Source organism: Stenotrophomonas sp. Bg11-02, assembly GCF_002836635.1.
Taxonomy (GTDB): domain Bacteria; phylum Pseudomonadota; class Gammaproteobacteria; order Xanthomonadales; family Xanthomonadaceae; genus Stenotrophomonas; species Stenotrophomonas lacuserhaii.
Genome location: NZ_PJAY01000070.1, coordinates 171,002 through 215,347 on the forward strand (window position 1 = coordinate 171,002; position 44,346 = coordinate 215,347).

Annotated in this window: 35 protein-coding genes (1 of these 35 running past the window's edge); 16 read left to right on the plus strand and 19 right to left on the minus strand. The window is 66.8% G+C overall.

Going from position 1 to position 44,346, the window contains the following annotated elements; translation table 11 throughout:
• The 4 genes from CXG43_RS17940 to CXG43_RS17955 all read right to left on the minus strand — a co-directional run.
• A protein-coding gene (locus CXG43_RS17940) for a carbohydrate porin (protein ID WP_157825087.1) crosses the window boundary here: on the minus strand, positions 1-850 show its 5' portion. The gene continues 410 nt to the left of window position 1, outside the view; the window shows 850 of its 1,260 coding nt (coding positions 1-850); its start codon is at positions 848-850; the stop codon falls past the left edge of the window.
• A gap of 151 nt (positions 851-1,001) precedes the next feature.
• Positions 1,002-1,580 (minus strand): GIY-YIG nuclease family protein, encoded by a 579-nt coding sequence (locus CXG43_RS17945; RefSeq protein WP_101101414.1) that lies wholly within the window; start codon positions 1,578-1,580, stop codon positions 1,002-1,004.
• Positions 1,577-2,305 carry a DNA-formamidopyrimidine glycosylase family protein gene (locus tag CXG43_RS17950; protein WP_101101416.1) on the minus strand — a complete coding sequence of 243 codons (729 nt, stop codon included), beginning with the start codon at positions 2,303-2,305 and terminating at the stop codon, positions 1,577-1,579. The genes CXG43_RS17945 and CXG43_RS17950 overlap by 4 nt, the downstream gene beginning before the upstream one ends.
• Entirely contained in the window at positions 2,298-3,038 is a 741-nt protein-coding gene (locus CXG43_RS17955; RefSeq protein WP_232767869.1) for a DUF72 domain-containing protein, read from the minus strand. The genes CXG43_RS17950 and CXG43_RS17955 overlap by 8 nt, the downstream gene beginning before the upstream one ends.
• Positions 3,039-3,167: 129 nt before the next feature.
• Here CXG43_RS17955 and CXG43_RS17960 point away from each other — a divergent pair, with 129 nt between their 5' ends.
• On the plus strand, positions 3,168-3,779 hold the full coding sequence (locus CXG43_RS17960) for a DNA-3-methyladenine glycosylase (RefSeq protein ID WP_101101418.1): 612 nt from the start codon (positions 3,168-3,170) through the stop codon (positions 3,777-3,779).
• Between the two features lie 33 nt (positions 3,780-3,812).
• Here CXG43_RS17960 and CXG43_RS17965 read toward each other — a convergent pair whose 3' ends face one another.
• The 4 genes from CXG43_RS17965 to CXG43_RS17980 form a co-directional block, all read right to left on the minus strand.
• On the minus strand, positions 3,813-8,564 hold the full coding sequence (locus CXG43_RS17965) for an ATP-dependent helicase (RefSeq protein WP_101101420.1): 4,752 nt from the start codon (positions 8,562-8,564) through the stop codon (positions 3,813-3,815).
• A gap of 115 nt (positions 8,565-8,679) precedes the next feature.
• Positions 8,680-9,363 (minus strand): type 1 glutamine amidotransferase domain-containing protein, encoded by a 684-nt coding sequence (locus CXG43_RS17970; protein WP_101101422.1) that lies wholly within the window; start codon positions 9,361-9,363, stop codon positions 8,680-8,682.
• Between the two features lie 94 nt (positions 9,364-9,457).
• Positions 9,458-10,072, minus strand: coding sequence for a TetR/AcrR family transcriptional regulator (locus CXG43_RS17975; RefSeq protein ID WP_101101424.1), 615 nt, complete (start codon positions 10,070-10,072; stop codon positions 9,458-9,460).
• A gap of 62 nt (positions 10,073-10,134) precedes the next feature.
• Positions 10,135-12,477, minus strand: a complete 2,343-nt coding sequence (locus CXG43_RS17980) for a transporter substrate-binding domain-containing protein (protein ID WP_198551382.1) — start codon at positions 12,475-12,477, stop codon at positions 10,135-10,137.
• Between the two features lie 292 nt (positions 12,478-12,769).
• Between CXG43_RS17980 and CXG43_RS17985 the strand changes: the two genes are divergently transcribed.
• The 4 genes from CXG43_RS17985 (at position 12,770) to accC (ending at position 17,916) form a co-directional block, all read left to right on the plus strand.
• Entirely contained in the window at positions 12,770-15,373 is a 2,604-nt protein-coding gene (locus CXG43_RS17985; RefSeq protein ID WP_101101428.1) for a TonB-dependent receptor, read from the plus strand.
• A 176-nt stretch (positions 15,374-15,549) separates the two neighbouring features.
• A complete protein-coding gene (gene aroQ, locus CXG43_RS17990; protein WP_042614744.1) occupies positions 15,550-15,993 on the plus strand; it encodes a type II 3-dehydroquinate dehydratase in 444 nt (147 codons plus the stop codon).
• Positions 15,994-16,055: 62 nt separating this feature from the next.
• The gene (gene accB, locus CXG43_RS17995; RefSeq protein WP_042614743.1) at positions 16,056-16,538 is read left to right on the plus strand and encodes an acetyl-CoA carboxylase biotin carboxyl carrier protein; all 483 of its coding nucleotides are present in this window, start codon (positions 16,056-16,058) and stop codon (positions 16,536-16,538) included.
• A 10-nt stretch (positions 16,539-16,548) separates the two neighbouring features.
• Positions 16,549-17,916 carry an acetyl-CoA carboxylase biotin carboxylase subunit gene (gene accC, locus CXG43_RS18000; protein ID WP_101101430.1) on the plus strand — a complete coding sequence of 456 codons (1,368 nt, stop codon included), beginning with the start codon at positions 16,549-16,551 and terminating at the stop codon, positions 17,914-17,916.
• A 38-nt stretch (positions 17,917-17,954) separates the two neighbouring features.
• Here accC and CXG43_RS18005 read toward each other — a convergent pair whose 3' ends face one another.
• The 5 genes from CXG43_RS18005 to CXG43_RS18025 form a co-directional block, all read right to left on the minus strand.
• On the minus strand, positions 17,955-19,019 hold the full coding sequence (locus tag CXG43_RS18005) for a fimbrial protein (protein WP_157824994.1): 1,065 nt from the start codon (positions 19,017-19,019) through the stop codon (positions 17,955-17,957).
• 127 nt (positions 19,020-19,146) lie between these two features.
• Positions 19,147-20,202, minus strand: coding sequence for a hypothetical protein (locus CXG43_RS18010; protein WP_101101434.1), 1,056 nt, complete (start codon positions 20,200-20,202; stop codon positions 19,147-19,149).
• A 310-nt stretch (positions 20,203-20,512) separates the two neighbouring features.
• Positions 20,513-21,250 carry a fimbria/pilus periplasmic chaperone gene (locus CXG43_RS18015; RefSeq protein WP_101101436.1) on the minus strand — a complete coding sequence of 246 codons (738 nt, stop codon included), beginning with the start codon at positions 21,248-21,250 and terminating at the stop codon, positions 20,513-20,515.
• A 141-nt stretch (positions 21,251-21,391) separates the two neighbouring features.
• Positions 21,392-21,766 (minus strand): hypothetical protein, encoded by a 375-nt coding sequence (locus tag CXG43_RS18020; RefSeq protein ID WP_101101439.1) that lies wholly within the window; start codon positions 21,764-21,766, stop codon positions 21,392-21,394.
• Positions 21,763-22,737: a hypothetical protein gene (locus tag CXG43_RS18025; protein ID WP_101101441.1), complete on the minus strand. Its 975-nt coding sequence runs from the start codon at positions 22,735-22,737 to the stop codon at positions 21,763-21,765. Before CXG43_RS18025 ends, CXG43_RS18020 begins: the two co-directional genes overlap by 4 nt.
• Before the next feature lie 159 nt (positions 22,738-22,896).
• Here CXG43_RS18025 and prmA point away from each other — a divergent pair, with 159 nt between their 5' ends.
• The 5 genes from prmA (at position 22,897) to purD (ending at position 28,055) form a co-directional block, all read left to right on the plus strand.
• Positions 22,897-23,817 carry a 50S ribosomal protein L11 methyltransferase gene (gene prmA / locus CXG43_RS18030; protein ID WP_101101443.1) on the plus strand — a complete coding sequence of 307 codons (921 nt, stop codon included), beginning with the start codon at positions 22,897-22,899 and terminating at the stop codon, positions 23,815-23,817.
• Positions 23,818-23,866: 49 nt separating this feature from the next.
• On the plus strand, positions 23,867-24,640 hold the full coding sequence (locus CXG43_RS18035; protein WP_101101445.1) for a DUF3426 domain-containing protein: 774 nt from the start codon (positions 23,867-23,869) through the stop codon (positions 24,638-24,640).
• 117 nt (positions 24,641-24,757) lie between these two features.
• The gene (fis, locus tag CXG43_RS18040) at positions 24,758-25,033 is read left to right on the plus strand and encodes a DNA-binding transcriptional regulator Fis (RefSeq protein ID WP_042612679.1); all 276 of its coding nucleotides are present in this window, start codon (positions 24,758-24,760) and stop codon (positions 25,031-25,033) included.
• Between the two features lie 76 nt (positions 25,034-25,109).
• Entirely contained in the window at positions 25,110-26,693 is a 1,584-nt protein-coding gene (gene purH / locus CXG43_RS18045; protein ID WP_101101447.1) for a bifunctional phosphoribosylaminoimidazolecarboxamide formyltransferase/IMP cyclohydrolase, read from the plus strand.
• A gap of 78 nt (positions 26,694-26,771) precedes the next feature.
• Positions 26,772-28,055 (plus strand): phosphoribosylamine--glycine ligase, encoded by a 1,284-nt coding sequence (purD, locus tag CXG43_RS18050; RefSeq protein ID WP_101101449.1) that lies wholly within the window; start codon positions 26,772-26,774, stop codon positions 28,053-28,055.
• Positions 28,056-29,319: 1,264 nt separating this feature from the next.
• Here the strand turns inward: purD and rpoH are convergent.
• From rpoH to rhlB, 6 genes are all read right to left on the minus strand, one after another.
• On the minus strand, positions 29,320-30,195 hold the full coding sequence (gene rpoH / locus CXG43_RS18055) for an RNA polymerase sigma factor RpoH (protein WP_042612682.1): 876 nt from the start codon (positions 30,193-30,195) through the stop codon (positions 29,320-29,322).
• A 401-nt stretch (positions 30,196-30,596) separates the two neighbouring features.
• Positions 30,597-31,301, minus strand: coding sequence for a uracil-DNA glycosylase (gene ung / locus CXG43_RS18060; RefSeq protein WP_232767871.1), 705 nt, complete (start codon positions 31,299-31,301; stop codon positions 30,597-30,599).
• The gene (locus CXG43_RS18065; RefSeq protein ID WP_042612686.1) at positions 31,298-32,137 is read right to left on the minus strand and encodes a response regulator; all 840 of its coding nucleotides are present in this window, start codon (positions 32,135-32,137) and stop codon (positions 31,298-31,300) included. Before CXG43_RS18065 ends, ung begins: the two co-directional genes overlap by 4 nt.
• Positions 32,138-32,147: 10 nt before the next feature.
• Positions 32,148-33,122 carry a permease-like cell division protein FtsX gene (gene ftsX / locus CXG43_RS18070; RefSeq protein WP_101101453.1) on the minus strand — a complete coding sequence of 325 codons (975 nt, stop codon included), beginning with the start codon at positions 33,120-33,122 and terminating at the stop codon, positions 32,148-32,150.
• Complete coding sequence (ftsE, locus tag CXG43_RS18075) at positions 33,119-33,805, minus strand: cell division ATP-binding protein FtsE (RefSeq protein ID WP_101101455.1); 687 nt, start codon at positions 33,803-33,805, stop codon at positions 33,119-33,121. The genes ftsX and ftsE overlap by 4 nt, the downstream gene beginning before the upstream one ends.
• Positions 33,806-33,926: 121 nt before the next feature.
• Positions 33,927-35,663, minus strand: a complete 1,737-nt coding sequence (gene rhlB / locus CXG43_RS18080) for an ATP-dependent RNA helicase RhlB (RefSeq protein ID WP_101101457.1) — start codon at positions 35,661-35,663, stop codon at positions 33,927-33,929.
• 524 nt (positions 35,664-36,187) lie between these two features.
• Between rhlB and trxA the strand changes: the two genes are divergently transcribed.
• From trxA to CXG43_RS18105, 6 genes are all read left to right on the plus strand, one after another.
• A complete protein-coding gene (trxA, locus tag CXG43_RS18085) occupies positions 36,188-36,517 on the plus strand; it encodes a thioredoxin (protein WP_042612690.1) in 330 nt (109 codons plus the stop codon).
• Between the two features lie 226 nt (positions 36,518-36,743).
• The gene (gene rho / locus CXG43_RS18090) at positions 36,744-38,528 is read left to right on the plus strand and encodes a transcription termination factor Rho (RefSeq protein WP_101101459.1); all 1,785 of its coding nucleotides are present in this window, start codon (positions 36,744-36,746) and stop codon (positions 38,526-38,528) included.
• Positions 38,529-38,656: 128 nt separating this feature from the next.
• The gene (locus CXG43_RS19245) at positions 38,657-38,812 is read left to right on the plus strand and encodes a hypothetical protein (RefSeq protein ID WP_157824949.1); all 156 of its coding nucleotides are present in this window, start codon (positions 38,657-38,659) and stop codon (positions 38,810-38,812) included.
• Positions 38,805-39,818, plus strand: coding sequence for a LacI family DNA-binding transcriptional regulator (locus CXG43_RS18095; RefSeq protein ID WP_101101461.1), 1,014 nt, complete (start codon positions 38,805-38,807; stop codon positions 39,816-39,818). Before CXG43_RS19245 ends, CXG43_RS18095 begins: the two co-directional genes overlap by 8 nt.
• A gap of 318 nt (positions 39,819-40,136) precedes the next feature.
• Complete coding sequence (locus CXG43_RS18100) at positions 40,137-43,127, plus strand: TonB-dependent receptor (RefSeq protein WP_101101463.1); 2,991 nt, start codon at positions 40,137-40,139, stop codon at positions 43,125-43,127.
• A gap of 12 nt (positions 43,128-43,139) precedes the next feature.
• Complete coding sequence (locus CXG43_RS18105; protein ID WP_198552636.1) at positions 43,140-44,165, plus strand: cupin-like domain-containing protein; 1,026 nt, start codon at positions 43,140-43,142, stop codon at positions 44,163-44,165.
• Positions 44,166-44,346: the final 181 nt, after the last annotated feature.

Here is a 44,346-nt window from a genome sequence, read left to right on the forward strand (position 1 = left end):
CGTAGGCACCGGTGCGCAGCAACGCCATGCCGCCGCCCGCAGGGATCGGTAGCGGCTGCACCGCGTCCGCACGCGGCGCACTGCTGTACCAGCCACCCACCGCATACCGACCCTTGCGCCCGTCGAATGACGGCTCCCAGCCCATTTCCAGCGGTGTGAGGGTGCCGATCGTGCCGGCCGGTGCCAGGCGCAGGCCACCCCCACGTTCATCGGCATAGCGGGGGTTGATCTGGTACGCAGCCGCACGCAGGTAGACCGCGGGCAGCGGCCGGTAGGTGACCACCGCGCCCCATTGGCTGAGCGGCGAATTGAACCAGTAGTCGCCCCCGAACAGCGCCACCTGGCCACCGCACAGCGCCAGGTTCATGGCAACGCAGTCGAGCATGTTGAAGTCCTCCCCCACCGCAAGCCGGCCCGCCTTTGCATCGAAGCGGCCATCGGCGGACTGCCGCCCCAGCCACAGGCTGCCCAGCCGGGGGATGTGGCCACGCCCATGGATTTCCTGGCTTGCCATCAGGCTGCCCAGGCCGGCCCGGGCGGTGACACTGTCTCCGTCGCGCAGGCTCAGGGAGAGCTGGGCACGGGTGCCGGACCAGCCCCACAACCGCTCCAGGTCAAAGCGTGCGCTTGCGGACAGCTGGCCCGCATGGGCACTGGTGCGGCGCTGGCCGCCGGCTGTGTTGCGCGCCGCTTCCACGGTGTAGCTGAGATCAAGCGTGATGCCGTTGTCCTGCCATGCCGGGCGGCGCCCGCCCCAGTCACCGGTGACACCCTGTGCGAGCGCACCCTGCGCTGCCGCGGCGAGACCCAGGCCGGCCAGAACACGCAGCCCGATGAAAGAATTGTCCACGTCGACTCCTTGCTGCAAGGAGCCTCAACGTGGCACGCCGTCCTTCGTTCACCCTGCGCCGCGATATGGGTCTGCGGAGAAGGTCACAGCCTGTGCTGCAGGAAGGGCGAAGAATGTCAGGGTATGTCCGCGTGACTGGCGCGCCGCCTAGTCAGAAGCGACGTGGCCCATCCCCGGCGTACCAGCTTGCCACGTGCTCCGGCAACCAGGGGCGCGGGTCAATGTCCAATGCGGCATAAGCATCGAGCGCGTCGCGCAGCGCCACCTCCACCTCGATGCGTTCATGGCGGAGATCGTCCTCTTCAGGCAGCTGCGCGGCAGACCATGCGTACAGCCGGTCAATACGTTGCAACAGCATCGCCTGCAACCAGGCACGCAGCGGATACACATGATGGCCGCGCGCCGCCAGCCCGCGCACGGCGGCGTCCAATCCCTCGCTGGCGCCACGGACCCATTCGGTCTTCCCGCCCGCCTTCTGCTGCACGGTCAACGGTGCAGGCGAACGGTGCAGCTTCAGCGGACGGCGCAGCTCCAGTTCCAGGTCACGCGCATCACGCTGGGTCTCCGTTTCCACCAGCCACCCATTTTCCAGGTCGAAGAATTCGAACCATCGCCGGTGCAGCGCACCGATGCGTCCGAGTGGATCGCGCGAGAAGCCTATCTTGCAGTAGTCCTCCCACGCGCAGGGAAACACATAGGTGAACCATTGGCCGTCGATCCGCACGTTCATGGCAGCGCCTGGCAGACCGGGCAGAAGAACGTGCGGCGCCGGGTGGTCCCCAGGTACTGCTTGGACACCGGACCGCCACAGCGGGGGCACGTCCGGCGGGTATGTACCTGCCAATGCTTCTTGAGTTCGCAGGCCTTCTTCCAGGCCAGGAAGTCGAAACTGTACTGGCGTGCCTGGGTAATCACCTGCCCCAGCTTTCGCGGCGGGATGCTGGCGATGGTCGCAGCCGGATGCACGCGCGTGCGGAACAGCACCTCGTTCTTGATGATGTTGCCCACCCCGGCAAAGATGTCCTGGTCCAGCAAGGCATCGCATATCAGCGTGTCCGGCCGTGCTTTCAGCTTGCGCCGTGCCAGTCTGGGATCCCACGCGGGATTCATCACGTCCGCGCGCCAGTCGTAGGCATCGTCGAGTGGACCTTCGATGTACTTCAACGAGCAGGTGTAGAGATTGAGCTCGCCGTTATCGAAGGCCAGCGAGGCACGCGCGGTCGTCGGCTTCCTTTCGTCGATGCGCCACGTGCCGAACATCAGCAGGTGGGCGCGCAGGCTGAAGCCACGGAACTCCAGCAGGAAATGCTTGCCCCAGCTGCGCACGGACACCACGCGTCGGCCCTGCATGCGGGCAAGGTCGAGGCTGCTGTTGCCGGAAGCAACGCGCACCGTGTGGTTGCGGAAACGCGCCGCGGCTTCGCGCAGGATGATGATGGAAGGACCTTCAGGCATGGGCGGGCTCCAGCAGCGCCTGCAGGCGCAACGCGTTGGCCGTGGCGAAGCCGTGCGCGGTGTTGTCGAAGATCACCCAGGACGGGTGCCCCTCGGTGGATGCCACACGCACCTCTGCCGCCAGCCGATGCAGTGCCTGCTCGTCATAGTCGCTGTAATAGGTCCGCGGACTGCCATGCCAGCGCCAGTAACGCCAACACCTCGCTCCGGCAGGCCTGGCGCCTGCATCCATGCGCGGCGGATCCGCTGCGACACGCGCGATGCCGTAGCGATCCATCAACGCCTCCGCCGCTTCATCAAACCAGCCAGCGTGGCGGGGCTCGCACGCCACGGGCACGGCTGTACGCCGGCGCAGCATCGCAAAGAACGTGGATGCCACGCGCGCATCGAAGGCCAGTGACGGCGGCAACTGGAGCAGCAGCCCGCCGAGACGGTCGCCCAGGTGGCCGCTTTCATCAAGGAACCGGTCCAGCAAGGCACCCGTGCCGCGTAGCCGCAGCTCATGCGATATGGCGCGTGGTATTTTCACGGTGAAGCGGAAGTGCGCCGGCACCGCTTCCGCCCAGCGCGCATAGGTTGCCGGCTGGTGCGCGCGATAGAACGAGGAATTGATTTCGGCCACCGACAGACGCGAAGCGTAACGCTCCAGTGCACTGCCCTCGGCCTCGAACGCTGTCCGGTAGCGCCCCGGTATCGACCACCCCGCACATCCCACGCGCACCTCGGTTGCCACTGCCTGTCCTCCCAACGCCTGCCCGCAGCGTCTCCCCGCGACCGTTAGCAACAGGCGAAGTGCGCATGCCTGCGCCGTGCAGGCGCCGCTTTGACTTCGTGCACACCGTTGTCGGTGCAGCCTGTTGGCATGCTCGATTTTCTTCCCCCGCAGTGGTCGGTCCTGCCCCGCGCGTTCTATCGCCGCCATCCCACGATGGTGGCCCCGGAGCTGTTGAACAAAGTGCTGCTACGCGCCGATGGCCGCGCCGCACGCATCGTCGAGGTGGAAGCCTATGCGGGCAGCGAAGACCCGGCGGCGCACTCCTACCGAGGCATGACCGCGCGCAACGCCACCATGTTCGGCGAGCCGGGACATCTGTACGTGTACTTCACCTATGGCATGCACTGGGGCAGCAACGCGGTCTGCGGCGAGGTCGGTGAGGGCGTGGGCGTGTTGCTGCGCGCTGCCGAGCCCCTGCTGGGCCTGGATGCGATGCGCCAGGCCCGGCCCAAGGCGAAGCGCGACCGCGATCTCGCCAGCGGCCCGGGGAAACTCTCGCAGGCCTTCGGCATCACCGGCGCGATGGACGGTGCCGATCTGGTCGGTGCCGACGGCGGCATCGTGCTGGCCGATGATGGCACCGCGCCGCCGCGCGATCCGGTGGTGGGCCCGCGTATCGGCATCAGCCGGGCCATGGACTTTCCGTGGCGCTGGCACGTGGCCGACCATCTGCATGTTTCGGTGCGCCCGCGGCGCTGAGCACTGTCACCAGACGCGCTGCTGCCGGGAAGCTCAGCCTTCCCAGCTCAGCCCGCGCGGTGCGTTGCGGAAGCCCGCGGTACGCAGTGCCTCGGTAACCGGGCCGCGACCGATTTCCGCATCGTTGATCCGGTCCAGGGTGAACGACTGGCGCCGGCCCCGACGCAGCGCCGCGGCAAGCGCGCAGGCCGAGGCAGTCAGCAGATCGGCATGAGCGGGATCCTCGCCGTCGAAATACAGCAGCAGGGAACGTCCGCCCTGCGCCAGGTACATCCGCAACGCGCCGCCTGCCAGCACCACCAACGCGCCGGCCCGGCGCACCGGCCGCTGCCGGGCCACATGCGCCGGCCACGCCAGCAGCGTGCCGTAGGCATTGGCAGGGTCCACCGCCGACAGGCCGATGGCCGTTGCGGATGCGGCAGGCGTGGTGTCATCGGCGATATCACGCAGCCGGTCGACGCTGGAACGTTCGGCGAACTGCGCACCGCCCAGGCCTTCCACGAAACGTCCACGCAGCACCCGGCCGGCATCCTCCATGCCCCGGTAGACCTGCTGCAACGCTGGGAACCCTCCGGCGATGCCTTCTGCCACCGCAGCGCCGCGGGTCACCACGCCGTGGCGATCCAGCAACGCTTCAGCCAGTGCGACCGCACGCACGGTGTCACTGGCAGCATCCCGCTGCAGCAGCGACCAGCGGCCGGCCAACGAAGGCGCGTCGTAGGTCGCCGGGCCGGAGGACGGCACCCCGGCGGCAGGCACTGCATCGTCCATCGGTACGCCCATGAACCCGCGGCGGCGGCGCGACGCGTGCGATGCGCGTGCGCGGGATGGCGCGCGGGCCATTGACAGCGCCCGCAGCGGCGCCCAGATATCCGTTGCCACGCGGCCCTCCCAGGCGAGCCCCCACAGTGCGGCATGCAATGATTCCGGCGACAGATCGATGCCTGCTGCGAGGTGGTCCGCCGCCTGTATCCGGGCATGGATGCTCGTCGCAAGTTGCCGTGCAAAGAATCCACCACCGTCTGCCAGCACCGACAGGATCACCTCCTGCAGCGGCGACACCGCGCCTTCGCTGATCACCGGCAGCGTCTCCGCAGCCACCTGCTGCAGATGCAAAGACACCAGCCCATCGTCCTCGCCCAGCGTGCCGTGCCCGCACCACAGCACGCTGCCGGTGGCCAGCAGCTGGTCCAGCAATGCAGGCGCATAATCCCGTACACGCGCCGGCAGGACCTGGTTCTCCCAGGCAGAAACAGGCAGCGGCACGCCGGCCAGTTGTTCCACCACCCGCAGCACGCCTTCGCTGCCTTCCAGCGTGCCGATGACCTGCACAGCCGAACCCAGTGCAGCATGCCCGGCCGCCGATCCCAGCAACGCGTGGCGTTCCAGCAACAAGCGCACATACGCCGTTCCCGGCACCGGTCGGGTCGCTTCGCGTGCCGCCTGCAGCGAGCGCACGCGCAGCCGGCGGAACACCGCCTCGGCCATCCATTCGTGGCGCGCCAGTGGCGTGCCGTGCGCGGACGGCGTAGCGCCGAACCGGCCGCTGAGCAGCTTGCCCTGCTCAGCCAGGCGCGCCAGTGCGTTGTCGGCCACCGCCACACCCAGCCCGAACCGGGCGGCGACATCGGCCGTGGTGAACGGACCACGCGTGCGCGCGAATCGTGCGACCAGATCGCCCAGCGGATCCGGCGACGGCAGCAGGAACACTGCGGGAATCCGTCCGGGAAGCGCGATTCCCAGTGCATCGCGCAACCGGCCGGCATCTTCGATCGCCGCCCAGCGTGCTTCACCTGCCAGCGCGACGGCGATGATGCGTTGCTCTTCCTGCAGCGCCGCCAGGTGCGCGCGCACGTCACCATCGGCATCATGCAACCGCACGGCAAGCTCGCCCACAGACAACGGACCCAGCTCGCGCAGCAGGTCGGCAACGCTCTCCTTGCCCGCGGCACGCCGATCCGGCGCCAGCCGCTGCAGCTCGTCCACCACGCGCTCGACCACGCCAGCATCCAACAGCTCGCCTATATCCACCTGGCCCAGCAGGTCAGCCAGCAAGCCACTGTCCAAGGACAGGATCGAGGCGCGACGCTCGGCCAGCGGGACATCGGTGCCGTACATGAACTCGGCGACGTAGCCGAACAGCAGGTTGGCCGCGAACGGCGATGGCACTGCGGTGGTGACCTCGGCGATCTGCACGTGGCCAGCCTCCAGGCGCTGCATCAGCCCGCCCAGCGCATCGAGGTCGTAGACATCCTGCAGGCACTCGCGTGCAGTTTCGATCAGGATCGGGAAATCCGGATAGGCGCTCGCCACGTCCAGCAACTGGCCCGCGCGCAGGCGCTGCTGCCACAGCGGCGAGCGGCGTCCTGGCGTGCGCCGTGGCAACAACAACGCGCGCGAAGCACATTCGCGGAAGCGGGCAGCGAACAGCGCCGAGCTGCCGACCGCGGCGGTTACCTGGCGCCGCAGCGGCTCGGGCTCGAACAGGAACAGATCCGCACCCGGCAGGTGCCCGCTGCTGTCCGGAATGCGCGCCATGATGCCGTCCTCGCTGGATACCACGGAAGGATCGACGTGCCAGCGTTCGCGGATCCGCTCTGCGATCGCCAGCGCCCACGGATCATGCACGCGGCGGCCATACGGCGAATGCAGCATCACCCGCCAGTCGCCCAGTTCATCGCGGCAGCGTTCAACCACCAGTTGCCGGTCCGTCGGCAGCACGCCGGTCGCCTGCCGCTGCTCACCGAGCAGGCCGAGGATGTTGGTGATGGCGCGTCCATCCAGGCCGCTGGCCTGGAGCCGTGCGGCCACGGCCTCCGGAACGGCGCCCTCCTCCGTCGCCGCGCCATCCAGCTCAGCCAGGAACGCACCAATCGCCGCGCCGAGTTCGGCCGGACGGCCGGCATTCTCGCCGCGCCAGAATGGCAACCGTGCCGAGCGCCCCGGTGCCGGAGTGACGATCACCTGGTCATGGGTGATCTGTTCCACCCGCCACGAGGTGGCGCCGAGGGTGATCACATCGTTCACCCGCGACTCGTGCACCATCTCTTCGTCCAGCTCGCCGACCCGGCGCGAGCCGGCGCGCTCCTCACCTTCCGGCAGCACGACGCTGAACATGCCGCGGTCCGGGATGGTGCCACCACTGGTCACCGCCAGCTGGCGCGCACCGGGGCGCGCGGTGAGTTTTCCGCTGTCGCGGTTCCATACCAGGCGCGGTCGGAATCCGGCGAAATCATCCGAGGGATAGCGTCCGGCCAGCATGTCCAGCACCGCATCGAAGGCGCTGCGTGGCAGCTCGCGATAGGGTGCGGCGCGGCGTACGCAGGCGTACCAGTCCTCCACGTCCAGCGCGTCCATCGCCACTGCGGCCACGGTCTGCTGGGCCAGCACGTCCAACGGATTGCGCGGTGGATCCAGCGCTTCGATGCGACCGGCCAGCATGCTGTCGACGATCACCGCGGCATCGATCAGGTCACGCCGGGTGCGCGGGTAGACGAAGCCGGTGGAGATGCCACCCACCTGGTGGCCGGCGCGCCCGACCCGCTGCAACGCACTGGCCACCGAAGGCGGCGCGGCGACCTGGATCACCAGGTCCACCAGTCCCATGTCGATGCCCAGCTCCAGGCTGGAGGTGGCGACCACGCAGCGCAGTGCGCCTGACTTGAGCGCTTCTTCGATCTCGCGCCGCTGTTCCTTGCTGACCGAGCCGTGATGCGAGCGCGCCAGCAGCGGCTCGGCACCGCTGGAGCGCCCCGCCGTGCCGCCATTGAACGAACTGAAGGCCGTGGGATCGCGCTGGCCCGACGCCCCCCCGCCCGCATCGATCTCCAGGCGTTCGGCATACAGTGCGTTGAGCCGCGCGGTCAGCTTTTCCGCCACGCCGCGCGAGTTGGCGAACACGATGGTGGAGCGCCAGCGCAGCACCTCTTCGAGGATGCTGGCCTCGACATGGGGCCAGATTGAACCCACCCGCGTGGACGACTCGCCCGCGCCGGAACCCGCCCCCTGCGTGGGCAGGTCGGCCATGTCCTCCACCGGCACCACGATGCGCATCGCCAGCTGGCGCGAAGACGGTGGCTGCACCACGCTGACCGCACGGCCGCCACCAAGGAAGCGCGCCACCTCGTCCACCGGGCGCACCGTGGCCGACAAGCCGATTCTTTGTGCAGGGGCCTGCAGCAGGTTCTCCAGCCGCTCCAGGCTGAGTGCCAGGTGCGTGCCACGCTTGCTGCCGGCCACCGCATGGATTTCATCGATGATCACCGTATGCACGTGGCGCAGCGTGTCGCGCACGTTGGAGGTGAGCATCAGGAACAGCGATTCCGGCGTGGTGATCAGGATGTCCGGTGGACGCCGCGCCAGCCGCGCGCGCTCGGACGCGGTGGTGTCACCGCTGCGTATCGCCACTGACAGGTCCACGTCCGGATCGCCGCGCCGCGCGCGCTCGGCACGCACGCCCTGCAGCGGCACCTGCAGGTTGCGTTGCACGTCCGCCCCCAGTGCCTTGATCGGGGAGATGTACAGCACGCGGGTGGTTCCCCGCTGTGGCAGCAGGCCAGTGCGCGCCTGCTGGTCGCGTTCGGTGAACAACTGGTCGATGGCATGCAGGAACGCGGCCAGCGTCTTGCCCGAACCGGTGGGCGCGATGACCAGCGTGTGCTGCCCCTGGCTGATCGCCGCCCAGGCGTCTACCTGCGCCGGCGTTGCAGCGGGGAACGCCCCGCTGAACCACGTGCGCGTGGCGGGGGCGAAGGCGGCGGGAAGGGCGTCGAGGGAGCTGGGCATGCCCCATTATGCGAGCCGCGGCGTGCACGCTACGGGCAGCCCGCCGCGGGTCCCGTTGAAGCGCATTGGGTGTGGCGCTGCAGCCACCGCAGCGCCACGACAGGCGGCGCCGTGATCAGTGGATCGCGAGCTGCCTGATCAGTACGTCCGCCGCTTCGGTGGAGGACGCCGGATTCTGCCCGGTGATCAGCAATCCATCGCGGACCACGTACGAACCCCAGTCCGGGCCCTTGGAATAGTGGCCACCGTTGGCCTTCAGTTCGTCCTCGACCAGGAACGGCACCACCTGGGTCAGACCCACGCCTTCCTCTTCAGTGTTGGTGAAACCGGTGACCTGCAGGCCTTCCACCAGCGGGCGACCGGTGGCGGCCTTGACGTGGCGCAGCACGCCGGGGGCGTGGCAGACCAGCGCGACCGGCTTGTCCGCTGCGATGAACGATTCGATCAGGGCGATGGAATCACGATCTTCGGCGAGATCCCACAGCGGCCCGTGGCCACCGGGATAGAACACCGTGTCGAAATCGGCCTGCGACACGCTGTCCAGGCGCATGGTGCGGGCCAGCTGTGCATTGGCCTCGGCGTCGGCTTCGAAGCGCCGGGTCAGCGCGGTCTGGAAATCAGGCTCGTTGCTCTTCGGATCCAGCGGCGGCTGCCCGCCTTTCGGCGAGGCCAGCACGATCTCCGCGCCGGCGTCCTTGAAGGTGTAGTACGGCGCGGCCAGTTCTTCCAGCCAGAAGCCGGTCTTCTTGCCGGTGTCGCCGAGTTGGTCGTGGGAGGTGAGAACGATGAGGACTTTCATGGGTGTGCTCCAGTGAGGTGCAGATACAACAAAAATTAGACCGGTCGTCTAGGAAATTGCGCGTGAAACGGGACGAGCGTGCCGCCCCCTGCGTTCAGGAAACGGCGGTGTTGGCGGGTGGACCCAGCAGGTGACGGGTGGTGCGCAGCGCGTTGTCGAACGGCTGCGGAGTACGGACGATCTTGACCATGATGCTGGCGCCCAACCACAGCTGGTAGAGGCTCTGCGCCAGCGCCTTGGCGTCGTCCTGGACCGGCAACGAGCCTTCCGCCTGGCCGGCTTCGATCGCCGCAGCCATCCCGGCGATGATCGCCGCGGTGCCGCGATCCAGCGCCGATCGCATGCTGTCGGAAAGGTCTGCCACTTCGGCGCCCAGCTTCACCGCCAGGCACTTGCCCTGGCAGTCCTCGAAGGATTGGTTGTCCTGCCAGGCGGCGAAATAGTCTTCGATCTGCGCGGCCTTGGTCTTGCCGGGCTGGCGGAAGATGCGCTCCATGTCGGCCACATAGGCCTCGAAGTACCCCTCCAGCAGCGCCTCGCCGAAGGCGTCCTTCGAGCCGAAGTAGTGGTAGAACGAGCCCTTGGGCACGCCGGCCGCGGCCAGCACTTCATTCAGTCCGACCGCCGAAAAGCCTTTGCCGCCCATGATCCGCTGGCCGGTGGCCAGGATCTTTTCGCGGACGTTGGCGGTGGCGGGGACGGCGTTCATGGCAGCCACTATATATCCGATTAGACCAGTCGTCTAGGGTCCCGCCAAAGCCGCCTCACGGTTCATACCCGGATCGGCCCCGCCCGCGACAGGCTTGCCAGTTGCGCGTCGATTTCGTCCAGCGCCGGGTCCGGATCCATTTCCGGATCGGCTTCCAGCCGGGCGGCCAACGCGGCCAGCGCCGGCCGCCCGACCAGCCCGGCGGCCCCATGCAGGCGATGCGCGTAAAAGATGATGCGCGCGAGATCGCTGGCATCCACCGCGTCGCGCAGCTTGTGCAGATCGTCGGCCAGCAGCACGCGCAGGTCTGGCTCCAGCCGGTCGACGGTGACCCGTTCGATGGCCTCCAGCGCGGCGGTCTGCCCCGCCCTGTCGGCGGATCCCGCTGCAGCAGTGCGGCCGGTCCACAGCGCCAGCATGCCCTGCAGTTCGGCCAGGCGGATCGGCTTTTTCAACACGCCGTTCATGCCTGCCTGCTGGCAACGCGCCAGGTGGGCAGCATCGCTGGCAGCGGATATGGCGATGATCGGCAGGTCGGCCACGCCCGGGATGCCCGCCGTGCGGATCATCCGGCTTGCCTGGTAGCCGTCGATGTCCGGCATGAAGCAGTCCAGCAGCACGATGTCCGGCAGGTCCGCGGTGAGCGTGGCCAACGCCTGCGCGGCACTGTCTGCCAGCATCGCCACGGCGCCCAGCCGGCCGAGCTGTTCCTCCAGCACCATGCGGTTGGGCGCATGGTCATCGACCACCAGCACGCGCACGCCCCGCAGCACGCCGCCCGGCGTGGCGACGGCAGGTGCAGCCGCGGCATCGGTACGCTCGGCCGGGATCCGCAGCGACACCGTGGTGCCTTCGCCTTCCACGCTGTGCAGGTCGATCTGGCCGCCCATCAGCTGCACCAGATCGTGGCTGATCGACAGCCCCAGGCCGGTGCCGCCGTACTGGCGCGAGATGCTGCCGTCGGCCTGCGTGTAGGGATCGAACAGGTGGCCCTGCAGCGCTGCGGGGATCCCGCAACCGGTGTCGGTCACCGCCGCGTGCAACCAGGTGCCGGCCGGTGCGTCCTGCACCTGCAGCGCCAACCGGATGCTGCCGCGCTCGGTGAACTTGCGCGCGTTGCCGAGCAGGTTCATCAGCACCTGGCGCAGCCGGGTCGGGTCAAGCATCAGCCAGCTGTCGTGCGCCGGTACCTCGACGACCAGCGCGATGCCGCGCTTTTCCAGTTCGCCCTGGAATACCGCCGCGACGCTGCGCCCCAGCGCGCGCACATCCACCGGGATCTTCTCCAGCTGCATGCGGCCTTCGTCCAGCCGGGACAGGTCCAGCACGTTGTCCAGCAGGCCGGTCAGCGACTCGGCCGCCTCCTCGGCAGCCCGCACCAGCGCGCGCGGCCGGCCGGCGGGAACGTGGTCGGCCAGCACTTCGATGGCCCCCAGCACGGCGTTGATCGGGGTGCGTATCTCATGGCTCATGGTCGCCAGGAAACGCGCCTTGACCCGTTCGCTTTCGATCGCCGCCGCGCGTGCGCGCCAAGCCCAGCGCGCGACCACACCCAGCGCCAGCACCAGCAGGCCGATGGCCAGCAGCCACGGCCAGTTGTAGCGCAGCACGGTGGCCACGCTGGGCGCGCCGTAGTCCTCTTCGCGCAGCCATTGCTGGCGGATCTGCGATTCCTCCTGGGTGTTGATCGACGCCATCGCCTTGCCGATGATCGCCTCCAGCTGCGGCCAGTCGCTGCGTACCGCGAACTGCGCCTGCATCACCAGGTCGATGCGCGGCCGGGAGATATGCAGCTCATCGAGATACCGGCGCGCGACAAACGGCTGGAAGGTCGCGTTGGTGCCCATCGCCGCGTCGGCTTGGCCGTCCAGCACCATCTGCATGGAGGCCTGCGGGGTGGCGGTCGGCACGACGGTCAGCTGTGGATAACGGGCCTGCAGGATCCGGGCGTAGTCCCCGGCGGCACGTGCGGCGACCCGACGCCCGGCCAGCTCCTGCAGGTCCCATACGGCCGGCGAATCCGGTCGCGTGAACACAACGCTGTAGGCCGACAGATAGGGCCGGCCCAGGCGCACCGCCGCACGCGTCGCCGGTGACAGGCGCTCGTCCATGGCATTGAGCAGCATGTCCGCCTCGCGCGATTCCAGCGCGCGCTGCGCGGCCGGCCAGTCAGCGGCCTGCACGAACTGGAACTGCAGCCCGGTGCGCGCGCTGATCAGCCGGAGGTAGTCCCCGGACAGGCCCCGCAGCTGACCGTCACGGACATATTCCAATGGCGGAAGGGTGGCATCGGAGGTGACCCGGATCACCGGATGGGCGGTAATCCAGGCCTGTTCAGACGGGTCCAACAGCACAGTGGGCGGCGTCGCGGCGGCCGCCGGCAGCGCCGCAGCCCCGACCAGCAAGCAGAACGCAGCACAGGCGCAGGCACGAAGGCGCGACCGTCGGTGCGTCGGAATAAAAGTCCCCATGTGGCAAGGATACGCCGCGAAAGGCCCGCGGGCGGCGGGTACGGCGCGTCGGTCCATCGACCACCGCGCCAGTCAACCGCCAACGTCGGCACACATTCGTTGCAGTACGGTTAATCTTCTGTTAATTATTGATGCAGCGCAACAGATCCGCTGACGCGCAGGGAGAACCAACAGGATGAGCCACTAACCGAACGACAACTCAACAATCCGACTGCAAGGTGCATGCATGAACGACCGCATTGGCAAGTGTGTTCACGCTCCGAAAGCCTTTTCGCCATTGGCATCTGCAGTACACCTGGCGCTGGCGACCGCCCTGCTGGTCACCAGCACGGGAGCGCTGGCACAGGACAGCCCGGCCACGCCCGAAGCGGCCACCAACCTGGACACCGTGTCGGTGCTGGGCAGCCGCACCAAACCACGTACCGTGTCCTCCTCGGCGGTACCGATCGACATCATCAGCGGTGAAGAATTCCGCAACCAGGGCGCTACCGATGCGCTGGACCAGCTGAAGGTGCTGGTGCCCTCCTTCAACGTCAGCACCATTCCCATCGATGACGCCGCCAGCCTGGTACGCCCGGCCAACCTGCGCGGCCTGCCGCCGGACAACACCCTGCTGCTGGTCAACGGCAAACGCTTCCACCGTGCGGCGGTGATCACCTTCCTCGGACATGGCCTGTCCGACGGTGCGCAGGGTCCAGACCTGTCGGTATTCCCATCGCTGGCGCTGGAACAGGTGGAGGTGCTGCGCGATGGCGCCGCCGCCCAGTACGGCTCGGACGCCATCGCCGGGGTCATCAATTTTGGTCTGAAGAAGCTGCGCGAAGGCGGCACCGCCGAAGTGTTCACCGGCAAGTACTACGAAGGCGACGGCCTGACCACGCAGTACTCGGCGCAGATCGGCCTGCCGCTGACTGAACGCGGCTTTGCCACGCTGACTGCCGAATGGCGCAACGCCGATGACACCTCGCGCAGCGTGCAGCGTGACGACGACGCCGCCGCGATCGCGGCGGGCTATCCCGGGGTCGGCCAGCCCGCGCAGGTGTGGGGCTCGCCGAAGGTCGATGACGACTTCAAGCTGGTCTACAACCTGGGCCTGTCCACCGACAACGTGGACTTCTATCTGTTCGGCAACCATGCCAAACGCGACGTGGACGGCGGCTTCTACTACCGCGATCCGACCTCGCGCTCGGGCGTGTATTCCAACGATGGCGGCGACACCCTGCTGGTCGGCAACCTGACCGGCGCCGGTGCCTGCCCTTCCATCGCCCTGCGCGACGGCAGCGGCACCCTGCTGCCGTACGCCGGCGTCAGTGCAGCGGTCGCGGCCCTGCCCGCGAACTGCTACACCTTCCTGTCCAGCCTGCCGGGCGGCTTCACCCCGCGCTTCGGCGGGTCGCTGGAAGACACCTCGGTATTCGCCGGCGCCAAGGGCACCTGGGAGGACTGGTACTGGGACGTCAGCGGTTCCTGGGGCCGCAACGAGATCGACTTCACCATCTACAACACGGTCAACGCCTCGATGGGCCCGGTGCAGCCGACGGGCCTGTCGTTCAAGCCCGGCGGCAACACCCAGACCGAAAAGAACCTCAACGTGGATGTCAGCCGCGATATCGCCACCGGCTTCAGCAACCAGCCCCTGCGCCTGGCGATGGGCGCGGAATGGCGCGAGGAAAGCTTCACCATCAGCCCCGGTGACGGCCCGTCCACCGCCATCGGCCCGCTGACCGAGCAGGGCTTCGCGCTGGGCTCCAACGGCTTCAACGGCTTCAGCGCGCGCACCGCCGGCACCTTCGACCGTCGCAACTGGGCCGCCTATGCGGACCTGGAAGCGCAGCTCACCGAACGCTTCCTGCTGGCCGGCGCGCTGCGCTACGAAGATTACGATTCGTTCGGCAGCACCACCACCGGCAAGCTCACCGGCCGCTTCGACTTCACTGAAAACTTCGCCGTGCGCGGTGCCTACAACACCGGCTTCCGTGCCCCCACTCCCGGCCAGGCCAACATCAGCCAGATCAGCACCGTGTTCGGGGGGACGGCGCTGGAAGACATCGCCACCCTGCCCCCCACCGATCCGATCGCCCAACTCAAGGGCGCCCAGCCGTTGACCCCGGAAGAGTCGAAGAACGTCTCGCTGGGGGCGGTGTGGACGCAGGGCGACTGGCTGTTCACCGTGGACGGTTACCAGATCAAGGTGGAGGATCGCATCGCACTGAGCACCAGCTTCGCGGTGACCCCGGCCGAACGCGCCGCGCTGGTGGCCGGCGGCAATCCGGAAGCGGCATCGATTTCCCAGGTCACCTATTTCGGCAACGCCTTCGACACCACCACCACCGGTGTGGACGTGGTCACCAGCTACCGCAGCGATCATTTCGGTGGCACCACCACCTACGCGCTGGCCGCCAACTGGAACCGCACCGAAGTGGACCGCTTCGATACCGACTTCATCGATGCCGCCCGCGTCTACAAGCTGGAAGAGTCGCTGCCGCGCACCAAGGGCTACTTCAGCGTCAACCACCAGCGCCAGATCTTCCATGCCAACCTGCGCTTCAATTACTACAGCAGCTGGTACGAAGACCACCTGGACAGCGGGGTGGTCTCCGCCGATGACGGTGGCCTGCCGATCCACGCCGGCAGCGCGCTGATCGTGGATGCCGAAGTGGGCTGGAAGTTCGCTTCCGGGCTGTACTTCAGCCTGGGCGCGCAGAACCTGTTCGACCGGGTGCCCTCGAAGAACCCGTGGGCCGGCGTGGCTGGCGCGGAATACCCGGTGCATTCACCGTATGGCTTCAACGGCGGCTTCTATTACGCCCGGCTGGGCTGGACGTTCTGACCTGAGCGGAACAGAGGGACAGGCGGCGGCGTGCCATGATGGGCCGCCGCCTGCCAGAGAACCGCCGCGCGGCCGGCAGATTTCAAACGAATGCTTGAAACGCGCATAACTTCGCCGAACTGGACATCAACTCCAGCTTCCGCCAGACTGCCGCCCTTTCCCGTTGTTCGGCTCCCATGGCGAAACTGCTGGTACTGCACGGCCCCAACCTCAACCTGCTCGGCACGCGCGAGCCGGGGGTCTATGGCCACACCACCCTGGCGCAGATCGACCAGGCGCTGCACGCGCAGGGGGCGGCGGCCGGGCACGCGGTGGAAAGCCTGCAGTCCAATGCCGAACACGTGCTGGTGGACCGCATCCAGGCTGCGCGCCTTGACGGCACCGCCTTCATCCTGATCAACCCGGCTGCGTTCACCCATACCTCGGTGGCCCTGCGCGATGCGCTGGCCGCGGTGGACGTGCCGTTCATCGAAATCCACCTGTCCAATCCGCATTCCCGCGAACCCTTCCGCCAGCACAGCTATTTCAGCGACAAGGCGGTCGGTGTCATCTGCGGTTTCGGTGCCGACAGTTACCGTTATGCGATGGATGCCGCCCTGCAGCGGTTGTCCAACGCCTGAGCTTCGAACGGGCGCCTGCGCCCTTCCCACCCCAGATAATCAAAACAGAAGAAGAGGCCCTCATGGATCTGCGCAAAATCAAGAAGTTGATCGACCTGCTGGAAGAATCCAACCTCGCCGAGATTGAAATCAAGGAAGGCGAAGAGTCGGTGCGCCTGTCGCGTGCGCCGGTCGGCACCTTCGCGCAGATGGCCGTGCAGCCGCAGATGATCGCCGCGCCGGCCGCCGCTGCCGCCCCGGCCATGCCGATGCAGTCGCCGACCGAAGCCTCCACCGGTGGCACCGCCAAGCCGGGCAACGCGCTGCCGGAAGGCCACGTGCTGCGTTCGCCGATGGTCGGCACCTTCTATGCGTCGGCCTCGCCGGACAAGCCGGCCTTCGTCAGCATCGGCCAGCAGGTCAAGGAAGGCGAGACCCTGGCGATCATCGAAGCGATGAAGATGTTCAACCCGATCGAAGCCGATGCGTCGGGCACCATCGTCGCCATCCTCGGCGAGAACGGCCAGCCGGTTGAGTTCGACCAGCCGCTGTTCGTGATCGGCTGAGGGGCCGGCCATGCTCGATAAAATCGTCATTGCCAACCGAGGGGAAATCGCGCTGCGCATCCTGCGCGCGTGCCACACCCTGGGCATCCGCACGGTGGCCGTGCACTCCACCGTCGACCGCAACCTCAAGCACGTGGCCATGGCCGATGAATCGGTCTGCATCGGCCCGGCGGCCTCCAGCGACAGCTACCTCAACATCCCGGCGTTGATCGCCGCCGCTGAAGTAACCGACGCCCAGGCCATCCATCCCGGCTACGGCTTCCTGTCGGAAAACGCGAACTTCGCCGAACGCGTGGAAGAATCCGGCTTCATCTTCATCGGCCCCAAGGCCGACACCATCCGCCTGATGGGTGACAAGGTGGAAGCGATCCGCGCGATGAAGGCCGCCGGCGTGCCGTGCGTGCCGGGCTCGGGTGGTCCGCTGGGCGATGACATCGTCGCCAACACCAAGATCGCGCGTGAGATCGGCTACCCGGTCATCATCAAGGCCTCCGGCGGCGGCGGCGGACGCGGCATGCGCGTGGTGCATGCAGAAGCCTCGCTGAAGACGTCCATCGAAACCACCAAGAGCGAAGCCAAGGCGGCGTTCGGCAACGGTGAGGTGTACATGGAGAAGTACCTGGAGAATCCGCGCCACGTGGAAATCCAGGTCCTCGCCGACGGCCAGGGCAACGCCATCCACCTCGGTGAGCGCGACTGCTCGATGCAGCGTCGCCATCAGAAAGTGGTGGAAGAAGCACCGGCACCGGGCATCAGCGACGAGGCCCGCGAGCAGATCGGCAAGGTCTGCGTGGAAGCCTGCATCCGCATCGGTTATCGCGGCGCCGGCACCTTCGAGTTCCTGTACGAAGACGGCCGCTTCTATTTCATCGAAATGAACACCCGCATCCAGGTGGAGCATCCGGTCACCGAAATGGTCACCGGCATCGACCTGGTGGTGGAGCAGCTGAAGATCGCCGCCGGCCAGAAGCTGTCGATCAAGCAGAGCGACATCGTGCTGACCGGGCATGCCATCGAATGCCGCATCAACGCGGAAGATTCGGAAACCTTCGTGCCGAGCCCGGGCCAGATCACCGCTTTCCATGCACCCGGCGGCCCCGGCGTGCGCGTGGATACGCACATCTATGCCGGCTACCGCGTACCGTCCAACTACGATTCGATGATCGGCAAGCTGATCGTGCACGGGCCAGACCGCGAGACCGCCATCGCCCGCATGCGGGTGGCGCTGAGCGAGATGGTGGTGGATGGCATCAAGACCAACGTCGCCCTGCAGCAGCGCATCATGCGCGACAAGGGCTTCCAGGCCGGTGGACAGAACATCCACTACCTGGAAAAGCGCCTGGCCGAGCGCAAGACCAAGTCGATCGCGCTGACCTGATCGCACCCAGGCGCCGGCCAGCAGGCCGGCGCCGAGGCTCATTCGTAACGCAGCGTCACCACCATCGCGCCATTGGCCGGACCTCCGCGCACACGTTCCTCCGTCTGGTAGTAACGGGCGCGCAGCGGAATGGTGTAGCGGCCGTTGGGCGTATCGCTCAGCACCAGACCGCTGGCCCGGAACACGCCATAGCCCACCGGAGTGTCGTTCGGCAGGGCGACCTGTATCCCGACGCCCTGTGCCGGCACGGTGCCAGGCCCACGCTGCAGTGCCATGACCGACTGGGCGGGGTCCAGGATCGCGGTCTGGGGATCAACGCGGAAACCGATCGCATTGGCGCGCCCCTCGTTCAACCGCTCTGCCGTGCCGCTGTTGCTGGTATGGAAGGAGCGACGCCAGCCGGGAAACACCGGGCATTGCTCCAGTGCCACGGAGAAATCAACCCACGGCGTTGCGCTGCCAGGTCCGGTCAGCAGGCGCGCGGGATGGCTGCCCAATGGCACGGTGGCGTCGCGGACGTTGCAGGTACCGATCACGAGATTGAGCTGGCCTTGTACGTTCGCCTCATACGCCTCGAGCTCCCTTCCCGGACCCCAGCGCACCACCATTCGAGGCGTGGGGAGACTGCTGGCCAGCAGCGTACCCGGTGAAATGGGTCCGGTCTTGATCAGCTCGAAGGTCAGCGACGCCAGAATGTTGCGCCGGAGGTAACCTGCGCCCAGGGGATCGCTGACGATGACTGCCGGCACCGTGTTGGACGCTCGCCACCAGCGGATCGCAACGCCGGGAATGCGCGTCGCGTAGAACCCAGCCCGTCCTGGTACCGGGATCCCCGGGTCACCGGTGTACTCCAGCTGCCAATCGCTGCTCCCCGTGCCGCCGCCACAGACGATCGCCCCGGGAATGGTCGCACTATGGCCGCTGTAGTAGATGACGCTTCCGACGGGCACGTCGGCGCCCACCGTGATGGTGCCCTGCAGGGGCATCGTCACGCGCTGCGGACCGGTTATTCCACCGTCGTAGGTGCATGTCTGCGCCAACGCCGGCCCCACCCAGCACAGGGCCAATGGCAACAGCAGGCGGAGTAGGGAACAACGTTTCATGGTCATCACCAGACAGGGCAAGAAGAAATCGTCGCAAAAGGCCCGACTGGATCGAATTCTCCGCCGCGGGCACGCCATGCAACATCGGATCGGGCGGAATCACGGCGCTGAGGCGATCCTGCAGCGCTCATTCGTAACGCAGCGTCACCACCATCGCGCCATTGGCGATGCCGGGCCTTACCCGCGCTTCGGTCTGCACATAGCGCGCGCGCATCCGCACGGCGTAGGTCCCGTTCGGCGTTGTGGTGAGCGTCAACCCACTGTCGCGGAACACGCCATAGCCCACCGGGGTGTTGTCCGGCAGCGCCACCTGGATGCCGAGGCCTTTGGCCGTATCGGGATGGTCTTTGTTGCTGAGCGCCATGATCGACTGGGCCGCATCCAGCACCGGCGTGCTGGGATCCAGGCGTAGACCGATGCGGTTGGCCACGCGGCGGCCCCCCACTTCACTGGCACCGCTGTCATCCTGGACATACGCCGGCTGCCTGCCGAAGAACGCCGGGCAGCCGCTCAGTGGAACGATGAACAGTTTCCACGCCGTGGCCGCACCTGGCGCGTTCAGCTCGCGCTGCGCCGGGCTTCCCATCGACACGGTCACATCGCCCACCCGGCAGGTGCCGGTCACGATGTTCAACTGCCCGACGATCTGCGCTTCCCAGATATTGATGCCGCCCGTGCCCAGGGTGGACTGGCGCGCGCGTGGAAGCGAACTGCCCTGCAACACGCCCGCACTGATCGGACCGATCTTGTACAGGCTGAAATCCAACTGCTTGTTGAACGTCACACGCAGAGGGGAGCTGTCGACGGTGTAGGCACCCGGATCGAACGGGAACCTGGTTCCGGCGTACCACACCGCAATGCCGACGCCGGGAACCGATGTCTTGTAGATCCCGGGCAACGCCGATGGTTCGCCCGGGACCCCTATGTAGCCATTCTCCCGCTGCACACGACCGGGCCCACCCAGGCACCTGATGAAGGCAGGTGAGCCGCTGTTATGCCGTGCGGTGTAGATCTCCGCGCCGTCCGGCACATCGGCTCCCACGGTGATCGTGCCCTGGAGGGGCAGGATTATCTGGAACGGCGTCGGCCATTCAGAGGGATGTTCGCAGCTCTGCGCCAACGCAGAGCCTGCGTTGCACAACGCCAGCGCGGTCAGCAGCCGGTAGAAAAGAATCTGCTTCATGTCATCACCATTTGTGAAGGTAGGCCGGGCGTCGACCGGGCCCGCTCATCAGGAGTGTCCCCAACCCCCGCCATACACGACATCGGATGGGTCTGATTCCGCGCTGTTCGTAGCGCAATGTCACCCCTCCCTGGCCCTCCGCGCACTCGCCCGCCCCCCCCTCCGGTCTGCCACCAGCAAGGCAGCGGGTTTCACTGACTTCACCGACCGGGCAGGCAGCGTACCGTCGAGGTCAGCCCGGCGCTTGCACAGTGTCAGCCGCTGCCGTGTGGCCTCCCATCAGATGCGTCCGAAATGCGAGGGCGCCGCCTCAGTTGGCCAGCGATGCGCTGGCCGGCTGCACCGCGCCGACGTCGGTGATGGTGCTGTACTCGATGCCGATTACGCCTTGCGGCCGTGTGGCAAGCCCATCCAGCGGGAACACCTGGGTGGCACGCGGCGCGACCATACCGCCCCCGGTATCAGCCGATACCTTGCCGTCGACGGTCAGCGAGATCGCCGCGAAGCTGACGTGCCACGGGGTCGGATTGTCGACCTGCACGGCCAGGCCGCCCGCACGCTGCTGCAGCGACCAGCGCAGCTGGCGGTGGGCAGTGTCTGCCTCGCCGGGCAAGCCGGCGGGACGATAGAACAGCTTGATGCGGCTGCGGAAGGCCAGGTCCAGCTTGTCCTCTGCGGCGCTGGACGGCGGGATCTCCAGCACGTTCACCCAGTACAGCGATTCGCGGTCGCCAGGCTGCGCCGGGCCGGTGAAGCGGATGCGCACCGCCTGTCGGGCACCGGCGTCCATGCGCAGCAGGGGCGGCGTCATCACGAACGGGGCTTTGGCCTCTTCCGGCGGGGTGTCCTGGTTACCGTCATCGATCCACAACTGCACCAGCGACGGGCGTTGCGCCTCGTTGTTCAGCCCCAGGGTGACTTCGCGCTCCTGCGCGGGATAGACAAGCCGGGTGCCGGCAATGACCACGCCGGCTTCGGCGGCCAGCGGGGACAGCAGGACGGCTGCAAGGGCAAGGGCCGATAGCGATCGCATCACGACGGTAAGCATGGGTTTCTCCGACGGGCAGTGCCATCGGTTCACCACGCGGGCCGACACTGCAGAGGTCGCCATTAGAGCCCCTTCACGCCATCCTGCGGAATAGGACGCGACCGATGAAGGGCCGCCAACCGGCAGCCCCTCTGCGCCGCATCAGCGACGCTCTGTCACGCGTGCGGGAACCTGGCTGCCCGCCAACGGACGTACGCCATTGGGCGAAGACGGGTCGACGATCACCATGGTTTCAGTGGAGCCATCCGGCCACACCACCTGGAAGGTGCTGCCCGCCGGCAGCGAGGTGAATGGCATGGCACTCTGCGCACGGTACACCGCGGCCACCTGGCTGGCGCCGACACGGCGCGCTTCCGGCGTGGACTGCACTTTGGTCAGCTCCACCGCGGACAGTCGTCGGTAACGATCTTCCTGGGTATCGATCAGCAGCAGGCCGACCGCACCCGCCGAATAGGCGACGAACAGCGCCACCCAGAACCAGAATTTCGCCCCGTGCAGGATTCGACGGTACTTCATCGCCTTTTCCTCTTTCCAATCAGTTCTTCGACCCATTCGGTCATTTTTTCGGCACCCTGCCGCGATACCGCAGCGTCGTATACAAAATCAGTGAAGTCCTGCCCCTCATCCTGGCTGCAGATGCCACCGTTGGCGCAGAAGCTGTTCATCAGCACGCTGTCGCTGCCGCACGGCATGCCCAGCTCGCAGGCCGCCACGCGCCAGGCCAGTTCGCTCAGTGCCTCCCCGGCCACCATGCCGGTCATGGCCCGGTCGCCGGACGCGCGCAGCCCCATTGCCGGGGCCAGCGCCATGTAGGCTTCCGGATCATGCGAATCGCGCACGCGCTCGACCAGGCCGCGCCGGTAGTCTTCGTCGGTCTGCAGCGGTTGACCGTCGGCCAGCAACGAGGCTTCGGCGGCCAGGTTGCCGCCCTGCGCGGCCTGGCGGCGCTGCGCGAACACCAGCGGATAGCCCAGCCCATCACTGGCCACGAAGCCGCCGCAGCGCGCGGCGACACGCTGGCGTGCGGCGGCCATCGCGGTCGATGCACGCTCGCCCATCCCGGTCAACACACTGTTGTCCAGCTGGTAGCCGCCGGGATCGCTGGCGTACTGGCTGCAGTAGTCGTAGACCCGGCTCAACATCCAGCGCGCCTCGACGTTGCCACTGTCGGCCTGGCCGCGCAGGCGCTGGGCGAACGCGAACAGATCGGTGTTGCCTTCCATGTCGGCGCGGATGTCCAGCGGCAGCCCGGAAGGCACGCCGTTGAGCTGAAGTTCGCTGGCCCCAAGCCGGCGTGCCAGGGCCGCAGGCAATGCCGTGGGCGTGGCCTGCGTGTCCACGGGTTGCGACATTCCTGCGTCCATCGCAGCGGGACCGGATTGCTGCGCATGCAGCAGGTGACCGCCCATGCGCATGCCCGCTGCGCCGAGCAAGGCCACGGCCGGCACCACGAGCAACCAGGTTTTAAGGGCCGGGGCAAACGCCATCAGGGGACAAGCCATTGACAGGCAAGGCAGGAACGCGAGTCTACCAAGGGGATTGCCGCCTGTCTGGCCCGCCGCATTCATTCTCCGCAGGCCTTGAGATGGCTGCCGCCGTCCAGGATCGACTAGCATTCCCTTCTTTGCCGGACCTCGCCTGCCACCATGCCGTTCCTGGAACTGACCCTGCGCTGCACTGAAGCCACCCAGCCCCGCTACGAAAACGCACTGGAGGACGTCGGCGCGTTGGCGGTGACCCTGCTCGATGCCGAGGCCGACACCAGCAACGAACAGGCCATCCTGGAACCCGGCGTCGGCGAGACACCGATGTGGGACACGCTGGTCCTGAGCGCCTTGTTCCCGCATGACGCCGATGGACTGCTGCTGCTGGCCGCGCTGGAAGCCTTCGACGATGGCCTGGACTGGTCGACGGTGAGCTTCCGTGCGGTGGAAGACCAGGACTGGGAGCGCGTCTGGCTGGACCAGTTCGAGCCCTTGTCCTTCGGCGAGCGCACCTGGATCGTGCCGTGGAACCATGAACTGCCCGACGCCGCCCAGGCCGCCGATGCGGCCGTGGTGCGGCTGGACCCGGGCCTGGCGTTCGGCTCCGGCACCCACCCGACCACCGCCCTGTGCCTGCGCTGGCTCGATGGCCTGGCCGGTGAGGGCCTGTTGCAGGGACAACGCGTGCTCGACTTCGGTTGCGGCTCGGGGATCCTGGCACTGGCCGCGTTGAAGCTGGGCGCGGCCGAGTCGATCGGCGTGGACAACGATCCGCAGGCGCTGATCGCCACCGCCGACAATGCCGAGCGCAATGGCGAACTTCCGCGCATGCATGTCTACCTGCCACAGGACGAACCGGTGGCCACCTACCCGGTGGTGGTCGCCAACATCCTGGCCTCTGCGCTGGACGCACTGGCCGACCTGCTGGCTGCCCGCGTTGCCGCCGGAGGCCGCATCGCGCTGTCGGGCATCCTGCATGGCCAGGAACACGAACTGCTGCAGCGATACGCCGCCTGGTTCGATGACCTGCAGGCGACCCAGGACGGCGACTGGATGCGCATCACCGGCGTGCGGCGCGCCTGATCGCGCGCAGACGTGATTGAATAGCCACTGGATCCGAGCCGGAACATTCATGTCCGAACCGAACCCGCCCCGTCGACCGTTGGCCACCTTCCTGCGTCCACACGCCGGATCGCAGGCCGACGCGGATGCGACCCCGTTGGCAGAGACGTCGGCGCCTTCAGCCGACGCCTCTCAGGTCACCGCAGACGACACCGCCCAAGCGCTTGTGGACCCCGTCGCGGAGGCAGCCGCGATGGCCGGGGAAGTACCGGTGCAGGCGAGCGCGACGATCTCCGCGCAGGTCCCTGCTGCGGCTGCGGAACCCACGCTGTCCCAGGCAGAGCCGGTGTTCCTGCGCGGTGGCGGGCATCGATTGCGCACGCCCCGCTGGCAATGGGCCATGGTGGCCGCGCTGTCGCTGCTGTTGTTGCTGCAGATCGCGCTGGCCGACCGCGCCCGCCTGGCGGCAGATGCCAGCACCCGTCCCTGGGTTGCAGGCCTGTGCCGTGTGCTGCGCTGTGACCTGCCCGCCTGGCGCGAACCGGCGGCCTTCACCATGATCAGCCGCGACGTGCGGCCGATGCCGCAACAGGCCGGCGCACTGCAGGTACAGGCGAGCATCCGCAATGACGCACGGTGGGCACAGGACTGGCCCGTGCTGCGGCTGTCACTGTCCGACGCCGATGGCCGGGTGATCGGCAGTGGTGTGTTCGAGGCATCGGACTATCTCGGTGCCGGGGCACGGACGGCGGGGCTGCTGGAACCCGGCCAGAGCGCGCAGATCGCCTTCCAGGTCAAGGAGCCGTCGGCGTCCACGGTCGCCTTCAATTTCGAATTCCTGTGAGGCCGGCCGGGCGCCCGCCCCGTGCAGGGGCGGCCTGCTCGCGCTAGACTGGCCGCCACCACCTTCTTCGCCAGCGCCAGCCTTCGCTCCGGCGCGGCCACCAGATCGGGATTCCCATTGAACGCTGTACTCTCTCGTCCTGACACCAGTCGTGGCGCTGCGCGTCCTCCGCTCCGCGAACATGTTGCCCAGTCCGTGCGCCGCTACCTGCGCGACCTGGATGGCTGCGATGCCGATGACGTGTACGAGATCGTGCTGCGCGAGATGGAAATTCCCCTGTTCGTGGAAGTGCTGAACCATTGCGAGGGCAACCAGAGCCGCGCTGCGGCGATGCTGGGCATCCACCGGGCCACCCTGCGCAAGAAGCTCAAGGAATACGGCATCACGGCCTGAGCCGGCACTGCATTACGTGTGAGGGCGCCCCAAGGCCTACAATATCGGCCCCGCCTGCTGCCGTTGCCCTGCCCCCATGAGTGCTGACCTGCTGCCCGTCCGTCGGGCCCTGCTTTCCGTTTCCGACAAGACCGGCCTGATCGCGCTGGCCACTGCCCTGTCCGCACGCGGCGTGGAACTGCTGTCCACCGGCGGCACCGCCAAGGCGATCCGCGAGGCGGGCCTGGCGGTCAAGGATGTCGCCGACGTCACCGGCTTCCCGGAAATGATGGATGGCCGGGTCAAGACCCTGCACCCGATGGTGCATGGCGGCCTGCTGGGCCGCGCCGGTACCGATGATGCGGTGATGGCCGAGCACGGCATTGGTGCCATCGACCTGCTGGTGCTGAACCTGTATCCGTTCGAATCAGTCACCGCCAAGGCCGACTGCGCGCTCGACGATGCAGTGGAGAACATCGACATCGGCGGCCCGGCCATGCTGCGTTCGGCAGCAAAGAATTTCGCCCGCGTCGCGGTCGCGACCGACCCGTCGCAGTACGACGAACTGCTGGCCGAACTGGCCGCGCATGATGGCCAGCTGTCTGCCGCCAAGCGCTTCGCCTTCTCGGTGGCCGCGTTCAACCGCGTTGCCCAGTACGATGCGGCGATCAGCAATTACCTGTCCGCGGTCGCCTCGCGCGAGACCGCGGTGCCGGTGCGCAGCGAGTTCCCGGCACAGATGAATTCCTCTTTCGTGAAGGTGATGGACCTGCGCTACGGAGAGAACCCACACCAGAGCGGCGCCTTCTACCGTGACCTGTATCCGGTGCCGGGCACCCTTGCCACCTTCCAGCAGCTGCAGGGCAAGGAACTGAGCTACAACAACCTGGCCGATGCCGATGCCGCGTGGGAATGTGTGCGGCAGTTCGAGGCGCCGGCCTGCGTGATCGTCAAGCATGCCAATCCGTGCGGCGTCGCCGTGGGTGCCGGCAACGGCGATGCCTATGAGTTGGCCTATGCCACCGACCCGACCAGCGCCTTCGGCGGCATCATCGCCTTCAACAAGCCGCTGGACCTGGCCACCACGCAGGTGATCCTGGACCGTCAGTTCGTTGAAGTGCTGATCGCCCCGGAGTACGAACCGGCCGCGCTGGAATACGCCACGAAGAAGGCCAACGTGCGCGTGCTGCGCATCCCGCACGGTGAAGGCCTGAACAACTACGACAGCAAGCGGATCGGTTCGGGCCTGTTGCTGCAGTCTTCCGACAACCGCGGCATGACCCGTGACGAACTGAAGGTGGTCAGCAAGCTGGCGCCGACCGACAAGCAGTTCACCGACCTGCTGTTCGCCTGGAAGGTCGCCAAGTTCGTGAAGTCCAACGCCATCGTGTACGCCAGGGACAACCGCACCATCGGCGTCGGCGCCGGCCAGATGAGCCGCGTCTATTCGGCGCGCATCGCCGGCATCAAGGCCGCCGATGCGAACCTGGTGGTGGAAGGTTCGGTGATGGCCTCCGATGCGTTCTTCCCGTTCCGCGACGGCATCGATGCCGCCGCTGCGGCCGGCATCAAGGCGGTGATCCAGCCGGGTGGTTCGATGCGCGACGCCGAAGTCATCGCGGCCGCCGACGAAGCCGGCCTGGCGATGGTGTTCACCGGCGTGCGTCACTTCCGTCACTGACGTGCAGCGGATCCCTGGGGGTGCCGGCCCGTTCGGCACCTCGCGTCTTCTTTCCCCGCGTATCGGAAATCCCTCAGCATGAAGATCCTCGTCATCGGCTCCGGCGGCCGCGAACACGCCCTGGCCTGGAAGCTGGCCCAGTCCGCGCAGGTCAGCGAAGTGCTGGTCGCGCCGGGCAATGCCGGCACCGCCACCGAAGCGAAATGCCGCAACGTGGCCGTCAAGGTCACTGATCTGGATGGCCTGCTGGCGCTGGCCCGGTCCGAAGGCGTCGCCGTCACCGTGGTCGGCCCGGAAGTGCCGCTGGTGGCCGGCGTGGTCGATGCGTTCGGCGAAGCCGGCCTGCGCATCTTCGGTCCGACCGCCGCCGCTGCCCAGCTGGAAGGCAGCAAGGCCTACGCCAAGGACTTCCTGGCCCGGCATGGCATCCCGACCGCGTATTACGCCGTGCACACCGACGTCGACGCCGCGCTGGCGTACCTCCGCGAAAAGGGCGCGCCGATCGTGGTCAAGGCCGATGGCCTGGCCGCCGGCAAGGGCGTGATCGTGGCGATGTCGCTGCCCGAAGCAGAATCGGCGGTGCGCGACATGCTGTCCGGCAATGCCTTCGGCGACGCCGGCGCACGCGTGGTGATCGAAGAATTCCTCGATGGCGAAGAGGCCAGCTTCATCTCGATGGTCGATGGCGTGCATGCGTTGCCGATGGCCACCTCGCAGGATCACAAGCGCGTCGGCGACGGCGATACCGGTCCCAACACCGGCGGCATGGGCGCGTATTCGCCGGCTCCGGTGGTCACGCCGGAAGTGCACGCACGGGTGATGCGTGAGGTTGTGGAGCCGACCGTGCAGGGCATGATCGCCGACGGCGTACCGTTCACCGGCTTCCTGTATGCCGGCCTGATGATCGACGCCAGCGGTGCGCCGAAAGTGATCGAGTTCAACGTGCGCTTCGGCGACCCGGAAACCCAACCGGTGATGCTGCGCCTGCAGTCGGACCTGCTGGACCTGGTGCAGGCGGCGATCGACGGCAGGCTGGACCAGGTGCAGGCGCAGTGGGACCCCCGTCCATCGCTGGGCGTGGTGCTGGCCGCGTCTCCGTATCCGGAAGCGCCGGTCACCGGCGATGTGATTTCCGGCCTGGACCGCGTGCCGGACACCGCCAAGGTATTCCACGCAGGCACCGCGCTGGATGCGCAGGGCAACGTGGTCAGTGCCGGTGGACGGGTACTGTGCGTGGCCGCACTCGGCGACAGCGTGCGCGATGCGCAGGCCAATGCATATGCCGGCGTGGCCCAGGTGACGTGGGCGAACGAGTTCCACCGCAACGACATCGGCTGGCGCGCGATCGCCCGCGAAAGCTGAGGCGGTAACGGCGTGACGACCAACGGTCGTCACCCACCACGACCGGTAGCGCCGAGCCATGCTGGGCGGAAATGTCCGCCGACACCGCAGACTCAAAAACGCCGGGCATGGCTACGGCTGAAAAACCGCCGTGCCACGCTTGCTGCTCGCCTGATCCCTCCGCTTTACCGAGCCTCCCGGCAGCGTTGAAAAGCTGCTGTGAGGCGAGGACAGCAGCACCGAGCGCTTCTTGGTGCTCTCGCGGGAGAACGATGCGCTTAGGCTCCTTTCACAACCCGTGTTGACGAAAAGCGTGACGTGCATCAAGCTCTGGCCGGAAATCTGCCTGGGCTACTGGTAGACCTTCGTGCTGGGTGCATGTGCTCTGGATCGCAGGGACGCACTCCTCATGATATCCGTGACACGACGTGCCAGATTTTTGATTGAACGACGGACGTTGATGCGCAACGCTCACTGTTGATCAGGGAGGACGTGCGCCGCCACTTTGAACTCAAGGATGCAGTTATGAACATACGTCTTGGAATTTTCTCTTCAGTCTTGGCGCTGTCCATGTGTGCATGCGCATCGTCCAGCATTGTCGTGGGCACGACTCGAGCCCCTATCGATCCTTCCCAGGTCCGCATCTACGTCGACCCCCCAGAGAGATTCGAGAAGGTTGCGCTACTTGATGCAGGCAGCCGGAATTCATGGGCGCTCAGTGATCAGGGTAAGACAAACAAGGTTGTGCAACGGCTCAAGGCCGAGGCAGCGTCATTGGGCGCAAATGGTGTCCTGCTCTCAGGCGTAGGCGATCAGCAAGTCGGCTCGGTTGGCTCCGGCCAGGCATGGGGATATGGAAACACCGCCTACGGTTTTGGCGTCCAAAGCGGTGTATTCCAGAAGAAGGGGCAAGGCCTCGCCATCTTTGTAGAGGAGGGTGCTGAGCGGAACGCTGTGCCTACGAACCTCACCTCGCCAAGCACCCATCCGCCTGCTGCAGCGAAGACTTCGGACGGCTCAGGCGCGTCAGCGCCAGAACCTGCTTCGAACTCCAATGCCCCGGCCGCAGAGGGATGGCGGAAGTGGTCCCGCGATTAAGTCACTGAAGCTTTTCGCTGGCGGCGAGAAGTATCAAGCCATCAAACCTGAGCAGACCGAGCCCTATTCGGCGAGCTCCCGCGTTTGCCGCCGGAAAAGACGCCGAGCATGGCTTGGCGATACCAGTGCCCTAAAACAGAAACGCCGGGCAGTGCCCGGCGTTTTCGTGTGCGGTATCTGTTTCCGCTTACGCGGTGAACAGCGCCTTCATCTTCTTCAGTGCGTTCGCTTCGACCTGGCGGATGCGCTCGGCGGATACGCCATACTCATCGGCCAGCTCCTGCAGCGTGACCTTGCTGTCGGCATCCAGCCAGCGGCGGGCGATGATGTCGCGCGAACGCGCATCCAGTTCGGCCATGCCTTCGCGCAGCAGCTGCAGCTGGTTGTCTTCGCTGTCGGCGCGCTCGTAGGCCATCGAAGGATCTTCTTCATTGGCCATCAGGTAGGCAGCCGGCGACGGCGGCGCATGGTCGTCGTCTTCGTCGCTGGGGGCGTCGAAACCAATATCACGGCCGGACAGGCGCGACTCCATCTCCATTACTTCGCGTTCGGAGACGTTGAGGTCCTTCGCCACTGCGGTCACTTCGGCCGCGTTCATCCAGCCCAGGCGCTTCTTGGAACGGCGCAGGTTGAAGAACAGCTTGCGCTGCGCCTTGGTCGTGGCGACCTTCACGATGCGCCAGTTCTTCAGGATGAACTCGTGCATTTCGGCACGGATCCAATGCACCGCGAAGGACACCAGGCGCACGCCCATGTCCGGGTCGAAGCGCTTGACCGCCTTCATCAGGCCGATGTTGCCTTCCTGGATGAGGTCGCCCAGGGCGAGGCCGTAACCGTTGTAGCCGCGGGCCACGTGCACCACGAAACGCAGGTGCGAATGCACCAGTTCGCGGGCCGCATCCAGATCGGTCTGATCACGGAAACGACGCGCCAGGTCCTGCTCATCATCGACCGAAAGCACCGGGATCTGGTGCACGGCACCGATGTAGGCGTCCAGCGAACCGAGCGCACTGGGAATCGGGAGATTGTTTGCCACAAGGGCAGTAGAGGTGTTCTGGCTCATGGGTCTCATCTTAGCAGTCCGATACTTCGACTGCTAAAGGTCAAAAAAGTTCCAGTGTTCCGGTGGCAGAACAATGGCGTTGACTACCCATCTACCCTACCGCGATTTGGTGACAGTGGCGATAGTCGATCTGGTCAGCATAAAACCCTTCGAGATCAATGTATTGCGGGATAAATCAGCGGAAAAAATCGTGCAGATTGGCTGAACGGACGGCGCCATCCGCGCATTCAGTCGGGAGAAGTTGTCAGTCGTTCAGCGCTTGGAGTCCGGTAGCGCCGAGCCGTGCCCGGCGCAGCGGCAAAAAAAGCAAAGGCGTGACGACCAACGGTCGTCACCCACCTTCCCACGCCGTCACCTGCCCTCCCATGCCGGCACCCGCCCTCTCGTGCCGTCAGGCACCGTTACCCTGCCGGTGGCAGCGACCAGTCGATCGGTGTCTGTCCGCGGCGCTGCAGGTACTCATTGGTGGCCGAGAAATGGCCACAGCCGAGGAACCCGCGGTGGGCGGACAGCGGCGAGGGATGCGGTGCCTTCAATACCCGATGACGCGCGGTGTCGATGACTTTGCCCTTCTGCTGCGCGTAGCTGCCCCACAGCAGGAACACCAGCCCTTCGCGTTCGCGGTTGAGCGCTTCCACCACGTGGTCGGTGAAGCCTTCCCAGCCGCGCTTCTGGTGCGCCCCGGCGCTGCCCTCTTCCACCGTCAGCACCGCGTTCAGCAGCAGCACGCCCTGCCGCGCCCAGGGCAGCAGGCAGCCATGGTCCGGCCGCGGGATACCGAGGTCGCGTTCGATTTCCTTGTAGATGTTCAACAGCGACGGCGGCACCGGCACGCCGGGCTGCACCGAGAAACTCAGCCCATGCGCCTGGCCACGACCGTGATACGGATCCTGGCCCAGGATCACCACCTTGGTGGCATCGAACGGGGTGGCATCGAAGGCGGCAAAGATCTGCGGGCCGGGCGGGAACACGTTCGCGCCCCCCGCCTTGCGCTCGCGAAGGAAGCGGGACAGCTCGCGCATCTGCGGCTGCAGCAGCCAGTCGCCGACGTGTGCTTTCCAGCTCGGCTCGAGCTGGATGGAAGGAGGTACTGCTTCGTTCATCACACCACGGATCTTGGATTCAGTCGGGACAGGCGCAGCTGGAACAACACCTTGGTGACCAGCAGCCGCTCTTCGATCGGCTTGAGCACCAGGTCGTTGGCACCGGCCTGCAGCAGCGCGGTCTGGTTGAGCGGATTGCCGTCACCGGTCATCACCAGCACCGGCAGGCGGCGTTTGCCGTAGCCGAAGTCCACCCGCACCCGTTCCACCAGATCACGTCCGCTGAGCTCACCTTTGAGCGTCACGTCGGTGAGCACCAGGTCGATCCGGTGCTGGTTGCGGCCCAGCGACTCGGCGGTCAGCAGGGTCACGGCCTCTTCGGCGGTCATCACGTGCAGCACGTTGAGCTGCTGGCGCTCGAGCATCCGCTTGGTGGCTTCGGCCACTACCCGGCTGTCTTCCACGTACAGCAGCGTGGCACCGGGAATGATCGCCGGCTGCACGTAGCCGCGGATGAAAGCGGCCAGCGCTTCATGGCCCAGCGATTTGTCGAAGTAATCGGTGACGTAGTCGGTGAAGCGGCGCTGTTCCAGGTGCGACTGGGCATCGCCTGAGACCACGATCACCGGCACGTACGCCTGCCCCGCCGATTCGCGCACGGTCCTGGCCAGCGCCAGGCCGTCGCCGTCGGGCAGCGACAGCGAGGTGGTCACCAGGTTGACCGGCCCGTCGGCCAAGGCCTGGCGTGCCTCTGCGATGCTGGCGCAGCCGACCACCTGCACGCCGGGGAGGTCGCGCTGCAGCACATCGGCGATCAGCTTGCGGACCAGCCGCGAGCCATCGACCACCATGACCCGGGTGGCATCATCGTGCAGATGCTTGAGTGCTTGCGGCTGCATGCGGAAGGGCTCAGGTCTCGGTGGGGCGCGTCTGGCGCAGGAAATGTCCGGTGACCAGCCATGCACCCAGCCAGCCCACCAGCACGATGGCCAGCAGCACGACAGAGGAATGCAGCAGGTCCAGCCCCTTCAGCGCGAAGGGACTGGCGTAGCTTTGCGACAACTGGGCAAGCGGTCCGGCCAGTGCGGCACCGGCGGCGGCGATCAGCCCCAGCGCCACCAGGCCCGCGCCGAGGCCGTACCACGCGCCAAGGTACAGGAACGGGCGCCGGATGAAGCCATCGCTGGCGCCCAGCAGTTGCAGCACGCCGATCTCTTCGCGGCGCGCCTGGATGTCCAGCCGCACGGTATTGCCGACCACCAGCACCGCACCCAGCCCCAGCAGCAGCGACAGCACCTGAACCAGGCGCGCGCCGAAGGCCAGCCAGCCGTCCAGCCGGGTCCGCCACAGCGCATCGTGCTGCACCAGGTCGGCCTGCGGCAGGGTGCCCAGCGCACGCGCCAAGCGCGCGTCGTCGGCCTTCTCCGCCGGCGTCACCACCAGCAGGCTGGGCAGTGGATTGGACTGCAGGGCATCGATCGCCTCGCCGAGGCCGGCATTCTCGCGGAGTTCTTCCAGGCCCTGTTCGGGGGTGCGCAGGGTCACTGCGGCCACGTCGTCACGCGCCCTCAGCTCGGCGGCCAGGGCCTCCGCGCTGGCGGCATCCAGCTCGGCCTTCAGGAACAGGTTGATGTCACGGGACTGCTGCACGCTGCCGGTGAAGTGCTTGAGGTTGTCCAAGGCGATCGACAAGCCCAGTGGCAGTGCCAGCGCCAGGGCCATGACCATCACCGTCAACAGCGTGGCCCATGGTTTGCGGAAAGCGCGGCCCAGGCTGAACACCACGCTGTGCAGGTGGTGTTGCCACCAGATGCCCAGCTTCGAAGGGGCCGCCGCCGGGGCGTTGGCATGACGCTCGGGCGCGGGAGTGGATTCGGTGCTCATTCGGCCAGGTCCTGCGGCGAAATATCGTCCACCAGGCGGCCGTGGTCGAGGATCAGCACGCGCTTGCGCATGCGCCGCAGCAGGGCGAGGTCATGGCTGACCACCAGCACGCTGGTCCCACGCGCCGGCAGCTCGGCGAACAGCGCCATGATTTCCGCGGCCAGGGTCGGGTCGAGGTTGCCGGTCGGTTCGTCGGCCACCAGCAGGCGCGGTTCACCGACGATCGCGCGGGCGATGCCAACGCGCTGCTGCTCACCGGCGGACAACTGCGAAGGCAGGGCCTTCTCGCGATGCCCCAGGCCCATGCGCTCCAGCACCGAACGCACGCGCTTGCCGATGTCGGCACGGCGGGTGCCGCGCAGGATCAGCGGCAGCGCCACGTTTTCGGAAATGCTGCGATCCATCAGCAGGCGGTGGTCCTGGTAGACCGCGCCCACCTCGCGCCGATGCCGTGGCACGTCGCCGCCGCGCACCTTCAACAGGTTGCGCTCGTTGAACACCACCGCGCCGCGGCTGGGCCGCTCGTCAAGGTGGATCAGTTTCAAGAGGGTGCTCTTGCCCGCGCCGGAATGGCCGGTGACGAACACCATTTCGCCCGGTGCCACGTCGAAGCTGACATCAGTCAGCGCCTCGTGACCACCGGCGTACTGTTTGCTTACGTTGTCGAACCGCAGGACGCTCATCCCCTGATTATGCAGGACAGGCGCCACGGCGTGGAGACATCGCGCCAGGGCCTGGCCCTGCGTCGGCCGGGGCCGGGGAGACCACTGCCCCCGGAGCCGGGGGCAGTGCAATCAATACCGCTTACCCGCCGGCCAGCATCCGGCGGATCTTGCGGCCGATGCGGGTCAGGAAGGAGTCGCCCGGGTCCGCACTGCGGACCGGCTTGGCCACCACCTGCACCGGTGCACCCTGCGCGGTGGACGCGCCGTGGGTTGCACCTTCGGCACCTTCCAGCGGACGGCCGTTGCGACGGCGACGGCGCTTGCGCGGCTTGCGCTCGCCGTCCTGCAATGCGGGATCCTGCGCGGCGCCAACCTCGGCACGCGGCGGACGCGGCGCCTGCACGGCATCGGCGGTGGCGGTAGCAGCGGCCTCGCCATTGCCGGCGACAACGGCGGCTTCCGCTGCGGCGACCCCTTCGCCTTCCACGCGCGGCTTGCGCGGCGGACGCGGGCGGCGTTCGCCGCTGCGCTCGCCACTGCGTTCGCCGCGGCCAGCGGAGGGCTTGCCACCACGGCCGCCACCACGACGCTCTTCTTCGGCGGCACGCGCTTCACGCGCTTCGCGGAAGATCTGGCTGACGCTTTCGTTCTCGTCGCCTTCCTCGCCCGGCGCAGGCGGCGCACGTTCCGGGCGCGGCAGCGAGGTCAGCAGTTCGGCGGTCACCGCTTCGACCGGGATCTTCTGGTCGATATAGGCCTCGATGTCCGGCAGGCCCATCGCATAGCGTTCGCAGGCGAAGCTGATCGCATCGCCTTCCTCGCCCAGGCGCGCGGTGCGGCCGATGCGGTGCACGTAGTCTTCGGCGTCGAACGGCAGGTCGTAGTTGTAGACGTACTTGATGCCGTCGATGTGCAGGCCGCGGGCGGCCACGTCGGTGACCACCAGGATTTCCAGCTGACCCTTCTGGAAGCGGTTCAGCAGGCTTTCGCGCTTCTTCTGCGGAACGTCACCGGACAGCACGCCGACGCGGTAGCCGGAACGTTCCAGCGCGCGCGCGACGCGCTCGACGAACACCTTGGTGTTGACGAACACCATCGTACGCGCGCCTTCGCTGCGCGACAGCAGGCCCAGCAGCAGCGGGATCTTCTCTTCGTCGGCCGGGAAGTACATGCGCTGGCGCACGCGGGCGGCGGTGATGGATTCGCTCTCCACCACCATCTTCTGCGGCTCGTTCATGTGGTCATACGCCAGTTCCAGCACGCGGTGGCTGAGCGTGGCGCTGAACAGCAGGGTCTGCCGGGTGGTGCGCTCGGGCATGCGGCGCAGCAGGAAGCGGATGTCCTTGATGAAGCCCAGGTCGAACATGCGGTCGGCTTCGTCCAGCACGCAGATTTCGCAGGCGTGCAGCGAAACCACCTTGTGCTGCTTGACGTAGTCGATCAGGCGGCCGGGGGTGGCGATGATCACGTCCACGCCCTGCTGCAGCAGTTCGCGCTGCTTGTCGTAGTCCACGCCGCCGTACACCAGCGCGAAGCGCAGCCCCAGGTCCGAACCCAGCTTCACCGCATCCTTGTGGATCTGGATGGCCAGTTCGCGGGTGGGGGCCAGGATCAGCGCGCGCGGGTCTTCCGGCTTGCGGTCGGCCAGTGCCGGGCGGGTCAGCAGGCGGTTCACCACCGCGACCAGGAAGGCCAGCGTCTTGCCGGTACCAGTCTGTGCCTGGCCTGCGACGTCGCCACCGGCGAGTGCGACCGGCAGCGTCAACGCCTGGATCGGGGTGCAGCGGGTGAATCCGGCTCCTTCAAGACCGGCGTGCAATGCCGGATGCAGATCGAAGGAGGAAAAGGTCAAATCGGTCAGCGGTTTGTCGCTCATGTGTCCGTCTTGGTCTGGCCGCCACCTGCAATCGGGCGGCTCGGCGTCATCTGGGGGCTCCGTCGCAAACTGCGGCCCCTGCGGCGGGTCGGCGGGCCTTGGAACCCTCGGGTCCCTTGCCGCTCAATGAAGCAGTTTAGCGTAATCGGGCGGGCAACCGGGCCAAAGCGTCTCACCACACCCGGAGACCGCCCGCCCATTTCCCATTCATCCATGCCACCGCCCGCTGAATCGTTCCCGGTGCTTCCCTTGTGCACCAGGGACGGGCCCCTATCCCATAGGTGTGGACAGTGAAATCCGACACATTCCGTCGGTCATATTGATCGCGATACGCTGGGTTCCAGCCGCCCCCTGTCTCCCTGTGCCGATAGGGGTAAACTGCCGTCCGTGAGCATCCAGGCATCCTGCCCAGCGCACCGTGGAGCCTGCTCCACCAGGCAACGGCGAGGGTTGCGCCACTCTGGTCCAGCCCAGTTCACCCACCTCCGGCCCCGGCCGGGTGCCCCACAAGACGAGAAACCAAGATGAGCGACAACGTTGTACATGTCAGCACCGCTGATTTCGAAAGCACCGTACTGAACTCCAAAGAGCCGGTCCTGGTTGATTTCTGGGCCGAATGGTGTGGGCCGTGCAAGATGATCGCACCGGCGCTGGACGAACTGGCCGTGGCCTACGGTGGCCGCGCGAAGATCGTCAAGGTCAACGTCGACCACGAGCGCGACCTGGCGGTGAAGTATCACGTCCGTTCCATTCCCTACCTGGTCGTCTTCAAGGACGGCGAGAAGGTCGGTGAGCAGGTGGGTGCGGTGGGCAAGGCCCAGCTGGCCGGCCTGCTCGACAAGGCGCTGGCCTGAGGCCTGTGTTTCCCGGCAGCCGGTGACGCCGGCTGCCTGCAGCCCCTGCGCTGCCTGAATGTCGCGGCATCGCGGTGCTTGCAAGGCGCCGCGCGCCGGTGATAGTGTCGGCACATCCGGTCCGCGTTCGCGTGCCGCACCCGCTGGATGCAGTTCACTCCAGACCCCATCCCTTCGTTCGCCGCCCCAGCCGGGCGCTCGCACCTTCAAGCGAGGAATAACGCTCTTGTCCGATACCACTTCTGAAACCGGCAGCGCTGATGCGCCCGCCGAAAAGCGTGTGCGCAAGCCGCGCGTGACCAAGGCCGCCGCACCCGCGTCCGCCGAAACCAGTGCCCCGGCACAGGCCGGCCTGCCGCTGGCCAATGCGCCCGAAGCACCCCGTCCCACTCCGCCCCCCGCGCCCGCTGCGGCGGCGCCGAGCGCGCCCGCTGCCGATGCTCCCGCCACCAACGGCGGTGACGGCAACGAAGGCCGCGAATCCGGCCAGGGTCGCCCGCAGCAGAACAACAACACCTCCGGCGGCGGCCAGCAGAACACCGCAGGCGGCCAGAACCAGGGCCCCTACCAGGGCAACCAGCAGAACAACGCGCAGGGCCAGGGCAACCGCCGTGACCGCTTCCGCAACCGACGCGACCGTGACCGCCCGGCACGTGGTGGTGGACGCGACGATGGCATGCCGCAGGACAACAACGAACAGCAGCCGTTCGTGCGTACCACCCAGCCGAACGTGCCGGAAGGCTTCCCGGTGTATTCGCTGAGCGACCTCAAGCGCATGCCGGCGCAGAAGCTGCTGGAAATCGCCGAGCAGCTGCAGATCTCCGAAGGTGTCGCCCGTGCCCGCAAGCAGGACGTGATCTTCGCGCTGCTGAAGGTGCTGACCCGCCACGGTGATGGCGTCGCTGCCGACGGCGTGCTGGAAATCCTGCCGGACGGCTTCGGCTTCCTGCGCGCAGCCGAAGCCAGCTACCTGGCCGGCCCGGACGACACCTACATCTCGCCCAGCCAGATCCGCCGCTTCAACCTTCGCACCGGCGACCACCTGTCCGGCCGCATCCGCTTCCCCAAGGATGGCGAGCGCTACTTCGCGCTGTCCATCGTGGACACCATCAACGGTGAGCCGCTGGAAGCGTCCAAGAACAAGGTGCTGTTCGAGAACCTGACCGCCCTGTTCCCGCGCAAGCGCTTCACCCTGGAACGCGGCAACGGCTCGTCCGAAGACATCACCGGCCGCATCCTCGATCTGATGGCACCGCAGGGCAAGGGCCAGCGTTCGCTGATCGTTTCCCAGCCGAAGGCCGGCAAGACGATGATGATGCAGCAGGTGGCCACGGCCATCACCACCAACCATCCGGACGTGCACCTGATCGTGCTGCTGATCGATGAGCGCCCGGAAGAAGTGACCGAAATGCAGCGCACCGTGCGCGGCGAGGTCATCAGCTCGACGTTCGACGAGCCGGCCGCGCGCCACGTGCAGGTTGCCGAAATGGTGATCGAGCGGGCCAAGCGCCTGGTCGAGCACAAGAAGGACGTGGTGATCCTGCTGGACTCGATCACCCGCCTGGCACGTGCCTACAACAACGTGGTGCCGAGCTCGGGCAAGGTACTGACCGGTGGCGTGGATGCCAATGCCCTGCACCGTCCGAAGCGCTTCTTCGGTGCCGCGCGCAACGTGGAGGAAGGCGGCAGCCTGACCATCATCGCCACGGCGCTGGTGGACACCGGCAGCAAGATGGACGAGGTGATCTACGAAGAGTTCAAGGGCACCGGCAACAGCGAAGTGCACCTGAGCCGTCGCATCTCTGAAAAGCGCGTGTTCCCGGCGATCGACATCAACCGTTCGGGTACCCGCCGCGAAGACCTGCTGATCGAGCCGGAGCTGCTGCAGAAGATCTGGATCCTGCGCAAGCTGCTGCATCCGATGGATGAAATGGCCGCGATGGAGTTCCTGCTGGACAAGATGAAGAACACCAAGTCCAACGACGAGTTCTTCGGTTCGATGAAGCGCTGAGTTCCTGGCGCCGGACGATCCACGACGAGGCCCCGCATTGCGGGGCTTTGTTGTTTGCGGGGGCGGGCCGGGCAAGAGCAGGCTGCGTGCCTGCGGCGGCCCGCAGGGTGCCGGTCAGGACGACCGGCATGCCCCTGGTCCCCCTGGTCGGCGAGCACAGCGGGCGTGGCGTGGCGCTGCGCCGTGCTGCGCTGCGCCGTGGCAATATCGGCCCGACGCTGCACCATCGCTCGGCGCGCACTGGCCGCCGCTGGCACATCGAGGACCACCTGCATCATGCGTAGTCGAATCGAAGACGTCGCTGCGGCGGCGGGAGTCTCCATCAAGACCGTGTCGCGGGTGCTCAACAACGAGCCCAACGTGCGTGAGCAGACCCAGTCGCGGGTGCGCGAGGTGGTCGCGCGGCTCGGCTACAAGCCCAATCCTTCCGCGCGCAGCCTGGCCGGCCAGCGCTCCTATTCGCTGGCGCTGGCCTACAACAATCCTTCGCGCAACTACCTGATGGAAATCCAGAGCGGCATGCTCGATGCCTGCCGCGGCAACCACTACAACCTGCTGCTGGGCCCGGTGGGGATCGGCCGCCATGCCCTGCCCGACCTCAGCGCGCTGTTCGACAACTCACGGCCCGACGGCGTCGTGCTGATCCCGCCGCTCAGCGATGATCCGGTGGTGCTGTCCTATCTGCAGGAACATGACATTCCCTTTGCCAGCATCGCCCCGCGTGACCCCACCGGCGCCATCGGGGTGCGCATGGACGAGACCACGGCCGTGGTGGAGTTGATGCGCCACCTGATCGCGCTGGGCCATCGGCGCATCGGCCACATCAAGGGACCACGGGCGCACGGCGCCTGCCAGTGGCGCCACGCCGGGTATCGCGCAGCGCTGCGCGAAGCCGGCATCGCCTACGACGCCGCGCTGGTGGTCGGCGGCCAGTTCTCTTTCGAATCCGGCATCCCGGCGGCACACCGCCTGCTGGACCTGGCCGGTCCGCCCACGGCGATCTTCGCGGCCAACGATGACATGGCGGCGGCCGTGTACCGTGTCGCCGGTGGCCGCGGCCTGCAGGTGCCCCGCGATCTGTCCGTATGCGGTTTCGATGACACCCCGATCGCCAGCCATATCTTCCCCGCGCTGACCACGGTGCGGCAGCCCACTGCGGAAATGGGCCGGCTGGCGACGCTGCAGCTGCTGGAGCGCATCCGTTCGCCGGGCGCCGGCAGGATGATCACCCTCGACCATGCTGTGCTGGTCCGCGAATCCACCGCCGCACCTGGAAGACGCAGGCGCTGAGCGCCCGGTGATGCCGCGCTTTTGTCGAGCGCTGTCAGTGTTAGCGCTACCTGCCCTGCGCAGAACCGTTCCGCATCGCAACACGATCATTCGCGTAGCACCGCGCACGCGCGGCGGCTGCATGCGGGCCGATGACACTGCAATGACAAGGCTTGCGGGACCTGCAGCACGGTCTCCCCGGGATCCGCCCGGCCACCGTCGGGGGCGCTTTGTTGACAACGCTGTCAACGCATCCCCAAATCGCTCCCGTCACGTAGTTGCCGCGTTCCAGCCGAAGTCAAACCCGCTGTTTCCGCACTCCCTGGGGAGGGATCCGCAATGAGGATGTACAAGGCCGTACCCCGCAAGACACTGCTCACTTCCGCGCTGCTGGCGGCCATCGCCGGCCCCGCGTGGGCGCAGGATGCTTCCACCACCGCACCGGCCGACCCGGCCACCCTGGACACCGTGCAGGTGACCGGCATCCGCGGCAGCCTCACCTCGTCGATGAACCTCAAGCGCGACAGCCAGGGCGTGGTGGACGGCATCGTGGCCGAGGATATCGGCAAGTTCCCCGATACCAACCTGGCCGAATCGCTGCAGCGCATCAGCGGTGTGTCCATCGACCGTACCTCCAGCGGCGAAGGTTCCAAGGTCACCGTGCGCGGCATCGGCCCGGACTACAACCTGGTGCTGCTCAACGGCCGCCAGATGCCAGCCTCCAACCTGGGCAACGGCGGCGGTGGACTGTCCGGCTCGCGCTCGTTCGATTTCGCCAACATCGCCTCCGAATCGATCTCCGCAGTGGAGGTCTACAAGACCACCCGCGCCGACAACCCGACCGGTGGCATCGGTGCGACGATCAACATCAAGACCCTGCGGCCCCTGGAAGCGGCACCGGTGGTCAGCCTTGGCATGAAGGCGGTGCACGATACCTCCAACGACAACGTGCCGCGCACGCTGCAGGGATCCAATGTCACCGGCGAACTGTCCGGTGTGTTCAGCCAGACCTACGCTGACGGACGCTTCGGCGTGGCGCTCAGCGCCAGCCACCAGGAACGCGATTCCGGCTTCAACCAGGCCACCGTGGCCGAAGGCTGGGCGACGCTGCGCGGTGACGACACCAGCGACTGGCGCGCACTGCCGCAGCCAGGCACGGGCTATTCGGACCGCATCACCAACCGGCCGGGTGCCGATGATATCTACGGCCGTCCGCAGAACACCGCGTACAACGTCAACGCCGTGCAGCGCCAGCGCACCAACGGCCAGGCCACGCTGCAGTGGAAGCCGCTGGACAACGTCACCACCACGCTGGATTACACCTATGTCGAAAACAAGGTGCAGCAGCAGCGCAGCGAACTGTCGGTGTGGTTCAACTACGGCCCCGGTGACAGTACCTGGACCGATGGTCCGGTTGCCGCCCCCATCGTGTACAGCGAGGACGTGGTGAACGGCGACGTGGCGATGGGCGGCATGAAGCTGGCCACCCGGAACAGCATGGATTCGCTCGGCTTCAATGTTGACTGGGAAGTCAACGATGCGCTGGACATGTCCTTCGACTACCACCGCGCCAGTGCCGAATCGCAGCCCGATGGACCCTATGGCTCGGCTGGCGTGCTCGGCGTGGCGGCTTACGTGCGCGGCACGACCACGGTGGATTACAGCGGCGACCTGCCGATCATCAACATCGCGTTGCCGCCGGGTGGGGTGCAGGCCGCCGATGCACTGGTCACCGGTTCGGTATTCCAGAACAGCTACAACAAGTCGGAAGTGGAACAGCTGCAGGCCAAGGGCGTGTTCCGCTTCGCCGACTATTCCGCACTCGATTTCGGCGTGGGCCACACCCAGGTGGACAACCGCTCGGCAGCGGCGATCCAGCAACGCGACAGCTGGGGCGGCGTCGGTACGCCGGCGGACTACGACGACAGCATCTGGTACGCCGATGACATGGGCAAATACTTCAAGGCGTTCTCCGGTCACGACGATCCGCGCCTGACCGGCCAGTTCCTGGTGTTCGATTTCGACCGCCTGCGTGACCGTGCGGCGCAGGTACCCAACGGCGCCGAGCCGGCCTGCCCGACGTGCTATCTCGCCCCGACCGAATACTCCGAGGACATCCGTACCACCGAAAAATCCAAGAGCGCCTACCTGCAGTACCGCACCACCTTCGACTGGAACATGCCGCTGCATGTCGCCGCCGGCGTGCGCTATGAGCAGACCGAAGTGGAGTCGTTGGCGCTGGTGCGCGTGCCGACTTCGATCAGCTGGAACTCCCTCAACGAGTTCAACATCACCTACGCCGACGACGGAGCGTTCATCGGCGGCCAGGGCAAGTACGATTACGTGCTGCCCAATGTCGACCTCAAGCTGGACATCAACGAGTCTCTCGCACTGCGCGGCAGCTACAGCCGCAGCCTGGGCCGTCCGGGATGGACGCAGATCGAAAGCGGGCAACGCCTGGACAACATCGTGCGCACCCAGGGCGGCACCGGTTCACGCGGCAACCCGGCGCTGGAGCCGTTGCTGTCGGACAACTTCGACCTGTCCCTGGAGTGGTACTACGGTGAAGCCAGCTATGCCTCGGTCGGCTTCTTCCGCAAGAACATCAAGAACTTCATCAGCAACACCATCGCCCGCGAAGATGCCGGCAGCCTGCACACGCCGGTAGGCGGTGCGTACTGGAACGAAGCGCTGGCGTCGGGCTGCGTCACCACCGACACGGTGTGCATCCGCAATTACATCTTCACCAACCATGCCGGCGACCCGGGCGTGGTTTCCACCGGCGTCAACTCGGCTGGCCAGCAGACCGGCAGCATCGTCGGCCAGCCGGGTGATCCCATCGCCGGGTTCGACATCACCCTGCCGGCCAACCAGCGCTCGGATCATCTGGAAGGCTGGGAGCTGGCGGTACAGCACCTGTTCGGCGAGTCCGGCTTCGGTGTCGCGGCGAACTACACCAAGGTGAAGTCCGGGCTGACCTTCGACAACCTGAGCCTGGGCGACCAGTACCCGATGGTCGGACTGAGCGATTCGGCCAACGCGGTACTGTTCTATGACAAGAACGCATGGCAGGTCCGGGCGGCCTACAACTGGCGCGACAAGTTCCTCAACGGCATCGGTGGCCAGGGGCCGAACCCGAACTACACCGAAGCCTATGGGCAGCTTGATCTGAACATCAGCTACGCGGTGAGCGAGCAGCTGACGCTGAGCGTGGAAGCGATCAACCTGACCGACGAGACGATGCGCACCTATGCACGCCACAGCAACATGCTGCGGTATGCCACCCAGACCGGGCCGCGCTACATGTTCGGTGTGCGCTACAAGTTCTGAGTGGCGATGACCCTGCCCCCGCCCCGCCCCATCGACGAGGTCCAGCTCGCAGATCCTGCGGCACTGCCTGCCGCGCTGCGCAGCTGGACCACGCCGAAGGTGGTGCGGGGGTTGGCCGCCGCCTGGCCGCTGGTACAGGCTGCCCGGCGTGGCGACACCGCCGCGGTGGACTACCTGAAGCGGTTCGACCACGGTGGCATGCCGGTGACCGCCACCACAGCGGCGCCCGGCACGCAGGGCCGGGTCTTCTACAACGACGACCTCACCGGCTTCAATTTCCGTCGCGAACAGGTACCGCTGCGCGTGGTGCTGGACACCCTGCTCAAATACCGCAGCGAACCGGACGCACCGACCATCTACGTGGCATCCACCACGCTGGATACCTACCTGCCCGGGCTGCGGGAGGAGAATCCGCTGGTGCTGGGACAGGCCGATCCACTGGCCAGCATCTGGATCGGCAACCGCTCGCGGATCGCCGCGCACTACGATGCGCCGGACAATCTGGCCTGCGTGGCGGCAGGACGGCGACGGGTCATGCTGTTTCCTCCCGGCCAGGTCGGCAACCTGTATGTCGGCCCGCTGGACTTCACCCCCGCCGGACAGGCAATCAGCCTGGTCGACTTCGCCGCACCGGACCTGCAGCGGTTCCCGCGCTTCGCGCTGGCCATGCAGGAGGCACAGAGCGCCGTGCTGGAACCGGGGGACGCGGTATTCATCCCTTCCCTGTGGTGGCACCACATGGAAGGACTCGAGGCGTTCAACATCCTTGTCAATTACTGGTGGCGCCCGGTCGAGGCATGGCGCGATGCGCCGATGAACGCCTTGATGCTGGCCCTGCTGGCGATCCGTGACCTGCCTGTGGAACAACGCGCGGCCTGGCAGGCGATGTTCCAGCATTACGTGTTCGACGCAGACGATCAGGTTGCCGCGCATATGCCGGAGCATGCGCGTGGCGTGCTGGGCGAGCTGGATGAGGCAGCCGCCGCACGGCTGCGCGAGGTGCTGCGCACGCGGTTGCTGCGTGGGTCGAACGGGTGAACCGCCTCGCGGATGGCGGCTTACGAGCTGCAGTTGGGGGCGGGGTGGGCGGTGAGGCTGTGCGGGGCAGCGCAAAACGAGGGCCCCGTTTCACCCCCACCCCCACCCCTGCCCCTTCTACACATCCGCCGCTGCCCACGATCTTCCCCGGTGATCTTCCGCCGTGCTCCCTGTCGTTCCA

Coding starts and splice junctions, on each gene's coding strand:
- ftsE (WP_101101455.1), bottom strand. CDS start 33,805: ATGAGCGTCCTGCGGTTCGACAACGTAAGCAAACAGTACGCCGGTGGT.
- trxA (WP_042612690.1), top strand. CDS start 36,188: ATGAGCGACAACGTTGTACATGTCAGCACCGCTGATTTCGAAAGCACC.
- CXG43_RS17970 (WP_101101422.1), bottom strand. CDS start 9,363: ATGAAAGTCCTCATCGTTCTCACCTCCCACGACCAACTCGGCGACACC.
- CXG43_RS18065 (WP_042612686.1), bottom strand. CDS start 32,137: ATGCAGCCGCAAGCACTCAAGCATCTGCACGATGATGCCACCCGGGTC.
- CXG43_RS18095 (WP_101101461.1), top strand. CDS start 38,805: ATGCGTAGTCGAATCGAAGACGTCGCTGCGGCGGCGGGAGTCTCCATC.
- CXG43_RS17945 (WP_101101414.1), bottom strand. CDS start 1,580: ATGAACGTGCGGATCGACGGCCAATGGTTCACCTATGTGTTTCCCTGC.
- CXG43_RS18020 (WP_101101439.1), bottom strand. CDS start 21,766: ATGAAGTACCGTCGAATCCTGCACGGGGCGAAATTCTGGTTCTGGGTG.
- CXG43_RS18005 (WP_157824994.1), bottom strand. CDS start 19,019: ATGAAACGTTGTTCCCTACTCCGCCTGCTGTTGCCATTGGCCCTGTGC.
- CXG43_RS18035 (WP_101101445.1), top strand. CDS start 23,867: ATGTCCGAACCGAACCCGCCCCGTCGACCGTTGGCCACCTTCCTGCGT.
- prmA (WP_101101443.1), top strand. CDS start 22,897: ATGCCGTTCCTGGAACTGACCCTGCGCTGCACTGAAGCCACCCAGCCC.
- purD (WP_101101449.1), top strand. CDS start 26,772: ATGAAGATCCTCGTCATCGGCTCCGGCGGCCGCGAACACGCCCTGGCC.
- rpoH (WP_042612682.1), bottom strand. CDS start 30,195: ATGAGCCAGAACACCTCTACTGCCCTTGTGGCAAACAATCTCCCGATT.
- aroQ (WP_042614744.1), top strand. CDS start 15,550: ATGGCGAAACTGCTGGTACTGCACGGCCCCAACCTCAACCTGCTCGGC.
- CXG43_RS17975 (WP_101101424.1), bottom strand. CDS start 10,072: ATGAACGCCGTCCCCGCCACCGCCAACGTCCGCGAAAAGATCCTGGCC.
- CXG43_RS19245 (WP_157824949.1), top strand. CDS start 38,657: ATGCCCCTGGTCCCCCTGGTCGGCGAGCACAGCGGGCGTGGCGTGGCG.
- CXG43_RS17960 (WP_101101418.1), top strand. CDS start 3,168: ATGCTCGATTTTCTTCCCCCGCAGTGGTCGGTCCTGCCCCGCGCGTTC.
- accB (WP_042614743.1), top strand. CDS start 16,056: ATGGATCTGCGCAAAATCAAGAAGTTGATCGACCTGCTGGAAGAATCC.
- rhlB (WP_101101457.1), bottom strand. CDS start 35,663: ATGAGCGACAAACCGCTGACCGATTTGACCTTTTCCTCCTTCGATCTG.
- accC (WP_101101430.1), top strand. CDS start 16,549: ATGCTCGATAAAATCGTCATTGCCAACCGAGGGGAAATCGCGCTGCGC.
- purH (WP_101101447.1), top strand. CDS start 25,110: ATGAGTGCTGACCTGCTGCCCGTCCGTCGGGCCCTGCTTTCCGTTTCC.
- ftsX (WP_101101453.1), bottom strand. CDS start 33,122: ATGAGCACCGAATCCACTCCCGCGCCCGAGCGTCATGCCAACGCCCCG.
- CXG43_RS18015 (WP_101101436.1), bottom strand. CDS start 21,250: ATGCTTACCGTCGTGATGCGATCGCTATCGGCCCTTGCCCTTGCAGCC.
- CXG43_RS18010 (WP_101101434.1), bottom strand. CDS start 20,202: ATGAAGCAGATTCTTTTCTACCGGCTGCTGACCGCGCTGGCGTTGTGC.
- CXG43_RS17965 (WP_101101420.1), bottom strand. CDS start 8,564: ATGCCCAGCTCCCTCGACGCCCTTCCCGCCGCCTTCGCCCCCGCCACG.
- CXG43_RS17950 (WP_101101416.1), bottom strand. CDS start 2,305: ATGCCTGAAGGTCCTTCCATCATCATCCTGCGCGAAGCCGCGGCGCGT.
- CXG43_RS18100 (WP_101101463.1), top strand. CDS start 40,137: ATGAGGATGTACAAGGCCGTACCCCGCAAGACACTGCTCACTTCCGCG.
- CXG43_RS17985 (WP_101101428.1), top strand. CDS start 12,770: ATGAACGACCGCATTGGCAAGTGTGTTCACGCTCCGAAAGCCTTTTCG.
- CXG43_RS18025 (WP_101101441.1), bottom strand. CDS start 22,737: ATGGCGTTTGCCCCGGCCCTTAAAACCTGGTTGCTCGTGGTGCCGGCC.